Below are 56,609 nucleotides of genomic sequence, written 5' to 3' on the forward strand. Positions count from 1 at the left end.
ACGTGCCCGGCGTCCAGGACGGTCTGCACCCGGCCCACCCACGCCGGCTCGGGCGGCATTCTCTGCCGGGTGGCCTCGTCCACCACGTAGTCGCCCCGCTGGTGGGACAGCGGCACGGCGAAAATGTCGCCCTGGGAGTGGCGGACCGCCGACGAAAGAGCCTGATGCAGATCGACAGGATTCGTTCGCCGCCAGGGGTCTCCCGGCTCCACGAGCCAGTACGGTCCGGGCGGTCCCAGGCGCGCAGCAGGCGGTGTCAGGTACGGGAGCTCGGCCAGGAACTCAACACCCTGAAGTTCCTGGCCAAGCCCCGTGTCGGGCTCGGTGATGAAGTACATGGTGCGGTTCTGCGGGTCGACTATCACCGCGCCTGGGCCGGACGGGAGTACGTCGAGGACTCGGAACCCGAGGAAGCGGGGCACGCGCACAATCCCGCACGTGCGAGCCGCGCCGCTGCTGGTGCCGCTGTCGGTTTCGTGCATAGCCGCATCTCCGTCCCTTCGCCAGGACTGAGACGGTAGGTGCGGTTCAATGCTGCTACCCGCACTCTCAGTTCGGGTTCACTGAGAGAGCGGGTTCTGGCCTAGGCAGTTTCGTTTGGATCAGCGGGCGGACCAGAGGAAGATGCCCGCGATGTGGAGTCCGGCCAGGTAGATGGTGGCGGTCTTTTCGTAGCGTGTGGCGATGCCTCGCCACTGCTTCAGGCGGTTGATGCACCGCTCGACGGTGTTGCGCTGCTTGTAGGTCTCGCGGTTGAAGGCTGGTGGCCTGCCGCCTCGGCTGCCCCGACGGAGCCGGTGGCTGCGTTGGTCTGCGGGGACGGGGATCACGGCCCGGATGCCGCGCTTGCGCAGGTGTTCGCGGATCGCGCGGGAGGAGTACGCCTTGTCGGCCAGGACCAGATCCGGCCTGGTGCGAGGTCGGCCTCGCGGACGGGGAACGCGCAGGCGGGCCATGACTTCGGTGAAGGCAAGTGCATCACCGGCTTGTCCGGCGGTGAGAACGAACGCGAGCGGTCGGCAGCGGGCATCGGCGGCGAAGTGGATCTTTGTGGTCAGTCCGCCGCGGGAGCGGCCGATGGCGTGGTCGCCGGGTTCGCCAGCCGGGGCCCCTTTTTACGGGCCCCGGCCGCGTGCTGATGCGCCCGCACGATCGTGGAGTCCACCGAGACGGCCCAGTTGAGGTCCTCGTCCGCGTCGGCCTGGGCCACCAGAGCGGTGAACACCCGCTCCCAGGTGCCGTCGACGGCCCACGTCCGCAGCCGGTTGTAGACACCTCGCCAGTTGCCGTACTTCTCCGGCAGGTGGACCCCCTGTGTGCCGGTCTGGAACTTGCAGGCAATCGCGTCGATCACCTCACGATGGTCGCGCCAGCGGCCACCGCTTCGGTGTCCGGTCCGGGAGTAACGGCTCGATCCGCGCCCACTGCGCGTCAGTCAACGGCACACCGGGACCAACGACCGACTGATCCGAACGAAACTGCCTAGTCGACGCACATGGCGTAGGCCAGCGCTAGCCCGGATTGCATACCGGCCATCCAGGTGTTCGGGTGGCCCTCATAGGGAGCGTTGACCGTGATCTCGTCCATGTTCTGCCCGACGCCGTTGGTGGCCGGCTGCGACCAATAGCCCCCGCCGATCATCTTCTGGTTGCCTGAGCAGGTCGCGCCGACCACTTTGCCGGGGTCGGACCACTTGGAGGCGACGACGGTGGGCGTCGGGGCGCCGGTGACGCACATGGCGTACGCCTTGGCTTGGCCACGCAGCGACTTGACCGCCCAGGCGTTGGGGTGGGAGACGCTGGGGGCGTTGCCCTGGATGAAGTCAGTGACTTGCCCCATACCGTTTTCGGTGGGGTTGACCGCGTAGCCGCCACCAACCAGCCCCGTGCCGCTCGGACAGGTCACCCGGGCGACTTCTTTCTTCGCGGACCAGTTGCTTGTCACGACGATGGGGGTCTCGGAAGCGGCGGCGGCCGGCGCGGGAACGGCGGCGCAGAGCGCAGCGGTGAGCCCGGCAGCGGACGCGACTGGCAGCAGTCGGCGGAACATGGGCACGGAACCTCCTGGAACGCGGAAACACAGAGCGCTAACCATCCTGTCCGCACGCGATGCCGCAATCGTCCGACACAGCTGCACCCTTCCCCACCGGCGACCCGAAACCACCCTGGCGGGTCACAAGCCGCACCCGGACAGGACGCGGCGGAGCCGCGATCCGGTCTGAAACTTCCAGGCGATCGCATCGATCACCTCACGGTGATCGCGCCACCGCCCGTACCGCCTGGGCGTCCGGTCCGGCGACGACGGCTCGACCCGCGCCCACTGCGCGTCGTTTAACGGCACACCCAGAACCACGATCAGATGATCCGAACGAAATGGCCTAGCTGACGCCCATCCGGTCGGCCAGGCCGACGACCTGCTTTCGGTAGGTCGGACGCACCCGTCGCAGGAGCGTACTGATCAGCTCGCGGGCGTCGCCGCTATGCATCACGTCTTCGGGCGCCAGCTCCTCCAGGTCGAGAAGGTGGACGAGTACCGCGGCGTCCTCGCGCCGCGGCGCGTAGCAGCGGGCGACTTCAAGGCGGAAGGTGAAACGGCGTTCGCGAGAGGGCAGGTGGGCGATGTTGACCTGGTCTGCGAGTCGTAGAGCGTCGCTCGTCTGACCTGCTTCCATCTCGACACTCAGCTGGTGCAGCGCAACGTTGGTGGGCCCGAAGACGGTCCACATCACGTTTCCCTCCCCGACCTGTTGAGCATGCCGGGCCGCACTGCCATCGAGTAGTTCACGCGCCGTCCACCATGCCTTCCGACGGATGGCGCTGGTGGCGGTGACCAGCTCTAGAGCTCCCGTCATAGCCACCGTCTCAGAGGTAGTCGGATGGGTGCTCAGCTGCTCGATCGCTTCCCGGGCAACGGCCTCGGCGCCTTCCGGTTGCCCGTCGCCGAGGAGTACGTGCCCGAGGTTCCATTGGGCCGCGGCGATACGGAGGTGATCCTCCGCATCCTCTGCCGCCCGGCGTGCTCGGTCAGCGACCATCAAAGACAGATCGATGCGGCCGGTTCGTCGGCAGTATGAGCGGACCATGCCGTACAGATCTGCTGCACTCGTCGCGATCTGCCGGCGCTTCTCAGCCTCGGTGCTGCCTCGGTAGAAGCGCAGGGCCTGCTCGACTTCTGCAATGAGGTCTGGCAATAGCTCTGCAGCCTCCGAAAACCGGGTCGGTGAGGTCTGCCAGACGCGCCAGATGTTCTCGACCCGCTCTCGCAGCGCCTGCGGGGAGGGGGACTGATCTCCTGCCGGACAGGAGGGTGCCACGAGCGCTGCGGCTACAGCGGGTGCGGTCTGGGGCGCCGGTGCCTCGACCACGGGGGCGTCGTCCAGCAGCGAGGCGAGCGGCTCATCCACCTCGCGTGCAAGGAGCACCAGCACATCGATGGACGGGAGCTTCAGGCCCCGTTCGATCTGCGACAGGTATGCCTCGGTGATTCCGCACAATCCGGCGACGGCGGCCTGCGTGCGACCACTACGCTTCCGGGCACGCTTGATACGCGATCCGATGGCCAGCTCTCTCGGGCTCATCCCGCTCTCCCCTTCGGGCATCGCACAGCGGCAATACGGTCAGGGTAGAAGCAGCCACCCTCGTCAGGGGCTGGTTGCCCAAGACGAGAGCAAGACGGAGTAGCTCATGGTCACGCTGGTGCTGTGGGACATCGACCACACACTGGTCGACACGCGAGGTGTCGGCCGAGAGTTGTTTGCCGCTGCGTTCCGGCAGGCGACCGGTCGGGAGATGGAGCGGCAAGCCCGGATCGACGGCATGACAGACCCGGTAATCTTCAGCGAGACAGCCGACCTGCATGGGATGGATACGTCTCGCGAGGACTTCGAGCGCTTCGCGGATGCTCTCGGCGACGGACATCTTCGGCACGCGCTGGCGCTCCGGGAACGAGGGCACGCGCTTCCCGGAGCGGCGGCGGCGCTGAGTGCCATCGCCTCCCTGCCTGGCGTGACACAAACCGTGGTCACAGGAAACATTCGCGCGTCAGCCGAGGTCAAGCTGCGCGTGTTCGGGCTCGACGCTTGGATGGACTGGGAAGTCGGCGCATACGGGCAGGACGCCAGCGAGCGAGCGGACCTGGTCCATCTCGCGTTGGCCCGGGTGATGGAGCAGAGGAAGACAGCCGTATCTGGGACTGACGCGGTGTTGCTCGGTGACACACCGGCTGACGTACGCGCGGGGCTCGCCCACGGTGTACAGGTGATCGGGGTAGCTACCGGGCGGAGCGGTCAGGCTGAACTGCGAGAAGCAGGCGCCGGAACGGTGCTGAAGGATCTGACTGATACCGAGCAGTTGCTGGACCGGCTTCGTCTCGTCTGACCAGCAGGGACGCCTCGACGTGCAGCTTTCGCCGTTCCATTGCAGGGTGGATATATGGCTGCACCGGTGGTCGTCCACGGGCCCGACAGCGAGGGCGGCCGCCGAGTGGTCGCCCGCGGGCAGATCCTCGGGATCGCCCACAACGTGATGGATGTCCTGGACCTGCTGGAAGCCGTCGGCTTGGAGCGGGCCGCCGTGCCCCTGGACGATGCGGACCTCATCGAGTGGCGTGACGGCGGTGCCTGGGAGTGGGGGGCGGGCAAGAGCTGACCAAGCGACGTCGCTGCGAACGGGGCGAAACCTTCCTCCCAGAACAGCCAGCTTGCTGGCTTCGGTAGACGGGCCACCCTGCGCATTCACCATCGACGGTCCCGCACATGACGAACACCGTTGGGCAGTGGGTATCTCTACGCGCCATCCGGTGCGCTCAGTGAGCGACAGCGTCGGGAGGGTCGTCTGAGGGGGGTCTGTCTGCCGCACGATCGGGTGACAGGTTGACCTGTCCCCCGAACCTGCATCAGACCCGACCGTCCGTTCGGTGGTCTGCTCGGCTGGCGGAGGCAGCAGCGGTGACGGCCCGGCCGGACGAGCACCTTGCAGGCGCCCGCATGCAGAGGGCGGCAGAGGGCTGGGCAGGGTGGCCTGCAGGACACGCTGCTCGTTGAGGACCTGAAGGACTTTCCCGTCGAGCCGGAGGGTGACCCTCTGTCCGGCGAACGGCCAGCCGATCAGGACCTTGTCACCGCCCAGGCCGACGTAGCCGACCGCGTTCATGGTCCGGTCCATCTCCACCGCCCCCTTCGTGTCCTGCGCTGGTCCGGGATCGTCCGCCCAGGGCCCGGCGGGCCGGGCGCCCCCGCCTGCCAGCAGGGCTTTGAGGTCGCGGCCGGACAGCTTCGAGGGCAGCGTCTTGTGCCGACCGCCGCCGACCAACACGTGCAGCCGGTTCACGTCGATCCGCAAGGTCACCGTGATGCCGGCCAGTGCCGGACCGAACCAGACCTGCTGACCACGCAAGCTCAGGTTCCACGACGCAGGCACCACCCGCTCCAGCTCGATCGCACCGACCTCTCCCTCCGCCATCGGCCAGGCCGCCGCGACCGGCTCGGGTGGAGACACTGGGACATCAGGTTGGGGGACAGGGTCGAGGCGGGCGGGCAGCACCACCGGCAGCGCATCCTGCTCGGACCGCGGCCGGGAAACGAACCGGCTGGCCGGGACGGCCATGTCCAGTCCCTGGTGCGGCCGCATCCGGTTGTAGTCCTCCAGCCAGGCATCCACCGCCGCCTGCGCAGCCGCCAGGTCGGCGAACGGATCACGCCGGTCGAGGAGTTCGCGCCGCAGAGTCTGGTGGAAGCGTTCGATCTTCCCCGTGGTCGTCGGGGACTGCGGCTTCGTCAGCCGGTGAGCGATGCCGTTCTCCCGGCAAATCCGGTCGAACATCGTCTCTCCGGGCTTGCCGGGACTGAAGCGGGCGGTGAACTGCTTGCCGTTGTCCGTCAGCACCTCGCCGGGCACTCCGAACCGCACCAGTGCCTCGCCGAAGGCCAGACACACCGCTCGGGCCGTGGCCCGCTGCACCATTTTCGCGATCACCATGAACCGGGAGTGGTCATCGATCCCGGTGACCGTCTTGCACTCGCTGCCGTCCGCCAGCAGGACGCCGCCGACGATGTCCATCTGCCACAGTTCCATCGACGCCGACCGCTCCCACCTGCGGTAATCCGACCCGGCGACGCTTACGCACCCCAGGCTCAACAAGTCCGTTGCGGACCAGGACTCGATAGACCGTCGCCCGGGACGGCACCGGCGTGATGCCCCTGCGTTCCAGCTCGTGCACCAGCCGACGCGGGCCCCAGCCGCGATGCCGGCGCCGCAGTTCACACACCACCGCCTCCACCTCCGCCGCTATCCGGTGCGGGCACGAGTCCGGCCGGTGCGACCGGTCCGCCAGCCCCGGCAGACCCGACTGCTCGTACTTGCGCACCCACGAGTGCACTGACTGCCTCGACACCCCATACCGGGCGGCGACTTGGGTGACCGGAACCCCCGCGGCGACCTCCATCACCGCGTGATACCGCTGCTCGACCATGCTCAGCTCCACCAGCACGGACCCGGCCCTCCCTGCACGCGGATACGACGTGCACAGCAAAGCCGAGGCAAGCGGTGTCAAGCATCAGGTGAAGCCACAATCAAGCATCAACCGAGACAAGACAAAGGCCACGAACCCGTCGCGCGTAACAACTTTCTCTACGACTTCAAGGCGGCCCGCTCCCGCGGGCCGCGCGCGCTGGCGGCCCGAGGCCGCCGCCCGCTCCTGTCTCCGCCTCGCTCGCGCCGCCCCCGACCCGCTCAGCGCGCAGCTCGGAACAGCCCCCGCCTGCCCTGTCGCAGAAGTCCAGGCTGCTTCGCGCGACGCTCTGTCATCGCCGGACGCCTATCAGCACGAGCGCGAGCACAACCAGGTGCACGAAGCCGCTGAGGCCCGTGCCGCGGCGCCCGGTCTCGCTCCGGTCTATCGCCCGGCCACGCCCCCGCGCCAAGTGGTCGGCTGAGGCTGCGCGGAGGCGACTGCGGGTTAAAGACCAGAAGCGCCAAAGCGTGGTTGATGACGGTGCCAGCTGAGGGGACCACGTGCGGGTGCTTTTGGCATGTGTCCCGGCCTCATGGCTGGCTTTCCCCGCTTGGGGTATCAGCGGCACTGGTCCGGCAGGGCGCCGTCGCGACTCAGAGTGTCTTAGGCAGCCACTCTGGCACAGCTTCGAGAATCACGTCCGCAACGTCGTGCTTCCCCGGGCAGGTCCCCCAACTGCCCATCGCGCCGCGATCTTACGGGGGCGTGATCACTCGCACGTAGCCCAAAGACGCTCCGCCGACCTTCGTACTTCCGACCTCACCGGACGCCCTGTCTCGTATGCTAGCCATGTTGTGCAGCGGGCAAGGGTGGAGGGGCGCAAGTGAAGAGCGAAATTCGTGACAGTGACATCATGGCACTCTTCTCGCGAGTGAATAAGCGGGCATACGATAAATATCTTCGTCGAGTTCGCCTAATTAAGCTACGCGGGTTCGAAAATCGTGAAATCAATTTCGACTTTCCGGTTACAGCTCTTGTCGGTCCTAATGGTTCGGGCAAAACGACAATCTTGGGCGCGGCTGCCTTGATTCATCAGGGCGTTGTTCCACGTCGCTTCTTCGCAAAAAGTGGCACGTATGACGGGAGCATGAAAAACTGGAGAGTTGAATACGAAATCCTCGACAAGCGAGAAATGAGTAGCACAACCATCAATCGAACCGCGAGCTACCTGAGGGCAAAATGGAACCGTGATGCAGTAGAGCGTGACGTATTAATTTTCGGTGTCAGTAGAACCCTTCCTGCTAGCGAGCGGAAAGAGCTTTCCCGATTCATTGGTTCCGGATTTCAGGGATTCTCTGAGGATCAGCTTACAGCGCCGGTAATTCAGGCAGTAGAGGCGATTCTTGGTAAGGACGCGGCTGCATACTTGCGTGTCAGTTCAGGGGAAGGGAATCTGTCAATCTTCGCTTCTCAGGAGACTGAAGAAACTGCGGGATACTCCGAGTTTCATTTTGGCGCAGGCGAGGCCAGCGTAATCAGGATCGTGTCTCAGATTGAAGCAGCGCAAGATAATGCTTTGATCCTCGTAGAGGAGATCGAAAATGGCCTCCATCCTGTAGCTACTCGTCGCCTCGTCGAGTACTTCATCCAGGTAGCCAAGCGGAAATCCAGTCAGGTCATTTTCACAACCCATTCCAACGACGCTTTACTTCCCCTTCCGAATGAAGCCGTGTGGGTTGCATACAAGGGGGAAGTGAAGCAAGGAAAGCTGGATATCGCCTCCCTCAGAGCGCTAACTGGCCAAATCAATGCCCGAGTAGCAGTATTCACCGAGGATCGTTTCGACGAGATCGTCGCTGACATCACTCTGCGTGCCTACTGCCAAAGGCATGGGCTCGACCGGTCTGGGATAGAAATCCATAAGCTCGGTGGTGCCGCGCAGGCAAGGGATCACACACGCTTCCATAATGCTAGCCCGGCACGCAGGTTCTTCGCCGTCGCCCTACTGGATGGGGACAAGCGAGCAGAGGCTGGATTCGAACCCAGCAATGTAACGATCTCGGCATCAGTCGATGAACCTCAGATGTTCTCAGACCTAGTCTTCATTCCTGGAGAAAGTGACCCAGAAGAGCTAATTATTGATCGGGTTTTGGCAGGGTTGAAGGAAATTCCAACCCTTTTGGGTAAACTGACGATCTGGCTGCATTTGGATAGCTTCATGCAGGAACAGGTGCGTCAGTCAATTACACAAAGGTCGTACACTAACGGAGACCGCCACAACATCTTTCGGCAAATTGGCGAGGATCTAGATTTTCTAAGCGAAGATCTAGTTCAGCGGGCCTTCATTACTTCCTGGGCTTATGCATATCCTGACGACGTGGACGAAATATGGGGCCCGATTCATCCTCTCCTGGCACAACGCGTCTGAAGGCCGCCTTCTCAATTTGCCAGTCGGCCGGTTGCTGTACTGCAGTGGAGTACAGCAACCGATACGACTGCGAGCAGTCCAGCCGGGCAGGCCCCCGGGCCCGTAGTTCGCAACGAGAGGCTCGGCCCGCGTGCCATAGGCGTGCCAGAACGGGCGGTCAGCCCCGGTCAACTACGGCGACACGAAAGCCGACCATCATGGCCCGTCGACCTGAAGCATGCAGGCCAGAGGCCTAACTACCCTCGTCCGCCCCGTGATTCCCAAGCTCAGAGCGCGGGTTCGATTCCCGTCGCCCGCTTCACGACGAAGACCCAGGTCAGCGACCTGGGGGTGACTGAGAGCGCATCAAACGGCGTGTTGTGCGGCTGTTTCGCGGTGGCCGTGAGGCTTTTTCAGCCTGCGTCTGAGCTGGTCTGATGGAGGGTGAGGACGGCCTGGACGAGGGCGGTGATGCGGGTGGTGGAGCATCGCAGCTTGCGCATGAGTCGCCAGGTCTTGAGGGTGGCCATGGCCTGTTCGACGAGTGCGCGGATCTTCGCGTGGGACCGGTTCGCAGCTTGCTGGCCTGCGGAGAGCGTCTCCCAGCGCCCCCAGTAGGGCACCCGTATGGTGCCGCCGGCACCCCGGTAGCCCTTATCCGCCCAGCAGTCGATGCCGGTTTGTTCGAGTGCGTCGATGATGCCGTGCTCTCGCGCCGCGCGGACATCGTGGACGGCGCCGGGAAGCGCGGGCGAGGCCCACAGCAGCCGGCCGTGCGGGTCGGCGACGACCTGCACGTTCATGCCGTGCCTCTTGTGCTTCCCGGAGTAGAAGGGCCGGTCGGCGGCGATACGGTCGATCGGCAGCAACGTGCCGTCCAGGAGGACGAACGCCTTGGTCGAGGCGGTCTTCACCGCCTCGGCGAGAGTAGGTGCGAGCGCGGACAGCACGTCGACGGCTTCGCGGATGTAGCGGTAGACGGTACTCGTCCCGATCCGGAAGCCGGCCGCGAGCTGGGCATACGTCGTCCCGTTCCGCAGATGCGCCAGCGCCAGGAGGGCCTGACGACCGGCCGGGAGCCGGCGCCGGCGGCTGCCGATCCGGCGGCGGTGTTCACGCAGGCGAGCAGCGAGGAAACACAGGGACCGGCTGGACACGTCCAGCCCGCACGGGTAGACAAGCACACGAAGCCTCTGGTGGGCGAGGGAATCTTGGTCGTGAACCCGTCTACCAGAGGCTTCACCCACCTGTCAGCCCAACCACCCGGCCCGCTGCGCAAGTTGGCAAACGCTCAGTGTCGCGTTCAGCGTCCAGGGGCTCCGCCGCCGGGAGCTGAGGAAGGCGGCTCGATCAGTGACTGCGTGGTGCAGCAACGGAGTTGATCGTGGGGGCCGCTGAGAGCGCCTCGAACGCGTGTTGTGCGCTTTCTTGGAGGTGGCCGTCGTGGTCTCTCCGCCGAGAGCTCGGTCGCACGTCGAGTGGCACTGCGGACGGCTGCTGATTTCCGTCGGGGAGTCTGTCGGAGAGGATGCCGGCGCTCGTGGCGGGCGGGGACCGCGGGGGTGTGCTCGGGCGTGGGGTCGGTGACGGGGCGCGGACCGCCGCAGGTTCCGGGAGACACGTCTCCGCGGATCCGGGGCGATGGGATGCCGCATTTCGGGTGCGCGGTCAAGCGGTTGGGGCGCCCGGTCGAGCGGTGGGTGCTCGGGCTGGTGGGACCGGGGGTCAGGTGAGGGCGGTGGCCAGCAGGGCGAAGGCGGCGATGATGAGGGCGACGCGGGCGTAGTGCCAGCGCCCCCAGCGGTTCAGCTGCTGCTTCCAGTCGGCGGGCCGGTTCTCGGGGGTCCAGGTCCTGTTCCGGTTGTTGATCGGAACGAGCAGCAGGACCGACATGACCACGCTCAGGGCCAGTAGTCCGCCGGCGGTGACGACGAGGCCGGTGCCGTGGTGGTGCCACCCGGCGGCCGCCCAGACGGCGACGAGGACGAGCGAGCCGATGTACCAGACCGGCATCACGGCGCCGAGCATCCGGCCGCCGTGGGCGTGGCCGAGCTGGCCGCTGTCTCCCGGGAGGGCGTTGAGGATCCGGCTCATGATGAAGGCGACGGAGAACTCCACCCCCACCATCACGCCGACGATCACGGTGGTGACGACCTCAAGTGCGTTGAGCATGGCGAACCTCTCGACATCTAGTGCTGCTAGCTGACGAGTCAACGCTAGACCTCATGCCGCTCGAATGTCTAGCGATGCTAGGGTCGAATCATGTCGGTACAGGAACGCAAGGAACGCGAACGCGCGGAGCGCGAGCGCCTCATCGTGGCGACGGCCCGCGAACTCGCCGAGCAGCAGGGCTGGGAGGCGGTCACCACGCGCCGGCTCGCCGAGCGCATCGAGTACAGCCAGCCTGTCCTCTACAGCCACTTCCGCGGCAAACGGGAGATCATCGGCGCCGTCGCCCTCCAGGGCTCCACCGAGATGGCCGCCGCGGTGCGCGCCGCGACCGCCACCGCGGGCGGCCCGCGCGCCCGGGTCCGCGCCCTCGCCCGCGCCTACCTCGACTTCGCCGAAGGCAACCCGGCGGTCTACGACGCCATCTTCCAGCTCGACGGCGGCCTCGCGTACGCACAGGAGGACACCCCGGAACCCCTCAAGGACGCCTTCGCCGCGCTGCTGGAGTGCCTCGGCGAGGTCGCCGGAGACGGCGTCGCGCCGGGTCTGTTCACCGAGGTCTTCTGGGCGTCCTTGCACGGGGTGGCGACCCTGACGCGGTCCGGACGGCTGCCGCCGGAGGACACCGAGTCGAGGGTGGAGCTGCTGGTGGACCGGCTCCCCGTGGACTGACACGGCAGTCCGGCAGGCACGCAGCCGGAGCCCCGGGCCCGTCGCCGCCTGCCTGCGGTCCTCTCGGCGCAGCCGCGGAGCCGGCCCCCTCGACCCGCACGCCACCCGCCCCGGAAGCCGCGGCGCACACCGATCACGACCCGACAGGTGCCGGTACGTACCGTCCGAGTTGCCGGACGTGGAGCGGAACAGCTCCACGGCGCTGATTCGGTACGGCCGAGGGCTGCGTCTTCGGCTGCGGCCACTCGGCCAACCCACCTCCGGGCGGCGTCCCGTTCCCCGGAGCGGAGTTCCCCGGAGCGGGGGCCGGACCGAGTGGTGTCGCGGCGCAGCGGGCGCGGGTCAGGGAGGAGTGAGGGTGTCGAGTTGGGCGGCGAGGTCGGGGTGGGTGGTGGCCAGGTGGGGGCGGGTGGCGGCCAGCGGGGCGATGAGTTCGGCGGGGTCGTTGTGGGCGAGTGCCGCATGGAGGTCGCCGAGCGGGTGGCGGGCGGCTGCGGGCAGGTCGGTGAGGGCGGAGATCTGGCCGGCGAGGCGGCGCAGGCCGGCTGCGTTGTGGCGGGCCCACGCGGTGGTGGTGCGCTTGGCGGCGCGGGCCTGTCGGGTGGCGGTGATGCGCTGTTCGCCGGTGGCGCCGGCGGGTCCGGGGCGGCCGCGCAGGTAGCGGCGTTCGGCGGCCTGGCGACTGGTGACACCGAGGGGCTGGGCGAGGTCGGCCCAGCTGGCGCCCGCTTCGCGGGCGGTTTCGATCAGGCCGGTCTCCCAGCCGGCGAGCTGTTCGCGCACCTGCCGGAGCAGCAGCAGGGAGGCCAGGGCCTGCTCCGGTTCCGGTCCGTTGCCGGAGCTGTCAGGAGTCTCGTGCCGGGCGGTGTGCAGGGCGTCGTCTATGGCATTGAGGGCCGCGGCGGCGGCGAGGAACGACGCCGGGCTGTGGGCGTCGTTGCTGGTCGCGGGCGGCTGTTCTGCTGTGGTCATGGACACCTCCCTCGAAGGTCATCGTGTCGTTGACATCCTGCTTGTCAACTACTGGATGACATGTTACAACAATGACTGCGAGGCGCATTGGCAGCAACTGCCCGACCCTCTGGAGGTGTTCACGATGTTGATGCGCACTGACCCCTTCCGCGAGCTGGACCGGCTGGCACAGCACCTGGTGGGCCCGGGGACCTGGTCCCGGCCCTCGCCGATGCCGATGGACGCCTACCGCGAGGGCGACGAGTACGTCGTGGCCTTCGACGTCCCCGGTGTCAGCGCGGACGCGATCGACATCGACGTCGAACGCAACATGCTGACCGTCAAGGCCGAGCGCCGGCCCGTGGCGAAGCCCGACGACGTGCAGATGGAACTCGCGGAACGGCCGCTGGGCGTCTTCTCCCGGCAGATCACGCTCGCCGACACCCTCGACACCGAGCGCATCCAGGCGGACTACGACGCGGGCGTGCTCACCCTGCGCATCCCGATCGCCGAGCGTGCCAAGCCCCGCAAGATCTCCGTCGGCGTCGGGACCGGACGCAAGGAGATCTCCGGCTGACACCTGCCGGAGCGGTGCGGAGGACGGGGCGGCCTCCTCCAGCCCCCGTCCTCCGCGCCCGGTGAGCGGACCGGCAAGAAGGGGGAACGGCGGCCGGTGGCGCTTCGGTCGCCGTTCATTCGCCGCTGGGGGAGAACGCGGCGCACCGAGCGTGCGTGGACGACCACATGAGGAGCAGATCCCCCGTCGCACGACCCGGCGGCCGTCGCCCACGAACCCGGTCTCGTAGGCGACGATCACGAGATGGGCGCGGTCTCGGGCACGCAGTTCGGCGCGCAGACGGCCGATGTGGGTCTTCATCGTGGCCAGGCTCAGGTGGAGACGTTCTGCGATCTCTGTGTCGCACAGGCCGCGGGCGCTCAGTCCGAGCACGTCCAACTCGTGGCGGGTGATCCCGTCCAGTGAGTCGCCCGGCGGTCGCGTCGGCTCGGGGCGGCGGGCGAATTCCGCGATCAGGCGGCGGGTCACCGAGGGGGCGAGCAGGCCTCGCCGCGAAGTGGTCCGATGTCCGGGTGAATTCCTGCGCGGCCGATTTCGGCCGGACCGCGGTCAGGAACGGGAGGGGGGTGACGTCTGCCGCTGACCGCCCCGCCGTGCCGCGCCACGACAGGGACCGCCGGGTGAGTCATGTGGTGCTCCTGGCCGTGGCACTGGCCTTCCCCATGCTCAAGGTCGCCTGGACGCTCGGGGGCAGCGGCGCGGCCGACGAGGTCTTCCTGACCATGGGCGTCAAGAGCTGGCCCGACGTCCTGACGGGCATGCTCCTGACAGGTGCACCGCTGGCTTCGGTGGTGGCCGTCGTCGTGTGCCAACTGCTCCCCGCCAGGTCTTCCGACGCCGGCGCTCCGGACCGGGGCGCCACGGGCTGGCTGACGGCTCTCGCGCTGACCGCGCCCCCGGCGTTCGGCGTCCTCGTCGGTGCCGTGCACGGGCCGGCCTGGGGAACCGCCGTGACGCTGACCGCCTACGCCCTCCGCTGGGGAAGAGCCATCGGCCGCGGCGACGGGGCCGCCGGCTGGCGCGGGAAGGCGACCGTCGTCACCGAGGCACTCTCCCTGCTCCTCGCCTCGGCACTGCCCCTCGTCGCCCTGACAGGCTGCTTCGACGGCCACGCCTGGGCCCCGGTCCTCGTGTGCGACATCGACACCGGCGAGGGGAACCGGCGCGGGCGGGTGGTCGAACTGAGCCGGACCGGGCCGGGGGTCGTCGGCTGGGACCTGGCCGGGCGGGAGGCGGTCAACGGCGTCAACTGCGCCGCCTCCGGCAACCAGCAGGTGCGCGCCCCCTGGTGGCGAAGCTGACCCCACCCGGGCGGTCGGCCCGCCGCCGCCCCGGCACGGTCCGGACGGAGCGGACTCGCCGACCGGGCGTCCGAGGCGACACCGGGGCGTACCGGTGAGAGGCGCGCCGGACAGTGTGAATCGGGCGGTGCACTGTTGGATTTTCCTCACAGCGCGACGCCTTCTCGCCCCTCGACGACCGGTGGCGTCGTACCGTCGCCGCATGCCCGCAGACGGACACACAGCACCGCCCTCCCTGCGCCGGCGGCGCAGGGCCGCCGCCACCCAGGAGATCCTGGACGCCGCCGAGTCGCACATCGCGGCGGATGGCCCCGGAGCCCTGTCCCTGCGGGCGGTCGCCCGGAGCCTCGGCATGACCGTGCAGGCGCTCTACCACTACTTCCCGAGCCGGGACGCCCTCGTGACGGCGCTCGTCACCAAGGCCTACGACGACCTTGCCGACGCCGTGCAGGAGGCCGTCGACACCGCGCCGGACGCATCCGAGGTGCCGCGTATGGTCGTGGCGGCGGAGGGGTACCGGCGGTGGGCCATCCAGCACCCCGAGCGCTTCCAGCTCCTCTACGGCACACCGCTGCGCTACTACACGGCGCCCGCCGACGGTCCGACCACCCAGGCGATGCGCAGGATGAGCGACATCTTCCAGCGTGAAATGTTCGACGGGTTCACGACAGCGCAACTGGCGCAGGCCGACACCGCCGTCCCGCCGACGCTCCGGGAGTTCCTGGAGGGTCTGCCGCTCGGCGGTCCTGACCCGCTGCCGCCGGCGGCGGCCGCTCTCCTCTTCAGCGCCTGGGGGCACATGCACGGTCTCGTCGTCCTGGAGGTGTTCGGGCACACCTCCTTCATCGGCGACCACCAGGCCGAGCTCTTCCACATGGCGATGCGGAACCTGCTCGCGGACATCCACCGCCGGCTTCCCGGCGTCGCCGGCTCCTCCTGACCGAAAACCCTCCGGTCGCGGGGGCGGCACGCACCCGCCCCGTTGTCATGCACTGCCGTCATGCACTGCCGTCACTCGTCTCCGGCACACACTTCCGTCACGCACCGAGATCGTCCGCCAACCATCCGGCATCTCGGAACGTGGCGAATAACCGATCGATGTACAGATCGATATACAGATGGTCTCGGTGCGCATCCCCGCGCCGGGGACGCCGGTCTCCCTCTGCGGAGCTCTGCGCCGCACATGAGCACGGAGCCTTGAGCACAGGGAGATGCAAGTGCGAGTCGCTATCCGCCGTACGGTCCTGACCGCTTCCGCGGTCTCCTTCGCGTTTCTGGCCACTGCCTGCGGTGGTGGCGAGAGCAGCGACGAGGACAAGAAGGCGAAGGGCGGGACGGGCGCGGAGAAGCCCGCGGCGAAGGCGCTGTCCGCCGGCGAGCTGGAGAAGCTCGTGGTCACCAAGGACGACCTCAAGGACCACGAGGTCAAGAAGCCGGGCAAGGACGAGGCGTTCGAGCCGGGCTCCGTCTCCGTCGAGAAGGCCGCGTGCAAGCCCGTCGCGCAGGCGCTGTCGGCCCTGCCTGCGGGCGATCCGGCGGCGACCGCGCAGCGGCTCGTCGTCCACAAGACCAAGGCCGCCGAGAAGGGCATGCCCTCGGTGGAGGAACTCGGCGAGATGACGGAGAAGCAGGCCGAGGAAGCGACGCTCGACTCGCTCGACATCACCAAGACGCTGACCTCCCTGTGGTCCTACGACGCCGATGGGGCCGAGCAGGCGCTCGCCACGCTGCGGAAGGCCGGCAAGAAGTGCGCCGGAGGCTTCACGATGACCGCCGACGGAGAGAAGCAGCAGGTCACCAAGGTCACCGAGGAGAAGGTCTCCGCCGGCGAAGACGCCGTCGCCTGGACGATCGGCACCAAGCAGGACGGTTCCGCCGCCGACACCAAGGTCGTCGTCTTCCGGCAGGGCACCACGCTCGCCGGGTTCTCGTCCTTCAACATCGCGTCGGTCACCCGGGGCGAGGACTACAAGCAGCCGACCGCCCTCATCGACGCGCAGGCGGCGAAGCTCGGCTGAACCCGCGGCTGATCCCGTACCCGCGGTGCCGGGCGCCCGCACCGGATGCGGGACGCCTTCTCGCGGAAGTCCGGCGACGCGCCGGCCCGAGGGCCCTGCCGTCCGCACGGGCGGCAGGGTCTTCCGTCGCCGCGGCACGCTTCGGATGCGCGGGCGCGCCCGGGGCGTCCGCCGCCCGGAACGGCCGACCGGGGCGCCGCGGTTCAGCCCCTCTCCTGCGAAGGCGTGGCCTGCTGGGACGGGGTGGGGCGGGGCCGGGGGCCGAGGTTCTGGGTGATGGTGGCGTGCAGGGCGGCGTGCAGGGCGGCGGTCGGCGTCAGGGACCCGGCCGGGGTGCAGGGAACGGCCCAGTGCGGCCCGGGCGGATGCAGGCGGCTGCTGGGCGGCACCGTGACCCAGCTCGCCTCGCCCAGCACCTGCACGGCGGCGAACTCGCAGAAGGTCCACCCCTGCGCGCTCTCCGGCTCGACGAGCCAGTACAGCCTGCTGCCGTAGGGGTCGCGGATGACCGCACCGGAAGCGGAACCGAGCCGGGTCAGCACCCCCTCCCCCAGGTAGGCGGGGACGCGCACCGCGTCCCACCACTCCCCGGCGGGTAACAGCACGGCATCCAGACCCTTCGGCAGTGGCCACCACACGGTCAAGGCTTCTCCTGTGCGTCTTCAGCGGCTTCGGCCTCTTCGGCGCCAGCAAAGCGTGGCGCCCGTCGTCCCCGACGCTGTCGGGCGCGTTCCACGTTCCTCACGCTCTTCGCATCTCTCTACGTGTGGGGACGCGTCTCTATGTGTGGGGACGCGACCCACTTTGCCGACGGCGTCGACCGGAAAGTGTCACCAATGTGTGACACTCCCGTCGCACACCGTGGCCGTGGACGACGTTCGCTGCCCGGTCCGTCACAGGCAGAGCCACGCGGCCATGTTGTCCAGCGAATCGGGTGTACGGCGGCGCTGGGCCACCAGGCCGTTGATGGTCTCGCGTGCTCCGGGGTGGTACCGGGTCTGCTCCGGCGCCAGCTTGCGCGCCGTCACCACGGACTCCAGTGCCGCGTCGCAGTGGCCCGTCTCCATCTCGGCCCGCGCGCGGTCCACGTAGAAGTGCGCCCGCCGGGACATCGGCCAGCCGTTCGGCAGACGGACGTCGCGGGACTTCTCCAGCGCCTTCCCGTAGCGCCGCAACTCGACCTGTGCGGACACCTCGTGCACAGCCACGTTCGCCGGTCCGAAGCTCAGCCAGTGCACCCGTCCGGCCTCTCCGGTGCGTTCGGCGTAGGAGGCCGCCTCGCGCAGATGACTCTCCACCGCGTCACCGTCGTGTGCGCGGGCCGCGATGACGCTCGCGCCCAGGTGCAACTGACCGCGTACGACGAGGGTGTCGCGGGCCTCCGGCGACGCACCGCCCGCGCCGCCGGTTCCGCAGAGGACTCTGTGTCCCGCCTCGATCAGCCGCAGGCCGATGGTGTGCTCCCCCTCGCGGAAGTAGGAGAGTGCGCGCATGTACTGGCGCACTGCGGCCAGCAGGGGGTCCGAGGCGCGTTCGGCGGCCCAGCCCACCCGGTCGAGCGCGATGGTGGCCAGGTCGTAGAAGCCGAGCTTGGTGGCGATGTCGTGCGCCGTGCGGTAGGCGGATCCGAGCGTCTGCCACCGTGCCGTGCCGCGCTCCCGGTGGGCTGCCGCGGTGGCCTCCGCGATGAAGGGCGGCAGGGCGTGCGCCGCCTTGCTCAGCTGTGTGGCGCGCACCATGCGGCACAGGTCGTCGGCGCGGGCGGCGAGTTCGGCCGGCGGCAGGACTCCGGCGCGTTCGCCCTGCCCGCTCGTGCCGCGCAGTTCGTGCGCGTCGGTGAGGTCGTTCACGTCGTGCAGGTCGTAGAGGTCGAGCGCCTCGCGGATCGGACGGATGAGGGCTGCGAGGCGGTCCTGCTGGAGTTCGGTGACGTAGGGCTGGCCCGTCAGCACCGTCACGTCGATGCGCAGCACCCGCGCCACCGCCGACACCAGGTCCGGCGAGGCGTTCTTGCGGCCTTCCTCCACCTGCCGTAACAAGCTGTAGGAGTACGGGAGCCGCGCGGCGAGCCCACGCTGCGTCAGTCCGGCCAGCTTGCGCTGATGGGCGATACGGACGCCCGCGTGGTCTTCGTGTTGCCCGCGCATCCGTGACTCCGTTCCTCGATGGCCCCGGAACCGTACGCACGGTGAGCGGCAGCGGCGGATTTCAGCCGCGAGCACCACTCGATCGGGTGCAGTCGAGTTGCACGAGTGCGCCGCAGTGTGAAAACCGCGCCGGGGTGCACGAGCGGCGGCAGATGCCGTCGGCGTGCGGGCAGTTGCGGACTGCGCGGCCGCACCGGTCGCAGGCATCGTGGTGAAATGCGGCATGGCTTCACGCGTCCTGTATCTGCTCGGCTGCGCGGCGCCACCCGTGCTGCGGATCGCCGACGTCGTCCGCAGTGCCCGACGGGCCGGCTGGGACGTGTGCCTGGGGCTGACCCCTACCGCGGCGCACTGGCTGGCGGAACAGCTCCCGGAGCTGGAGCGGCTGACGGGGCATCCGGTGCGCTCCCGTTACAAGATGCCCGGCGGGCCCGACGTCTGGCCGCCCGCGACGGCCGCCGTGGTGGCACCCGCGACCTTCAACACGGTCAACCAGTGGGCTCTCGGGCTCACGGAGAAGTTCGTCGTCGGGTTCGCCGCCGAGGCGATCGGCAAGGGGGTCCCCCTGGTGACGATGCCGTGCGTGAACGCGGCCTACGCCCGCCACCCGCAGTTCGCGCGCTCCCTCGAGACCCTGAGCCGCGCCGGAGTACGGGTGCTGTACGGAGCGGAGGGCTTCACCCCGAACCCGCCCGGCGAAGGCCGCCCTGACGCGTTCCCCTGGGAGTGCACGCTGACAGCCGCGGCCGAGGCGGTGGCAGCCGCACCCGGCCCCCGCCAGGCGGCCCCGGGGGAGACGGGCGAGGCGCCTCCGGCGGAGAGCGGCGGAGCGGGCGGCCGCTGACGGCACGGAGGTCACCGTACGGAAGCGACCGCGCGGCGAGCGGCGGCTTCGGCGGGTTTCCGGCGTGCCTAGGACGGGCTTCCGGAAATCCCGCCAAGAATCATTCCCGGCTGCGATGAGTTCTGCCGTCGCGCGCCGTCCAACCTGTGTAGCGCCTTCCACCCCGCCGCGGGAGGAGGGACGGACCCGAGGGGCGTCGCCTAGTGACGCCCGAACGCGCGGAGCAGCGCAGAGAAGAGGCACACCATGTCCCGGAAGATCTTCGTCAACCTGCCGGTGAAGGACCTGGACCGCAGCGTCGGGTTCTTCACCGCATGCGGTTTCTCCTTCAACCCGCAGTTCACGGACGAGAACGCCACCTGCATGGTGGTGAGCGACGACATCTTCGTGATGCTGCTGGTGGAGCCGTTCTTCATGTCCTTCTCCCAGCGGGAGATCCCCGACACCGCGCGGACCAGCGAGGTGCTGGTGTGCCTGTCGGCCGACAGCCGCGCGGACGTCGACACGCTGGTGGACTCCGCGCTGGCGGCCGGAGCGGCGGCGCACGGTGACCCGATGGAGCAGGGCCCGATGTACGGGCGCTCCTTCACCGACCCGGACGGCCACATCTGGGAGGTCATGTGGATGGACCCCGCCGCCCTCCAGGGCTGACCGGCGGCCCGCGGCCACCCGTGCGGGCACCTGCACGCACGGGTACGCCTCCAGTTGTCCGCCGCCGCCTCTCCCGCGGGCCGTGCGAGAGGCTGCGGCGCACTTCGGCGGAAGCCCCCGCGGGTCAGCCGTGTGGGCCGTGTCAGCGGAAGTCCGCCACGTGGTCGCGGGCCCACTCCGCGAAGCTGCGTGCGGGGCTCCCGGTGAGCTGCTCGACGCCCGGTGACACCTCCGCGGGGACGCCGACCGAGTGCGCGGCGAGCTGGAGCAGGACATCGGCGAACTCGCCCGGCGTACCGGCGGCGACCATGTCGGCGCGGGCCTCCGCGGGCGGAATCTCCTCGAACCGCAGACTCCGCCCGGTCGCCTCCGCGAGGAGTCGGAGCTGGTCCTCCTGGGTCAGCGACTCGGGACCGGTCAGCACCGGGGTGGGGCCGTCGCCCGCCAACTCCCCGGTGAGCGCGAGGGCGGCGACAGCGGCGATGTCGTCCTCGTGGAGGGGCGCCGCGTGCGCACCGGCGTAGGCGGCGCGCAGTACGCCGTCCCGCCGTAGGGACTCCGCCCACGCGAGGGTGTTGGTGGCGAACATGCCGGGGCGCAGGTGGGTCCATGCCATGCCGGCGGCTGCCGCGGCGTCCTCCACCTCGGCCTCCATCGTGCGGTGGTGCTCGGCGATGGGGTTGTCCAGCTCCAGCGGCATGGCCGAGGGCACGACCGAGGACGAGGACAGGGTCACCACCCGCCGCACTCCGCGTTCGCACGCCAGCCGCAGCAGTTCGCCGGTGCCGCGCCAGAACGCCGCGGGGTTCAGGAAGAGGGCGCTGACACCGTCCAGCGCGGTGCCGAGGTCGTCGGCCGCGACCGGTACGGCGCCGTCGGGCAGCCGGGCGTGGTCCGGGGACCTCGTCAGACCGCGGACCTTGTGTCCTGCGGCGGTGAGGCGCTCGACGAGCGGTCGGCCGACGTTCCCGGTCGCTCCGGTCACCAGAATCATGTTGTTCCCCCTTGCTGCGTGGCTCGTACGGCGCTGCCGACACCTCGGCGGCCGTACGGCGTTGGCTTCCGGCACGGCGCCTGTTCCGGCACCTGCGGCGGCGGGACGCCCCGCCCCGCATCTTTCAACCAAGTGGATGAAGAAGTCAACCGAATAGATGAACCAGCTGGGGCTGCGGCTACGCTGGACCCCGTGAGCGACGAATCCGCACCCCCGCCCGGCCCCCGCCGCCCGCGCCGCGCGCCGCGCGCCGAGGAGCGCAAGCTCGACCCCGAGCGCTCCTGCCGGCGGCTGCTGGACGCGGCGATGGACGAGTTCGCCGCCAAGGGGTACGCCGGCGCCCGGGTCCAGGACATCGCCGACCGGGCGGGACTCAACAAGCAGTTGATCGCCTACCACTTCGGCGGCAAGGAAGGGCTGTGGAACGCCCTGAACCGGCGCTGGGCCCGGCGCGAGGAGACGTTCAACCGGCCGGACGCACCGCTGGACGAGGTGATGGCGCGCTATCTGCACCAGGCCCTCGACGACCCCCGCGGCCCCCGGTTGTCCGCCTGGACGGGGCTGACGGGCGCGGAGCCGGAGGCCGAACGCGAGGACTTGTCGGACATGGAGCGCCGCAAGCAGGCGGGCGAGATCGCGGAGGAGCTCGATCCCGGCGCTGTCCTCCTGCTGCTGATGGGCGCCGTCGCCACCCCCGCGGTGACCCCGCAGACGGTCCGCTCGGTGCTCGGCATGGACCCGGCGTCCTCGGAGTTCCGGGAGTTCTACACCGAACAGCTGCGCCGGATCGTCCGCCGGCTGGCCGAAGGCGGAGCCCGGACGGACACGGAAGCGGGGACGGGAACGGGGACCGGCACCGGCACCGGCACCGGCACCGGCACGGGGACGAGCGCGGGGACGTGAACGGGGGCGCAGCCACGCGGGCGGAGGCTGAGCCTGCGGTCCTACGACCAAGGTCCGGGGCGGACCGCGGCATTCCGGCGGCGGGACCGGAGTTGTACCGGGCAAGGGGCCTGCCGGGCACCGGACACCGGGCCCCGCCAATACCCGATCCAGGAGAGACACGGGATGCCGGTCCAGCTCAACCACACGATCGTGTACGCCAGCGACAAGAAGCGGTCCGCGCAGTTCCTCGCCGGTCTGCTGGGCTTGGAGGTACGGCCCCAGTTCGGTCCGTTCCTGCCGGTGGTCACCGCGAACGACGTGGCGCTCGACTTCGCCGACGCGGGGAAGAACCCGATCACGCCGCAGCACTACGCCTTCCTCGTCTCCGAGGAGGAGTTCGACCTCGTCTTCGGCCGGATCGAGGAGGCCGGACTCACCTACTACGCCGACCCGACGCGCACCCGCCCCGGTGAGATCAACCGCAACGACGGGGGCCGCGGTGTCTACTGGCTCGACCCGGACGGACACGTCCTGGAGATCATCACCCGGCACTACGGCGGCGAATGACGGCCCGGGACGCCACCTGAGCCGACTCCCCCGCACCGATACGCCTCAGTGCGGCTCGGTGCGGCTCGGTGCGGCTCAGTAGGTCTCAGCGCGGTTCAGTCGCCGGAGTCCCCGCCGTCTTCGCTCTCGGGGCACGGTGTACCGCGCGGCAGCTTGTAGGGGGCCGCGATCCGGTAGACCCCCGGGCGCGGCGCGTCCAGCACCGTCCAGGTGTCCAGGACCGGTTTGTCCTGCCCCTCCGGGGGCGGGCCGCCGAACGTGGGCTCGGCCTTGCGCAGGCAGCCGTTGAGGTTCTCGCCGTCGTGGGAGGGCGGCGCCACCCGGTCGCCGTCCGCGTCGACGAGTCCGAGCCACGGCGAGTAGGGCACCCGCACGAGCACGCGTCCGCTCTCTCGCACGCGCACGGTCACGCTCTCCGCGTCGGCGCGCTCCACCGACGCGGAGGCGTCGACCAGCGGCACCGGGTCCTTGACCCGGAAGAGCCGCCAGCTGTCGTCGGACCAGATCTCCTTCAGATACGGCTGGCCCTCCCCCACCAGCTTGGCCTCGGCGACGCCCCCGGCGATGTCGGGCGGGTCGGCGGGGAGGACGACGTAGTGCACGGCCCAGCGGCGCAGCCAGGCGTGGTAGCGCTCGGGGCTGAGGTCCTCCTCGTAGAAGAGCGGGTTGCGCTCCAGGTCGGCCTGCCGGTTCCAGCCGCGGGCCAGGTTGACGTACGGCGCGAGGGCCGACGCCTCCCGATGGCTGTTGACCGGCACGACCTCGACCCGGGCCCGGTCCGCGTCCGCCTTCCTGAGCTGGGTGAGCAGCGGTTTCAGCTCGCGGGACCAGTCGGTGTCGGGCGTGGTGTGCAGTACGTCCCAGGTGGGCTTGCCGATCTGCCAGCCGAACGTCACCAGCAGCGCCAGCGCCATGGCCAGCCCGCGGCGGGACTTCCACGGCTGCCATCCGTGCCCCACCACGATCGGCACGGCCGCCAGCAGTGCCACGCCGCCGAACAGCAGTCCCAGCCGTTCCACGTTGGAGCCGACCTGCGAGGGGATCGCCCAGGTCAGCACGATGCCCAGGGTGTAGATGGCGCCCCCGACCCGCACCGCCGTCCAGCTCCTGGGGACCAGCAGGACGACGGCGACGGCACCCAGGACGGGGAAGATCAGCGACACGAACGGCATCGGCTGCACCCCGGTGAACGGGAAGAGCAGCGCCGAGCAGGCCACGACCGCCGGGGGCGGGAGGGCGACCGCGAACATCGCGGCGGGCCGGCGGGCCAGCAGCAGCGAGGCCGCCACCACTTCCAGGAACAGCCCGGCGACCGGGCTGGCCGCCGTCGCCAGCGCGGCCAGCAGCACCGCGAGCGCCGCCCGCGTGTACCGCGCGGGCCGGCTCGCCCGCCCGCCGCGCCAGCGGGCCGGCCAGGTCCACACGACCGCCACGGCCCCGAGCCCGAACAGCACACCGAGCGCGAAGGTGACCCGCCCGGAGGCGGCGTTGCACGCGAACGCGAAGGCGCCCCACAGCGAGGGCACCAGCGGCCGGGGCACCGTACGGGCGAGCAGCAGCGACAGCAGGCCCGCCGACAGCACTCCGGAGACCATCAGCGTGGTGCGGACCCCGATGACGGCCATCAGATAGGGCGAGATGACGCTGTAGGAGAAGGGGTGCAGCCCGCCGTACCAGGCGAGGTTGTAGGCGGAGCCCGGGTGCTCGCCCGCGAACTCGGCCCAGGCGTCCTGCGCGGCCAGGTCGCCGCCGCCGCTGGCGAGGAACCACAGCCAGAGCAGATGGAGGAGCACCGCGACGGCCAGCGTGATGCCGACGACGGGGAGCGGCCGGGTGACCGCTTGGCGGCGACGCTGCCGGCCACCGCTCGGCGCCGCGGTGTCCGTGCCGTTCCCGGGAGCCCCCGCGCCGGTGCGCGTCTCCGGGGCGGTGCCGGACATCCCGCCGGTCCCCTTCCCCGAACCGGCTCCGGACTCCTCGCCGCCGCTCCCGGTTCCGGATCCCTTGCGGCCGGCCGCGGCCCCGGAGGTCTCGTCCGTCCCGTCGCCGGAGGTCTCCGGGGCGGTTGCGGACCGGTCCGCGTCCGCCGCGCTCTGGGCCGCTTCGCCTTCCGGCACCGGCTGCTTCCGCTCCGGGCGCTGCCCGGGAACGGGTGTGCGAACGGTGCCCGTGGCGTCGTCCACGCCCGGACTCCCGGCTATCTCACCGGCGCCGGGGTCAGGCTCCGACTCCGGCGTCCGCGATGGGTGCACAGTGGCCACTGCGCTCTCTCCCAGTCCTCCCCGTACGGATGTGCGGCTCAGATCCGCACGACGTTACCGGACGACACCCCCGCGCTCGCCCCTGCCCCACGCGCTGCGGCGCATACGCCGCGGGTCGCGCGAGGCTCGGGCGAGCCGTGAGCCGGACATGCCGACCGGAACGGGGGACGCAGTGCGGCACGGAATGGTTCAGCCGACGCGGGCCAGCTTGTCCCCGAACCCGGGCTCCGTCAGGTCGTCCTGCAGCGCGACGGGCACCTTGACCTGGCCCGGACCGTCACCCGCGGTCAGGCTGCCGACCTTGGTGCCCGGACCGGCCTCGTGCGGGATCGTCTTCCCGCTGTCGGTCAGTGCGAGCTTCACCTTGAGGCCGGGCCAGCCCACGGCGGTCACGTCCTTGGTGGCCACCACGGGGGTCCGATTGCCCAACTGGTCATCCACATAGCCGACGACCTGGCCCTTCTCGACCACCTTCCGCGCGGTGAGCGCGTCCTGGCCGGCATCGATCAGCTTCTTGCTGGCGGCGAGCACGGTGTCCAGGATCGAGGGCTGATACTGGCCCAGCACCGCGCCGATGATCAACTGCTTGGTGCCTCCGATCTCCTTCTCCGCCGCGAACAGCAGATTGCCGCCCGCCTTCGTCGTCGTGCCCGTCTTGATGCCCACGACACCGTCCATCGGAACCAGTCTGTTCCAGTTGGACTGGTTCTTGCCGTTGGCGTCCTGGTAGGAGGGCTGCCGCACCACCTCTCGGAACAGCGGGCTCTCCATCACCTTCTTGCCCAGCTTGACCTGGTCGGCGGCGGTGCTCACCGTCGAGGCGGTCAGTCCGCTGGGGTCGGTGTAGTGCGAGTTGGCCATGCCCAGGTCCTCGGCGGCGGCGTTCATCTTCTTCACGAACGCCTTCTCCGACCCGGCGTCCCAACGCGCCAGCAACCGTGCCACATTGTTCGCGGAGGCGATCATGATGGCGTCGAGCGCCTCACGCTGCGTGATCTTGTCACCGGCCTTGACCTTGACAGTCGACTCGTTCTGCGCGCTCAGCCCCGCCTCGTCCTCGGCCTTCTGGTCGACAGGGATCATCTCGCCCTTCGACCCCTTCTTGACCGGGTGGTCGCGCAGTATGACGTAGGCGGTCATCACCTTCGCGACGCTCGCGATCGGCACCGGCTTCTGCTTGCCATGGCTGCCGAACGAACCGAGACCGTCCACGTCGATCACCGCCTGCCCCTCGGAGGGCCAGGGCATGGCAGGCTCGGAACCCTTGAACGTGTACGTGCCGGAAGCCGTCATCGACAGCTCCGGATCCGGCAGCGGGCGCACCGCCTGCACGACCACGAAGATCACTACGAGGAGCAGCACCAGCGGCGTCCAGATCTTCACCCGGCGGGTGAAGGTGCGCATCGGCGTCTCGGGCGGCGGCGGGCTGTTGGTGAGCTGCGCCAGCAGGTCCAGCGGCTGCTGCTGACCACCGCCGCTCCCCGCCGCCTCCGGGCTGCCCGGCATCGGCTGCTGCCGGGTGCGCTCCGGCTCGCTCTCCGCGGGGCTCGAGGCCGGTGCCTGCGTGCCGGACGCGCCCGCGGTGGGCGGCGCGGCCGAGGCAGTCGCCCACGGGTTCGCCGTGGTCGAGGCGGGGGGCGCCGGAGGCGACGCCGGTCTGCCGGGAGCCGCCGCGGCGGCTCCCGCCTCCGGCGGGGCCGGCTGAGCGGCGGTCCGGGGCTCGTCCGTGGACCGGAGCGGGACGAACTGGCTGGTCCGCTCGGCGTCCGACTCCGAGGCGCCGGTCCGGCCCGCGGCGGATCCGTCCCGCCGGGCCTCCCCGCCGTCCTTCGCGTCCTTGCCTTCCTGGCCTTCCTTGCCGTTGCCGGCCTTTCCGTCACCGGCCTTGCCGGTCTTGCCGGCTTCGTCGGCCGTGTCGCTCTCGCCGCCCCGTGCGCGGGGGTCGGGGGCGCTCGCGGGGGCAGCCGAACCCTTTCCTCCGGGCTGCTCGGGCCGGTCCGTCCTCTTGCCGCCGTCGGCACCGGCGGACCCCTGGCCCGGCTTCGTGTCCGGCGCGCGGAAGACAGCGGTCGGCTGGTCGACGGCCTTCGCGTGGCCGCCGTTCTGGGTGGTCCCGTCGGCCTTGCCGGTCCCGTCGCCGTCCTCGCCGTCCGCGGCATCTCCGGCGCCCTTGGAGGCCCCGAAGAACGCCGAGGTCAACCGCTCGGCACGGTCGGCGGCCGCGGCATCCTCGCTCTTGTCCGGGGTGTCGCCCCCGCGCCGGACGACGCCGAACATGGCGGTCGGCGCGTCGCCCTGCGCGGCCGGTGCGGCCGCGCCGCCCTGGTCCGCGTCAGCTGCGGAGGCGTCCGCAGGCGTCTCGCCCTCCGGCTTCGGCCGGTAGGGCAGATCGGTGACAGGAGCGCCGTCGGCAGCCTTCCCGGCGGCGTCGCGGTCCCCGCCGTCCGAGGCGCCGTCCGGGGCATCGCCTGCTCCGTCCGAGGCGCCGTCCGGCCGCTCCGGAGCGCTGTCGCCAGACACCCAGGCGGCCACGGCGGACTTCAGCCGCTCGTCCTTGGCATCGCCCTGCGCCGCGGCCCCGTCCGAGTCAGCGGTCTCGTCCGAGTCCGCAGTCTCGTCCGCAGGCCCGGACGCCCCGCTCGGCTCGTCCGCTCCTGTCGTGCTGTCCGACTCCCCGGCGGGGGGCGCTGGGGAGGGAATCACCGAGGGTGCGGCGTCCTGGGTCGTCGTCCCCGCGCCGTTCTGCCCCGCGGAGCCCGGCGACGGCTTCTTTTCAGCCGTCTCGTCGGGTCGCGCAACCGACCCGCCGCTCCCCGTCGTCTCCCCCGACGACCTCTCCCGCTCCGACCTGTCGGGGGATTCGCCCGCCACCGATGCCTCCTGATGCTGCTGCTCGCCGCTCGCCATACCAGTTAACAGTGTCCTATGCACCGAGGGCGCCACCGGCGTGGCGGCACTCCCCCGGAGGGCGGCCTCCCGGGCCTCCCCTTGCAGCAGACGAGAACGACATACCTACTGGTTCCCTCCCATAAGGTCCGCGCACTCTCGACAGACCATTGTGAGAGGGGTCACCCTGTCATTCATCCACGCGGGGAGGCATGGATGGGCAGGAGCCGCAGAACAATTCCCGAGGAGTTGCTGCTGCTCGCCCTGGACCCGGCCACGGGTACCACGGCGCAGCCGCAGTCGCTCGACCTCGGCCTGGCCGGAGCGCAGCTAGTGGAGCTGGCTCTGGCCGGACGGATAGCCCCTGATGGGGATCGTATCGCCGTGGTGCTGCCACGGCCGACCGGAGATCCGACGCTGGACTCGGCGCTGGAACTGCTGCGCAGGCGCGGCAGCCCGGTGCGCGCGGTCCACTGGATCGGCGGGCCCCGGTTGGGGCTGCGCCAAACCTATCTCACACATCTGGAACGGTGTGGCATGGTGCACGCCGTTTCCGGCCAGATGTGCGGAGTGCTGCCGACGACGCGCTACCAGGCGACGGAGACAGCCATCAGCCGGGAGATCAGGGCCCGGCTCGACACCGCGATCCGCACCGGCGTCCCACCGGACCCGCGGACAGCGGCGCTCGCCGCGCTGGCCCACGCGGTCGGACTCGGCAAGCACCTCTACCCCGGCAACGAGGGACGGTCCTGCCGATCCCGGCTGCGGGACCTGATCAGGCACGACCCGATGGGCGGCCTCGTCGCGCACGCGGTGATGGACGTCCAGAACGGTGTCGGGGCGCAGCCGCGGCGAGCCCAGGCGAGCGCGGCGAGCGGACCCTCGCCGGGGCGCCCGGCCGCGCGCGCGACGGCGTCCGCTGCGGGTCCGGCCCGGCATCTGCCGGAGCAGTCCCGGCACATGGCGGGCGGCATGGTCCGAGCGGGAGCACGCTGACCGTCGCCACCGTCCGGACCGTTCCGTACGGGCCGGAGGCACGGCACCAGCCGGAGGCAGGGCATCCTCCGGAGCACGCACGGCACCACGAGCACGGCACAGCACCACGAGCACGCACAGCACCCGAGCACGTACGGCACCGCACGGGAGCGGCGGGCGCCGCGCGCCTGCGGGGCGCATCCGACGCCCGCGGCAGGCCGCGGACCGCCGCGCCGGCCGTCGGTCGGTGCGCCCTCGGAGTGGTGCGGGCACCAGGACGCCTGCGCGGGCTCGCGGTCCGGCCGTCCCACGGCGACGACCGGATCCGCGTCCCCGGGCATGCGTTTTCGTCCCCGCACGCGGCCGCTGCTGTACTCGAATCCGCACTCTCTGTTGTCATTTTCCAGCGCGGGCGCACATGTTGGTGGCAGTCTGCTGGAGTAGTCGTACTTACACGGAGGTGCGGTCCCGTGGCGTCGAACGTCAACCCCACAGTCCGGCGTCGCCGACTCGGCCAGGAACTGCGCCGTCTGCGCGAGCAGCGGGGCATGACGGCGGAGGAGGTCGCGGACCGGCTGCTGGTCTCCCAGTCGAAGATCAGCAGGCTGGAGAACGGCCGCCGCAGCATCAGCCAGCGGGACGTGCGCGATCTGTGCGGCGTCTACGAGGTCGAGGACCGGCGGATAGTCGACTCGCTGATGCAGATGGCGAAGGAGTCGCGCCAGCAGGGCTGGTGGCACGCGTTCGGGGACATCCCCTACAGCGTCTACATCGGCCTGGAGACGGACGCCGCCTCGCTGCGCGTCTACGAGCCCCAGGTCGTGCCGGGTCTGCTGCAGACGCGGCCGTACGCGGAAGCGGTGGTCGCCGGCGCCCTGCCGGAGGCCGGTGCGGCGGACATCGAGCGCCGGGTGCAGGTCCGGATGCGCCGCCAGGAGCGCATCCGGGAGGACCGCACCCCGCTGCGGCTGTGGGCGGTGCTGGACGAGTCGGTGCTGCGCCGCGAGGTGGGCGGCAGGCACACGATGGCCGAGCAGCTCGAGTACCTCAACGAGATGTCGCAGCAGCCCCATGTGACGCTCCAGGTCATGCCGTTCTCGATGGGCGCGCATCCGGGGGTGAACGGGCAGTACGCGATTCTGGAGTTCCCGGAGGCGACGGACTCGACCGTGATCTATCTCGAGGGCGTCACCAGTGACCTGTACCTGGAGAAGGCGAACGACGTGCAGAACTACAGCGTCATGTACGAGCATCTGCGGGCGCAGGCGCTGAACCCGGACCAGACGCGCGAGTTCATCGAGGACGTGGCCAAGGAGTACGCGCGGGGCTGAGCGCCAAGCGCGAGCCCCGCGCACGGGGAGGACCGGGAAACACGGTTTCGCGGAGTGGACGGCCCGGCGGCTGGAGCTGCCGGGCCGTCCGGCATGTGCCGGGAGGAAGTGCAGGAAAAAGCGGGGAGGCTACACCGCAGCGCACCGCGATGTGAAGAGCTGCTTGGAATATGCCATCCGGTTGAGTGAACGACAACGCCGCGCGCCCGAATCGCCGCGTAATGTCGTTCGCACGTCAGGAACAACCCGGAAGAACCGGAGCAGACATGCCGATTCAGCAAGGAACCACCCATGCCTGGACCAAGTCCAGCTACTCCACGGGCAACGGGGCCTGCGTGGAGGTGAAGTCGCCGTCGGTGCGCACGGTGGCGGTACGGGATTCCAAGGAGCCGCAGGGACCCGCGCTCAGCTTCCTGCCGGAGGCGTGGGACACGTTCGTGGCCCGAGTGAGCTCCGGGGGCTCCGCGACCGGCCGGGCCTGAGGCCGGCAGCAGCAGTCCGGACAGCGCCGGCGGCAGGACCGCCCCGTGCTGGACCGTGCCCGCATCCGTGCACCGGAGCCCTCTCGACTGGCCCGCCGTCCCGGCCGAGGGGGCTCGGCACCGCCGGAGAAGCCGGCGCGGGATCAGCCGGGTGACTCAGGGCCGGCGGCCGGGTCCGTTCCCTCGCCCTGGAAGTGCCGGACGATCTGGGCCGCTACGGCGTGCGCCGCGCGGGAGGGCCGACGACGCCGGGGGCGGGCGAGATGGACGGAGATGTGCGGGAGGGACGGGCCGGGCACCTCGGCGAGGCGGCCGTCGCGCAGCGCAGCGGCGACATTGGCGCGTGGCAGGACGGTGAGTCCGAGCCCGGCCGCCACGCAGGAGCGTGCGGCTTCGATGCTGCCGAACCGGGTCAGCCGCGGCGGGGTACCGGCGACCGCCTGGAGGCGCGCGGCCAGTTGGTCGCTGTAGGAGCAGCCCTGCTCGTGGAGGAAGAAGCTCTCCCGTGCCAGCTCCTGCCAGGTCGCCGTCCGTTCGCGGCCGGCCAGCGGATGGTCGGGGGCGCAGAGCAGGACCAGGGGCTGTTCGGCGACGCGTTCGGCCGTGACGCCGGGCTGGTCGACCACGTCCTCCAGCAGCAGGGCGCAGTCCAGTCTGCCCGCGCGCAGCGCCGCCACGGCGTCCGCGGTCCCGTGCGGCTCCAGGTGCACCTCCACCCGCGGGTGGCAGCGGCGCAGCGCGACGATCACCGCGGGCAGATGGGCCGAGCACAGCGTCTCGCCGGCGCCGACCACCACGGTGCCGCTGACCGGGCCGTCCTCGGTGGCGGCCGCCAGCAGGCGTGACTCGGCCTCCAGGACCTCCTCGGCGTGGGCGAGCAGCCGCCGCCCCGCGTCGGTGAGCAGCGCTCCCCGTGCGAGCCGGTCGAAGAGCCGGGTGCCCAGCGTCTTCTCCAGGGATCTGATCTGCACCGTGACCGTTGACTGGGCGAGCCGCAGTTCGGCGGCGGCACCGGTGAAGCTCTCGGTTCTGGCGAGCGCGGCGAAGGTTTCCAGCAGCCGGGTGTCCATCCCCGGGACCCTAGCAATGCCATCGCAATACGCGATCGCGCGCATGCGTAACTATCGTTGGCATTAATGACACGCGAGTGCAAAAGTTCAGGCATGACTTCCTCAGCGGGCTCCGCGCCCTTCGCAGCCTCAGCGCCCTCCTCGCCCTCCGCAGCCACCGCCGGTGCGGACGTTCTCCGCTACTCCGCGTTCACCTCCGACCCCGACGGCGGGAACCCGGCCGGGGTCGTCCTCGACGCCGCGCACCTCGACGCGCGGCAGATGCTGGCGATCGCCGCCGAGGTCGGGTACTCCGAGACAGCGTTCGTCACCGCCCGCGACGACGAGCGGCGCCGCTTCACGCTCCGCTACTTCAGCCCGCTCGCCGAGGTCGCGTTCTGCGGGCACGCCACCGTTGCCGTCTCGGTGGCCCTCGCCGGGCTGCTCGGCCCCGGCGAACTGGTCTTCGAGACACCCGCGGGCGAGATCCGGGTGGCGACCGCGGCCGACGACGGCGGTGCCGTGCGGGCGGCGCTCACCAGCGTCCCCACCAGGTCGCGTCCCGCACGGGACGCCGAGGTGGACGCCACGCTCGCGGCGCTGGGCTGGGACCGCGCCGACCTGGACCCGGCGCTGCCCCCGCACGTGGCCTTCGGCGGCAACGAACATCTCGTGCTCGCCGCCGCCTCCCGGGCCCGGCTGGCCGACCTGGACTACGACTTCGACGCGCTCACCGGCATCATGCGGCAGCACGGCTGGACGACGGTGCACCTGGTCTGGCGGGAGAGCGACGAGCTCTTCCACGCCCGGGACCCGTTCCCCGTCGGTGGGGTCGTCGAGGACCCGGCCACCGGCGCCGCGGCTGCCGCCTTCGGCGGCTATCTGCGCACCCTCGGCCTGCTGCCCGCCTCGGGTGAGGTCGCCGTGCGGCAGGGCGAGGACATGGGGCGGCCGAGCGATCTGACCGTCCGCACCGCGCCGGACGACGCGCGGGTGCGGGTCAGCGGCCACGCCGTGCCGATCGACGGGTGACTCCGGCCGGACCGCGCGCGCCGACGGCGGTGCACCGGGAACGGCAGCGACCGGCCGTCCGCGGGGGGCGGCCGGAACCGCTCGCGGGGAGCCCCGCCGGATCGCGGGCACGTCCGGCGGACTCCGGTGATATCCGGCCGGCAGCCTCCGGCGGGCTCCGGCCGGAGGGCTAAGCGCGCGGGTGCGGGTAGCGGGCCAGCCACCCCGGGGACGCGGTGCCGGGCTCGTGCAGCGCGGGGCCCTGGGTCATCTCCATGGCGAAGTCGTCGGCCAGCTCCAGGATCGTCGCGCGGCCCTCGACCTCGGCCACCCAGCCCGGCGGAAGTGACGTTTCCCCATGCATGGCGCCCAGCAGGTTCCCGCAGACGGAACCGGTGGAGTCGCTGTCCCCGCCGTGGTTGACGGCCAGCAGCAGACCGTGCCGGACATCCTCGGCGACCAACGCGCAGTAGACCCCGATGGACAGCGCCTCCTCGGCCGTCCAGCCCTCCCCCAGCGCCGCAACCCGCTCCGGCGAGGGCATGCCCTGGCGGACGGCGCCCAGTGCGCGCTTGAGCGCGTCGGTCGTCTCCTGGTGCCCCGGCCGGGCCGCCAGCTGCACCAGAGCGCGCTGGACGGCGGTGTCCAGGTCCTCGCCCCGGGCGAGGGTGTGGACGATCGCGGCGAAGGCCCCGGCGGCCAGGCAGCCGGTGGGGTGCCCGTGCGTCTGGGCGGCGCACTCCACCGCGAGTTGGAAGACCAGCCCCGGCTCCCAGCCGACCAGCAGCCCGAACGGCGCCGAGCGCATGACCGTGCCGCAGCCCTTGGACTCCGGGTTCTTGGGCTGCTCCAGGGTGCCCATGCGGGCGTCCGCCAGCCCGCTGAGGCAGGCGTTGCCCGGTGCCCGGCGGGCGTAGAGCCACTCCTGGCGGGCGAGCCAGCCGTCGTCCGCGCGGCGTTCGTCCGGGCCCCAGTCGCGCTGGGTGGCGGCCCAGCGGCGGTAGGCGGCGTGCACGTCGGTCGGCGGATGCCACGCTCCGGTGTCCCGGCGCACATGGGCGCGGATGAGACCGTCGACGGTGAACAGCGTCATCTGGGTGTCGTCGGTGACCGCTCCTCTGCGCCCGTAGGCGGGCACATAGTCGGTGACGCCCTCCTGGCCGCACTTCTGGCGGATGGCGGCCAGTGAGTCGAACTCGACCCCGGCGCCGAGCGCGTCGCCCAGCGCCCCGCCCAGTAGGCAGCCGCGCACCCGGCTGCGGAAGTCCTGCTGTTCGGACCGGCCCCATATGGCCGTCACGCCACCGTCCCCGCCGCCCGCGCCTGTCACGATCCGCTGCCCCTCCTCCGTTCGTGGCCCCGCACTCTAGTCAAGGATCCGGCCGGACGGAGGAGGGCCGTGGGAGCCGTCCGGTCCGCTCCCGGATTTCCGGGACCGGGACCGCCGGCGCGGCGTCACACCAGCGGCAGCAGCTCCGGCAGCCGGCCGTCCGAGGCGTGTGCGGTCGCGACGCGTTCGGCCGGGACCTCGCCGTAGCCGGTGGTGCGCGGACGCGCCGGGCGGCCCGCGGCGTCCGCGATGGCGACCAGGTCCTTGATGGACCTGTAGGAGCCGTAGGAGGAGCCCGCCATCCGGGAGATGGTCTCCTCCATGAGGGTGCCGCCCAGGTCGTTGGCGCCGGAGCGGAGCATCTCGGCGGCGCCCTCGGTGCCGAGCTTGACCCAGCTCGTCTGGATGTTGGGGATCCACGGGTGCAGCAGCAGCCGGGCCATGGCGGTGACGGCGCGGTTCTCCCGGGCCGTGGGCCCGGGGCGGGCGATACCGGCGAGGTAGACGGGCGCGTTGGTGTGGATGAAGGGCAGCGTCACGAACTCGCTGAAGCCGGCCAGCCCCTTCTCCCGCGCGGACTGCTGGGTGCGGGCCAGCAGCCGCAGATGCCCAAGCCAGTGCCGGGGCTGGTCCACGTGCCCGTACATCATCGTGGACGTCGAGCCCAGGCCCACCTCGTGCGCCGTGGTGACGACATCGAGCCAGGTCGCCGTCGGCAGCTTGCCCTTGGTGAGGATCCAGCGGACCTCGTCGTCCAGGATCTCCGCGGCCGTGCCCGGGATGGAGTCCAGCCCGGCCTCCTTGGCGGCCGTCAGCCAGTCGCGGACGGACATGCCGGTGCGGGAGGCGCCGTTGACCACCTCCATCGGGGAGAAGGCGTGCACATGGATGCCCGGGACGCGCTCCTTGACCGCGCGGACGATGTCGAAGTAGGCGGTGCCCGGCAGGTCCGGGTGGATGCCGCCCTGCATGCACACCTCGACCGCGCCCACGTCCCACGCCTGCTGGGCGCGGTCGGCGACCTGCTCCAGCGACAGGGTGAAGGCGTCGGCGTCGGTGCGGCGCTGCGCGAACGCGCAGAAGCGGCAGCCCGTGTAGCAGACGTTGGTGAAGTTGATGTTGCGGGTGACCACGTACGTCACGTCGTCACCGACGGCGTCGCGGCGCACGTCGTCCGCCGTGCGGCAGAGCGCGTCCAGCGCCGGTCCGTCGGCGTGCAGCAGGGCGAGGGCCTGCTCGTCGGTGAGCCGCGTGGGGTCCTCGGCGGCCTGGCCGAGCGCCTCGCGTACGTCCGCGTCGACCCGCTCGGGCACCATCCCGGGAGCTGCGCGCTCGCGCAGCTCCTCCCAGTCGCCGTACACCTCGTCGAAGTCGTCCCGGCGGTCGCCGGTGCGGCCCTCGGTGTCGATGCTGCGGTGCAGATCGGTACGGCCCATCGGGGTGAAGCCCTCGTCCGGCTCCTGCCAGGGCAGCCCCTCGGGACGTACCCCGGCACGTGCCAGCCCGGTCTCCGGGTCGGCCAGCGCCTGTACGTGCGGCAGCACCCGCGGGTCCAGCCAGGGCTCGCCGCGCCGGACGAACTCGGGGTAGACGGCCAGCCGCTCGCGCAGCTCGAATCCGGCCGTACGGCTGTGCTCCGCCAGCTCGTCGATGTGCGGCCAGGGGCGCTCGGGGTTGACGTGGTCGGGGGTGAGCGGGGAGACGCCGCCCCAGTCGTCGATGCCCGCGTCGATCAGCCGCGCGTACTCGGCGTCCACCAGGTTGGGCGGGGCCTGGAGGCAGCCGGAGGGGCCCAGCAGCAGCCGTGCCACGGCGACGGTGGCGACCAGGTCGTCCAGTTCCGCGTCCGGCATGCCGCGCATCGCGGTGTCCGGCTTGGCACGGAAGTTCTGGATGATCAGCTCCTGGACACCGTGGTAGGCCCGCTGCACCCGGCGCAGCGCGAACAGCGAATCGGCACGCTCCTCGTACGTCTCGCCGATGCCGATCAGCACTCCGCTGGTGAACGGGACGTTGGAGCGGCCGGCGTCCTCCAGCACCCGCAGCCGCACCGCCGGCTCCTTGTCGGGCGAGCCGTGGTGCGGGCCGCCCGGCTCGCTCCACAGCCGTTCGGCGGTGGTCTCCAGCATCATCCCCATGGAGGGCGCCACCGGCTTGAGCCGCTGGAAGTCCGTCCAGGACAGCACCCCGGGGTTGAGGTGCGGCAGCAGGCCGGTCTCCTCCAGGATGCGGATGGCGACCGCACGGACGTAGGCGAGCGTGTCGTCGTACCCCTCGGCCTCCAGCCAGGCGCGTGCCTCGGGCCAGCGGTCCTCGGGCTTGTCCCCGAGGGTGATCAGCGCTTCCTTGCAGCCCAGTTCGGCGCCGCGGCGCGCGATGTCGAGGACCTCGTCCATCGACATGTACATCCCGTGCCCCTCGCGGCGCAGCTTGCCGGGCACGGTGACGAAGGTGCAGTAGTGACACTTGTCGCGGCACAGCCTGGTGAGGGGCAGGAAGACGCTCTTGGAGTATGTGATGACACCGGGCCGGCCGGCCGCCGCCAGGCCCGCGTCCCGCACGCGGGCCGCCGACGCGGTGAGGTCCGCGAGGTCGTCGCCCCGCGCCTGGAGGAGCACCGCGGCTTCCGTCCCGTCGAGCGCGACCCCGTCCCGCGCCCGCTTCAGGGCCCGCCGCATCGCGTTGGCCGTCGGCGTCTGTCCGTGTGAGGTCATCCTCCGAGCGTAGCCCGCGGCGCGGACGGCCGGGAGCGGGGTGACCTGCGGACTCCGGCGGTGCTCGTGGCGCCGGGAGCGGCCGGGTGGCACGCCCCGGCGCTCCGGGCCCCGGCCGGCCCGGAGCGCCGGATCACAGGCAGGGCGCGCACGCTGGGGGCGCCGGCGGACGCGGCGCTGTGGCGAGCTGAAGGCCGCCTGCCGACTCGTCGGATTCCGCCATCTGGTGCCGACGGCCTCCGGGTCGCGGCGCCAGAGCCCGGGGGGACCGGACCTCGCGGTGGGGCGGGTGGGAAGGCGCCGCACTCGTGAAGGAAGAGTGAAGAACGGATCACCGACACCGGGAGGACTTGCGAAGTCTTCCTGGCGGAATCCGGCACACTGCCGCATTCACCGGCACTGACGTTCCACGCGCGAAGGAGCAAATAGTGGCGTCCTGAGTGCCGGGCACCCCGCCGCCGGAGCTCCCGCTCACGAGCCCGCCCGCCGGGCACACCGTCCCCGCGCGCGCATGTGCCGGGCACGGACGGACAGCCGGGCACACAGGCGAACAAGTATCCGAGTACACCGGAGCACCGGGCACCCGGGGCTGCGGGGACGCACCCGGCGATCGGCCGGTGCGGTGCGAAGCCCCTGCTCCTGGCGCCCAGTTGGCCGGGCGCCTCCTCCGCGTGCCGACCGCCGGCGGTGAAGGCGAAGCCGGAGCCGGGTGAAGCCCGTGCCGACCGATCCCGGGCGGCGGCCCCTGGCGCGCCGCGAAGTCCACGCGGAACGTCCCGGACTCCTCGCGGCCCTGCCCGGCGCGCGTACTCTGCCCACGAGCCACCCGGCGGAGGGGCGGTCGGGCGCGGAGCACCGCCCTCGCCGCGTCGGGTGACCGGTCCGCCGGCGGCGGCACGGCCGAGCAGGGCGCCGCGCCCACCGGCGGCCGGAGAGGCGAGGGCGGCAGCGGAGCCGGCACAGCGCACTCCGCGGCGAGATCGGGCCCGGGAGCCGGATGCCGCGGGCCGTGCGGCGGGAGGAGGACCCGGTACCGCATGCTCCACATTGTATGACGTGACGTCAGACCTGGTGCCGCGCAGCGGTGTCCGGGCTCCGCACGATCGGCCAAGTGCCGGACAATCGCTCAGGGGTGCTAGCCTCAGCGCCGCGTGGCGCGTTTGCGCTCGGTAATCAGGAGTACTGATTCCGCATCTGGCTGCGCGCGCTGCGCCACTGAGGGAACATGGCACGACTGCTGTTCACTGATCAGTTCGCGAGCAGTCCGCGGACTGGCCGGCCCGCACGACAATCCAATCGCTCAAGGACGCCGATGACCGAGATACCGGTGGCGCTGACCGTCATCCTGTCCGTGGGGACGGCGGCGGCCGTGGCACTCGCCCTCCTGCTGGCGCGTTCGGCGCGGGAGGCGAAGCGGCTGCGGCAGCGCTCCGCCACCGCCGAGAAGGATCTGCAGGAGGCGCTGCGCCAGCAGGCGGCCTTCGCCGGACGGGCGCAGGCGACCGAGGCGGAGGTCCGGCACCTCGCGGCCGCCCGCGTCCCGGACCTGACCGCCGCGCTCGCCCACCCCAACGTCCCCGTACGGGGCCTGCTCGACCCGGGCATCCAGGGCACCGAGCTGGACCGTGCGCTGACCGCGGTACTGGAACAGGTCAGCAACGCGGTCACCAAGGAGCGGCTGCGCGTGGACGGCGCGGCCCAGGCCTCCATGCGGGGCGCGACGACGACCATCCAGGCGCTGCTCTACCAGCTCCAGACACGGCTGCAGACGATGCAGGAGCGCTACGACGACCCGTTCGTGGCCGAGGACCTGCTGGCCGCCGACTTCCTCAACGAACAGGCGCTGCGCCGCATCCAGTCCACCGCGATCGTCTGCGGGGCCTGGCCCGGTCTGACCCGGCAGAACTCGCACCTGGGCGACATCGTCGTCGGCGCGATGTCCCGGCTCAGCGGCTACGAGCGCGTCCAGGTGACCAACCAGCTGCGGGACCCGGTGGGCGTGGTGGCGCGGGCCGTGGAGCCCGGCGCCGTGGTCCTCACCGAGCTGCTCGCCAACGCGCTGCACTACTCGCACCCCGAGCTCCCCGTGGCAGTGACGATCCAGCAGGGCAACCGCGGGGCCTCGGTGATCATCGATGATGCCGGTGTCGGCATGCACACCGAGGAGTTGGAACGTGCCCAGCGCATGATGTCCGGCCAGGAGAACACGCTCCTGACCGAGCTGGGCGACCCGCCCAAGACCGGTTTCGCCGCGGTGGGGCAGCTCGCCCGGCAGTACGGCTTCACGGCGTCCGTGGAGCCGTCCCCGTACGGCGGTGTACGCGCCATCGTCCACATCCCCGGCGACCCGCTGCTGACGCTGCTCGACGAGGAGGAGCAGCCGATGTCCCCCATGGCCCCGGTGCCGCGCAGCAATGCGAGCGCCGCCCCGCCGGTCCCCTCCGCGCTGCCCGGGCACGCCGTGCCGCAGCGCCCGCCCCAGGCCGAACCCGCGGCGGGCACCACCGCCTCGGCGTACGCGCAGCCCGGGCCGGACGCCGCCCAGCAGGCCGCGCCCGCCGACGAGGACCTGCCGCGCCGCAGGCGCCGCAGGCCGGTGCCCGACGTCACCCTGGGGGCCCCGTCGGACGCCTCGGGCCAGGCGCCGGCCGGCGAAGCACCGCAGTCGACCGGGCGGCACGCGCAGCCGCCGCAGGCCCCGCAGCAGCCGCAGGCGTCGCCGGAGCAGAGTGCGGAGCGCTGGGCGGCCTTCCAGCGCGGCACCAACTCGGGACGCGCGGCGGTCGACGAGGGCGCCGAGGCGGATGGCGTGAGCCCGGCGTCCGCAGCACCGTCCCCCCGACACGGCTCCGCGGTCGCCGACGACCACTACGCCGGTCCCCGTTCCGCTGAAGGGAATCCGCAGGAATGACAATCCCCGCACGCAGGGCACTCCGGGACGACACCTCATGGGTGCTGGGCCCGTTGCTGGAGCTGCCGCACGTCGTCCACGCGGCCGTCATCTCCGGCGACGGCCTCATCGAGGGACGCTCGCCGCACCTGGAGCGGGACGCCGCGGAGGGTGTGGCCGCGATGCTCTCCGCACTCCAGGGCGCGGCCCGGACGACGACGGCGGCGTTCGCCGGGTCGTTCGAGGCACGGCTGCGCCAGACCGTGGTGGAGTCCGACCACGGCTGGGTCTTCGCCATCCCCGCGGGTGAGAACACCACGCTGGCCGTCTTCGCCGGCCCCGACGTGAACATGGGCGTGGTCACTCACCAGATGCAGGTACAGGTCGCGTCGCTGGGTGCGAAGACCATGAGCAGCCCGGCGAGGAACGACACGACCACATGACTCCGCCGCCCCGTGACGGCAGGCGCCTGGTGCCTGCGTATCTGGCGACGACCGGACGAGCCCGGCCCAGCCGCAACACCCTCGACCGCCTCACCGTGCTGCACGGCGCGGCGGATCCCGCGACGGTCTCCGGGCTCCGCCCGGAGGAGATCCGGCTGCTGGAGTTGCTGCGCGGCGGTGCGCTGTCGCTCGCCGAGGCCGCCGCGCATCTGCGGCTTCCGGTCAGTGTGGTCAAGGTCCTGGTGGCCGACCTGGTGGACGCGGGCCGGCTGATGGCCCGCGCCCCGATTCCCGACGCCGAACTGCCGGAGCGGCAGATTCTGGAGAAAGTTCTCAATGGACTCCGCACTCTCAAGTCCTCCTAGTCCGGAGACCCCGTCGGGCTCCGCGGCGCCGGCAGGCTCCATATACCTGGACGACAAGCCGCAGACGCTGGTGAAGCTGCTGGTCGCGGGGCCGTTCGGGGTGGGCAAGACCACCTTCATCCGCTCGCTGTCGGAGACGCAGCCGCTGCACACCGAGGAGGTGATGACCCGCACCGGCGCGCTGGTCGACGACCTGGCCGGGGTGCGGGACAAGACCACCACCACGGTCGCCATCGACTTCGGGCGGCTGACCCTGCCCGGGGATCTGGTGCTGTACATGTTCGGCACTCCGGGGCAGCGCCGGTTCCGCCCGCTGTGGCAGGACATCGCCCGGGGCGCACTGGGCGCCCTGGTGCTCGCGGACACCCGTCGCCTCGCCGACTCCTTCGAGGTGATGGACATGATCGAGGAGGCGGGGCTGCGGTACGCGGTGGCCGTCAACTCCTTCCCCGACTCCCCGCAGCACCAGGCCGAGACCCTGCGCGACCACCTCGACCTGCACCCGGACACCCCGCTGGTGGTGTGCGACGCGCGCGACCGGAGCCAGTCGGCGGACGCGCTGATCGCGCTCGTCAGCCACGTCCTGGAAGCCCTCGACCAGCAACAGCAGAGCCAGCCGCAGCCCTCCCAGGAGCCCTCTTGAGCACCGTCCCAGCGCCGGGGCACCCGCACTCCGGCCAGATGCCGCCGCCGCTCTCCCGGCCCAACCACGAGGTCACCCCGCTGTACGGGGAGGAGTTCGCGGCGGACCCGTACGCCGTCTACGACCGGCTGCGCAAGTACGGCGCCCTCGCCCCCGTGGAGATCGCCCCCGGAGTGGGCGCCATGCTGGTGATCGACTACCGGGCCGCGCTCGACCTGCTGCACGACTCCGCCACCTGGTCGAAGGACTCCAGCATCTGGCTGGACAGCGTGCCGGAGGACTCGGCCGTGATGCCGATGCTGCGCGGCAGGCCCAACGCGCTGTTCACCGACGGCGAGACGCACGCCCGCTACCGGAAGGTGATCTCCGACAGCTTCGGCCGGCAGGAGCCGCACGAGATGCGGCGGGACGTCCAGGAGGTCGCCGACACCCTGATCGCGAACTTCGCGCGGGACGGCCAGGCGGACCTGATCGGGCAGTTCGCCCGCCTGCTGCCGCTGCTCTACTTCAACCGGGCGTTCGGCATGCCCGACGAGGAGAGCGAGCTGCTGATCCAGGGCATCATGGGCATGTTCGACAGCAAGACCCCCGAGGAGGCGGCAGCCGCCGACGCCGCCTACACCCGCTACGTCACCGAGCTGACCCAGCTCAAGCAGCGGCAGCCCGGGCAGGACCTGACGTCCTGGTTCATGCAGCACCCGGCCGGGCTGAGCGCCGAGGAGGTCGTCCAGCAGATCGTGCTGACGCTGGCCGCCAGCTACGAGCCGCTGTCCAACCTGATCGGCAACTCGCTCAGCCGGATGCTGGTCGACGACCGCTACTACGGCAACCTCTCCGGCGGTGCGCTCACGGCCCGCGACGCGCTGCACGACGTGCTGCGCAACGAGCCGCCGATGGCCAACTACTCGGCCCACTACCCCCGCCGCGACGTGTACTTCCACGGGGTGTGGCTGCGTGCGGGCCAGCTCGTGCTGGTCTCCTACGCGGCGGCGTCCACGCAGAGCGGGCGGTCCGCGCCGGGCGAGAGCACGGGCGCCGCCGGCTCCGGGGGCGGCGCGCATCTGGCCTGGGCCGCGGGCCCGCACGCCTGCCCCGCGCAGCAGCCCGCGCTGCTGATCGCGACGACCGCGATCGAGCGGCTCACCGCCTGGCTGTCGGACATCGAGCTGACCGTGCGCTACGACGAGCTGAGCTGGCGTCCGGGCCCCTTCCAGCGCGGGCTGGTCTCGTTGCCGGCGCGGTTCAGTCCCGTCAGCCCGGACCAGGCGGGCGTCCCCCGGTAGCGGGGCGGGCGGCACGTTCCGCACACACCGGCCCGGGCCCGTTCAGGGTCCGGGCCGCCGTGTTTCGGCCCGCAGGACGAGCGGATCGACGGCGCGGCCGCGGACGAGGCGCCCCACACGTTCCGCAGGCAGGGCTGCCGTCGAAGGGACGGGCGTGCGGGGGGAGTTCGCGCCGCCGTGGCGATGTCGGACCGACCTTCCACGCGCCCTGCGCCCGACACCTTCCGCGACCGTCCGTTGCCCCTCCGAATTCGAAGGGTTCGTAGAGAGGCCGCTACTCGGCTGACGGAATTGCCGAGAACAAGGCAGACTGACCCGTGCGGGGAACGGAGGAGTGCGGATTCGCAGGGGGCACACCAATGGGCGCCGGGGACCAGGATCAGGTCGGAACGGAGCGTCAGGGGAACCAGCTTCACTTCACTGTGCTCGGTCCAGTCCGCGCCTGGCGCGGGGACCAGCAGCTGACCATGGGCTCGCCCCAGCAGAAGGCGCTGCTGGCGGCGCTGCTGCTGCCCGGCGGCCGCACCTGCACCGCCGAGGAGCTCATCGACGCCATCTGGGGCGAGGACCCGCCCGAGCGGGCCAAGGCCGCGCTGCGCACCTACGCCTCGCGCATCCGCAAGGCCCTCGGCTCCGCCGCCGGGATCCTGGTCAGCGAATCCGGCGGTTACGCCGTCCGCACCGGCCCCGAGGCCACACTGGACGCGGAGCAGGCGCACGAACTCGCCGTACGCGCCGAGAAAGCGGCCTCGGCGGGCGACCGCGAAGCGGCCCGCGAGCTGTATCACTCCGCGCTCGCCCAGTGGGCCGGTGAACCGCTCGCCCACGTCCCGGGCCCCTACGCCGAACACCAGCGCGTCCGGCTCGGCGAGTGGCGGCTCGGCCTGCTGGAGCTGCGACTCGACCTCGACCTCCAGGTCGGCGGCCACGCCGACGCCGTCAGCGAACTGACCGCGCTCACCGCCGCGCACCCGCTCCGGGAGCGGCTGCGGGAGCTGCTGATGCTCGCCCTGTACCGCAGCGGACGGCAGGCCGAGGCACTGGCCGTCTACGCCGACACCCGCAAACTGCTCGCCGACGAACTCGGCGTCGACCCGCGCCCCGAGCTGTCCGAACTCCAGCAGCGCATCCTGGAGGCCGACGACGAGCTGGCCTACCAGTCGGCCGAGGACCCGTCCGCACCCGGCGCCGAGGCCACCCGGCCGGCCCAGCTCCCGGCGACCGTGGCCGACTTCACCGGGCGGGCCTCCTTCGTGGCCGAACTCGGCGACGAACTGGCGCAGACCGACGGGACGGTGATGGCGGTCTCCGCCGTCGCGGGCATCGGCGGTGTCGGCAAGACGACCCTCGCCATCCATGTGGCGCACGCCGCCGCCGACCGGTTCCCCGACGGCCAGCTCTACGTCGACCTCCAGGGCGCCGGGGCCGCCCCGGTCGACCCCGAGACCGTGCTCGGCTCGTTCCTGCGCGCGCTCGGCGTCGCCGACTCGGCCATCCCCAGCGGCACCGAGGAGCGCTCCGCGCTGTTCCGCTCGCTGCTGGCCGGGCGCCGGGTGCTGACCCTGCTCGACAACGCCCGGGACGCCGCCCAGGTGCGGCCCCTGCTGCCCGGCACCTCCGGGTGCGCGGCCCTGGTGACCAGCCGGGCGCGGATGGTCGACCTGGCCGGCGCCCACCTGGTGGACCTGGATGTGATGAACCCCGAGGAGGCCCTCGCGCTCTTCACCCGGATCGTCGGCGCGGAGCGGGTGCTCCCCGAACGCGAGGCCGCCATGGACGTGGTGGCGGCCTGCGGGTTCCTGCCGCTGGCCATCCGGATCGCCGCGGCCCGGTTGTCGGCCCGCCGCACCTGGACCGTCTCCGCGCTCGCCGCCAAGCTCGGCGACGAGCGCCGCCGGCTGGACGAGCTCCAGGTCGGCGACCAGGCCGTGAAGGCCACCTTCGAACTCGGCTACGGCCAGCTCGACAGCGAACAGGCCCGCGCCTTCCGGCTGCTGGGTCTCGCCGAGGGGCCGGACATCTCCCTGGACGCCGCGGCGGCCCTCCTGGACCGCGCTCCGGAGGAGAGCGAGGACCTGCTGGAGTCGCTGGTGGACACCTCCCTGCTGGAGTCCGCAGCGCCCGGCCGCTACCGCTTCCACGACCTGGTGCGCCTCTTCGCCCGCGCGTGCGCGGAGCGGGACGAGCAGCCCGGCGGCGAGTGCGCGGCGGCACGGTCCAGGCTGTTGGACTTCTACCTGGCCACGGCGCGACACGTGTTCGCCTGGGACCATCCCCGCGACCGGACCGTCGACCATCTCGGCCCGCCGGTGGGCGAGGGGCTGGCGTTCCCCGGCCAGGAGAGCGCCCTGGAGTGGCTCTTCACCGAAGGCGAGTGCCTGATGGCGGCGATCGGGCAGGCGGCCTCCCTCGGGGCCCTGCGTCCGGCCGCCGATCTGCTGGTGGCCACCAAGGACCTCGCGGACTCCGGCGTCCACTCGCTCCGATACGAGCGGGCGGCGGCAGCGGTGCGGGAGGCCGCGGAGCAGGCGCACGAGGCCCTCCCGGGAGCGCGCGCGGGCATCATGCTGACCCATGCCCACGCGCTCGGCGGGCGGTTCCCGCAGGCCGAGGCGGAGGCGGTGCGCGCCCTGGAACTGGGCCGCTCCGCCGGCGACCCGCTCTCCTGCTCCTACGCGCCGAACGACCTCGGCATCCTGGCCACCTACCTCGGCCGGCACGAGGAGGCGGAGAGCCATCTGGAGGCGGCCATCCTGGCCTTCCGTACCGACGAGAACCGGCCCTCGGAGGCGAGCGCGCTGTGCAACCTCTCGCGGGTCCACACCGCGCTGGGGCGGCACGACAGCGCGGTCGAGCTGGCCATGCAGGGCGTGGCCGTCTACGAGGAGATGGGCAGCACGCTGCGGATGGCCAACGCGCTCTACACGCTGGGCTCCGCGCTGTCGGCCGCCGGGCGGAGCGAGGAGGGACTGCGGCATCTCACGGAGGCGCGCGAGATCTTCCACGTCAGCCGGCAGTCCCGCTGGGAGGGCGTCACCCACTTCCGGATCGCCGAGGCGCACCTGCTGTCCGGGGACGCGGCCCGCGCCGCCGAACACGCCGAGCAGGCCATCGCCTTGCGCGTCATCGGCGGCGAGTGGCGGAAGGCGACGGTCCTCGTGGTCCTGGGCAAGGCGCTGGCCCGGCTGGGTCAGTACCGGCGCGCACGGGCCTGCCTGGAGGAGGCGCTGGCCATCTTCGAGCCGCTCGGTTCGCCGGAAAGCGCCGAGGTCAGAGAGCTGCTGACGCAGGTGGCCGAGCACTGAGAGGCGCCTCGCGGCCTCGCTTATCAGGCGTTCATCAATCGTTTATCGCTCTCGGCGATGCTCTTACTCAACGATCCGCCGCGTCGGGGGGCAGGCGGGTCAGGGGGGAAGCCGCTGGCCCCGGTACGGTGAGCGGCCGCAACAGACCCGTCCGGCGGTCCTCGGGGGAGCTGCCGGGCGGGTTTCCACCAGGGATTCAACGCCCTAGATCGAGGAGCTAGCCACCATGGCCACTCACGAGCAGACCGTGGACGAGCAGGAAGAGTCCACAACGGGGACCGAGAGCAACCACGACACCAGCACGTCCGGCACGGAGAACAACCACGGCACCAGCACGCCGATGGTCGCCCAGAACAACCACGGCACCATCCTTCCTGAGGCGTCGCAGCAGCCCGGGACGTCCGAGGACCCCTGGATATCCGCGGAGTCCGGGGAGCCGGAGCAGGCCCAAGTCGGCGCCCGGTAACGAGACCATCACCGCAGGGGGAGGAAGCGCGGGTCGCCATCGACGGCGTGGAGGGGGAGTCGTCGATGGCAACCCGCGCCTTCACCGCCAGGGTGCGGGCCCGGGCCCGCACCCGGCGGCCACGCCCACCGGCGGTCGGCCCGCACGGGACCGGTGCGGACCGGTCGCCGGTTGTCCGGGCAGAACGCCCGGAGTTGGGTACTGAACAGTCAAGGCACAAGCATTCGATCCCGAACCGACCTGGAGTCACCGTGAGTCGTGTAAGAAGCATTCTTGCCGCAACGGCACTCGCCTTCGGCCTCGTCGGCCTGCTGGCGGGGCCCTCCCTCGCCGCCACCGCCGATCAGCCGTCCGTGGGGCACCACCTGACCGCCGGTGCCGCCCACACGGAGAACAACCACTCCACCTGATCGCCGGTGCCGCTCACGCGGCAGAACGACCACCGCACCTGAGCCGGGTGAGTACCCGGTCCGGGTCCGCGCCGGGGCCACACCGTCCGCCCCGGCGCGGATCCGTCTCCAGGCCGGGCGCAGCGCTGCGGGATGGTCGACCACCGGGCCGGGGGCCCTCTGCGCGGCCCGGCCCGGACGGCGGCGCAGCAGCTCGGGGAGCACGCGGACCTGTGTCCACAGGATGTGGACGTCGCGCCGGCCTACGACACTTCCATCGAGGGCAGCGCCCCGGAGATCGGCGGCAGGCTGCGCATCGGCTCACCGTACGCACTGCTTTCCGGGAACCGGGCGACGGAGACCGGCGGATGACCTTGCTGAGCGAGGTGGCCGCCGTCCACGGGTGCCGCCCGGCCTGCCCGCGGCGCAGCCCGGCAGGCTGCGGGCGGCCGAGACTGCCGGGCGCAGCCCCCGACACGGCGGCCCGCGCCTTCTACGGTTCCGGTATGCACAAGCGCGATCACGAGCCCGTCTTCATCCGCAGCCGCTGGGGGACCAACCGGTACGTGTACAACCCGAGAAACCCGGTCGGTCTCGCCCTGATCGTCATCACGGTCTTCCTCGTCCTGGGCGGCCTGTTCCTGTTGGGGCACTCCACACCCTGAACGGCGTCACCCCGGGACCGGGCGCCCCGGAGGCCCGGCCCCCTGAGGCGGTCGCCCTCGCGGGCCCGCTCGGCTCAGGGGGCCGGTCGGCTCAGGAGACCGAGGTGACCTCGCACTCGCGGACTTTGCGCAGCTGGTCGGGGTGGTCCATCGGCACCTGGACCGTCTTGCTGCGGCCGGGGCGCACCACGGCGAAGGCCGAACCCGTGTCGACGATCTCGCTGTTGCCGTCGCGGAAGGCCACCTCGACGTCGAAGGTGCCGTTGCTGCCGCCGGAGTTGCGGACCCGCACGGTGGCACCGGGCTCGTCCCGGTTCTTCAGGTTCTTCCCCTTGGCCGCGGCGCACTCGGTGACGGTGCCCGAGCCCCTGGCCCGGTCCCGGCGGGAGCTGCTGGAGCCGCCGGAGGTGGTGGTGCCGTAACTGTCGTCGCTGTCGTAGTCGTTGTCGTAGTGCCGGCTGGAGCTGTGGCTGCTGGACTTCTTGCTGCTGCAACCGCCGCCGCCGTGCCCGCTGCGGCTCTTGCTGTGACTCTTGCTGCCGCCGCGGCCGCCCGAGGAACGGGCCGGGCTGAAGCCGCTCAACGCCACCAGCACGAGCGTGACGGCGGCGATCAGCTTGAGATGACGCATCCGCTTCATATGGGACTCCCCCGAGACGTCGTTCCGCGACGGTCGGTGCGCGCCGCGCGCACACGGCACCCGGGGCGCCAGGCACCTGTCCGGGCAGTTGTCGCGTGCAGTACAACTCCTATCATCGGCTCAGGACGCGCGCGGTGGCGAGGGGGTTCCCGGCGGCGTAGCGTCGAATGCGGATCACGCACCCGTGCGGCGCCGGGAGCGGCGCCGGAAAGCGAGGCGAGACCATGATCCGGAACCTGCTCGGGTCCCTGCTCGCCCTCATCGGAGCGGCGGCCGCCGTATACAGCCCCTTCCGACCGTGGTACGACGGCCGCCTCGGGCGTGATTTCCGCATCGACGACCTCTTCACGGGGACCGGCGTCACCACCGCCGGTGCGGCCCTGTTCACCGGGCTGTTCGTGCTGATGCTGGCCGTGGCGGTGGTGGCCGTGCTCGGCGTGCTGCTGCGCTCGCGGCTGACCGTGGCGCTGGCGGGCGTACTGGGCCTGGGCGTCACCGTCCTGTGGATGGTGCGGCAGGGGCAGGCCGCCGGCAGCCTCTCCGCCGGCAACACCGGCGGGCTCGCCTCCGGGGCCTGGCTGGCCCTGGGCGGCGGATTCCTGCTGCTGCTCGCGGGGGCCCTGATGTCGGGCCGCCGCGCCGCGGCCCGACGGCGGCACGCGGCCGAACCCGCGGCCGCTGCACCGCCCTTCCACGGAGCGCCGGACCGCACCGAGGACACCCTGGAGCAGCCGTTCGTGGGACCCCCGCCGCCGGAACGGCCGCAGGCCGATCCCCGGTGGCAGCAGCCCCCGCCGGGACCGGGCGCGGGCGGAGCCCCTCCGCCGCCACAGGGGTACCCGGGGCCGCAGCCACCCGAGCCGGGGGCGCCTCCGCCGCAGCAACCGTACGGCGGGCCCCGGGAGATGCGCACGGAGCCGCCCCTGCCCGAGGGCCCGGAACCGTACGAGCCGCAGCCCGGCACCCAGGGGGCCCCGCTGGACGAACCGTACGAGCGGCGGCCCGGGGACGCCTGGCCGCCCTCCGGGAGCCGGCGGCCCGGCAGCCCCGGCGACCCCGGCGACCCCGGTGACGAGGACACCTGGCCGCACCGCGGACGGGACGCGGCCTGAGCGACCGCCCGCTCCCGGCCCCCACCCGGCTGTGCCCCGGTGGGCGCCCGGGACGCGGACGGGACGCGGACGGAGGGGGCGGGCTCAGGCGGAGTGGCGGGCCTGGCCGGTGCCCTTCGTGGCGTCCAGCGCGTAGACGCAGCGGTCCTTGCTGCACGCGTACACCACCCCGCCGACGGCCACCGGCGAACCGGTGATCTCGCCGCCGGTCGCCAGCTTCCAGCGGAGCTGCCCGCCCACCGCGTCGACCGTGTAGAGGCAGTGGTCAGCGGACCCGAAGTGCACCCGCCCGTCGGCGACGACGGGCGCGCCCACCACGTCGGCGCCGGTCGCGAAGCGCCAGCGGGGCGTGCCGCTCACCGCGTCCAGCGTGTACAGGGCGCTGCCGCTGCCGAGGTGCACCAGCCCGTCCGCGGTGACGACCGGCTCGGTCGAGTGCCGGGGCTCGGTGGCGATCCGCCAGCGGTCGTGGCCCGTACCGGAGTCCAGCGCGTAGACGGTGCCGAGATAGTCGGCGAGGTAGATGCCCCCGCCGGTCACCCCGGGGCCCGGTACGAACGCGGGCGGGCAGAGGAAGGCGGCCGGGGCGTCGAACCGCCACCGCTCGCGCCCGGTCGCGGCGTCCAGCGCGAACACCCGGGAGCCCGCACACACGTACAGGGTTCCGTCCGGCGCCGACGTCACCCGCACGGGAACCCCGCCGGTGGCGGAGGCGTCGCCCACCGGGTAGGTCCAGCGCTCCGCTCCGGTGCGCGCCTCCAGCACGTACAGCCGCCCGTCGGCCCAGGTGCAGACGGCGCCGTCGGCGATGACCGGGCCCGCCTCCGGGGTCTCGAAGTCGGCCTGCGCACCCGTCAGCTCCCACAGCTTCTCGCCGCTGGCCGCCTCCCACGCCTGGACCCCGCCGCCGCGGGTACCGGTGACCACGGTGCCGCGGTCGACCTGGAGCGAGTAGACCCAGCCGTCGGTGGCCAGCCGCCACCGCTCCGAACCGTCGGTGGCGTCCAGCGCGTACAGGCTGGGCCCGTCCGAGGCGTGCACCCGGCCCCCGGAGACCGCCATCGACCAGGCGACCTCCCGGGTCTTGAACTGCCTGCGCCCGCTCGCCACGTCCAGCGCGTGCACCTCGAAGGAGGTCACGTACACCAGCTCGTCGGCGACCACGGGCGAGCCCCACACGTCGTTCGACATCCGGAACCGCCACGGACGCCAGCGCTGCGGACCGTCGGACAGCGGGCCGCCGCCGGCCTGCCCCGGCCCCGCGGACGGCGCCGACTGCGGCACCCCGGAGTGCTGCTGGAGCGGCGGTCCGGCGGGCGGGGGCACGGTCGAGGGCTGCCCCGGACCATGGTCGGAGTTCCCCGCGTGCCGCGGACCGGGAGCCCCGTAGGGGCGGGCCAGCGGGTGCGGCGCGGGCGGCGCCGGCGCTGCCGGTTCGGCCGACGACAGCGACGGCACCGCCGCCGAGGCGGGCCTGGGAGGCTGCTGCGCATACGGCTGGGCGGCGGCCTGCGGGGCACCGTCCTGGCCGGCGGGCGGACGCACCCAGCCGGAGGTGGCGGCCGCCTCGGCGTCCCGGCCGGTCTCGTCGGGGCGCCGAGGCCCCGGTCCGATCGGCACCTGCGCGCCGGGCAACTGCACGGACCCGGCGCCGGGGGTTCCGGGCTGGGCGGCCGGGCGCGAGACGACCGGCCCCGCGTCCGCGCCCGGGCCCTGGGCCGAGCCGGCGTCCGGGCCGCCCGGCACCCCGTCGGACGCGGACCCGAGGGCGGCGCCGGACGGCCCGGTCCAGCCGACGGCCCGCGGCCCCGGCGGAATGCCCTGATCCCACTCCGCGACGGCGGCGCCGGGTCCCCCCGGTCCGGAGGCCGCCGGGTCCTGTCCGCCGGCCGCGCGTCCGGCGGCCGGTGGCCCGCCGGGTCCCACGGACCCGAGGGCCGAGCCTCCGCCACCGTCCGCGGCCGCGCCGGGCCCGGACCCGGCGGCTGCTCCGTCGACCGCGGCCGCGCTCTGCCGCCGCATCGTGCGGCCCCCTCTGCGGCGCTCGATCAGCGAGACAGCCGTGGACGGCAGCCAGGCCGACACCGTGCCGCTGTCGTCGCTCCCGGCGCCGAAGAGGTGCGGGGCGAGTTGCGCCTGCAGATCGGCGGGCGTGGGCCGCTCCTCGGCGGCCATCCGCATACAGGAGTCGATCAGCGGCCGCAGCGCCTCCGGCAGCCCCTCCAGGTCGGGCCCCTCGCGCAGCAGCATGAAGACCGTCTCCACCGGGTTGGCCCCGTGGAAGGGCGCGTGGCCGGTGGCGGCGAAGACGAGGGTGGAGGCGAGCGAGAAGATGTCGCTGGCCCCGGTGACGCTGCGGGAGTCCCGCGCCTGCTCGGGGGACATGTATGCGGGGGTGCCCACGGCAACGTTCGTCATGGTCAGCCGGGTGTTGGAGACGCCCGAGGCGATGCCGAAGTCGATGACGCGGGGGCCGTCCTCCAGCACGAGCACGTTGGACGGCTTGAGGTCGCGGTGCACCAGGCCCGCGCCGTGGATGGACTGGAGCGCCTCGGCGACCCCCGCCGCCAGCCAGCGCACGGCCTGTACGGGCACCGGTCCGCACTCGGTGACTATTTCCTCCAGGGAGGGCGCGGGCACATAGGCGGTGGCCAGCCACGGCACGGCGGCGCGCGGGTCGGCGTCCACGACGGCGGCGGTGTAGAAGCCGCTCACCGCCCGGGCCGCCTCGACCTCGCGGGTGAAGCGCACCCGGAAGAGCTGGTCCTCGGCCAGTTCGGTGCGCACCGTCTTGATCGCGACCCGGCGGCCGGACGCCGAGCGCGCGAGGTAGACCAGCCCCATACCGCCGGAACCGAGACGGCCCAGCACCTCGAACGGGCCGATCCGCCGCGGATCGTGCTGTGTGAGCTGCTCCACCACTTGTCCTGCCACCTCCCCGTAGGGGCCGTAAAATCTGCCCGTTCCCACCCCGTGCAGCCTCTCACTGCCGTGCCGGACCTGGCGGTCCGGACGCTGATTCTTCCTGGCGAACGCGCCGGTTGCGAACCCGGGGGCGGCACGTACGTGTCGCCGCGGGCGGACAAAGGCCCGGATGGGCCGGAGAATCCGGCTTGCCCCCTCGCACGAGTATCACCCCGATTGCCCCCACCCCCGCCGGAGAAGTGGGCGCACCCCGTTTGCCCGCTGACGAATCGCGGGCCGATCACCCCTCGGTAAGCTGACGGCATGACAGGACAAGTGCGAACCGTCGACGGTCGGGTGGCCGGACGCCGCGGTCAGGCGACACGGCAGAAGCTGCTCGACTGCCTCAGCGAGATGCTCAGCTCCTCGCCCTACCGCGACGTCAAGGTCATCGACGTGGCGCGGAGAGCGGGCACCTCTCCGGCGACCTTCTACCAGTACTTCCCCGATGTCGAGGGCGCCGTCCTGGAGATCGCGGAAGCCATGGCCAAGGAGGGTACGGCCCTCACCGACCTGGTGGCCGGGCGCTCCTGGACCGGCAAGGCGGGCCGGCAGACGGCCGAGGACCTGGTCGAGGGCTTCCTGGGGTTCTGGCGCAAGAACGACGCGATCCTGCGGGTGGTCGACCTGGGCGCCGCCGAGGGCGACAAGCGGTTCTACAAGATCCGCATGAAGGTCCTCAACTCGGTGAACAGCTCCCTCACCGACGCGATCAAGGACCTCCAGTCGCGGGGCAGGGTCGACAAGGAGGTCAACGCCGCCGCGGTGGCGGGCTCCCTGGTCGCCATGCTGGCCTCGGTCGCCGGGCACCAGAAGGGCTTCCAGAGCTGGGGCGTCAAGCAGGCGGAGCTGAAGCCGAGCCTGGCGCTGCTGGTCCACCTCGGGGTGACGGGGAAGAAGCCCGCCAAGTAGCCCCTGCCGCTTGCGTTCCTCCCCCTCCGACTGCCGCGCCCGTACCGCGAGGTCCGGCCCCGGTAGCTGGAACACCCCTCCGGGTTCCCTGCGCGGATTGCCGGTCCAGGCAGGATGACCCGGCCTGCCGAAGTTGCTGCCCGCCGGCAGCCACGGCTCCCTCTGCCCTCCCCGAGCGGACACGCAGTCCCGTGTGCTGCGGTCGCCGGCTCCTGGCGCCCGTCGATGTCAGTACGACACCGGGCAGCGGCTCCACCGTCTCCCCGCCGTCTCCGGATCCGCACCGGACCCGGGCCGGAACTGTCGGTACCGGCTAGAACCGCTGGTACATGATGTGCAGACCCACATACCCGTGCCGGGGGTGCAGGAACCCCTCCTCCAGAGTGGCGACGACCTCGAAACCGAGCGACTTCCACAGCGCCACGGCGGCGGTGTTGGTCTCCACCACGGCGTTGAACTGCATCGCCCGGTAGCCCTCCCGCCTGGCCCACTCCAGGGCGTGCTCCCCCAGCGCCCGGCCGACGCCCTTCCGCGCGTGGTCCGGGTCGACCATGAAGCTCGCGCTGGCGATGTGCGCGGCACCGCCCATGTGGTTGGGGTTCATCTTGGCCGAGCCGAGCACCGTTCCGGCGTCGTCCACGGCCACGACGGTGCGGCTGGGCGGCGGGAGCATCCAGGTACCGCGGGCCGCGTCCTCGTCCATGTCGCGGGGATAGGTGTAGGTCTCCCCCGCGGCGACGATACGCAGGAGGAAAGGACTGATGGCCGGCCAGTCGGCCTCGGTGGCGGTTCGGATCTGCACCCGGCCAGCATGCAGCAGGTGTCCCCCTTCGCACCAGCGATTACTCTCCGAAGCGCCTGCTCCGAGGCGGGCCGAAGGGCCGTCACGCGCACGGCCGGGCGGTTTCGTCCCGCCGGCCTCCGCAATCCGGCGTCGTCGCGCATGGAGCGCGCCGACGCCGGTGCCGCCACGCGCTCGATGCGCTGCCGAGAGGGCCGGGGTGAACTCGTGGGGGAGCGACGGTCCGGGACCGGGCGCCCCCGCAACCGACGCCACCTGATCCCACGGCTTGCGGGCACTCGCCCGCAAGAGCCGACAGGACCGCCCTAGGATTGTGGGCATGCCCATGTCCGAAAGCGGCACACCCGTCCACATTCTCGGGGCCGGCCCCGGGGGCCTGGCCACCGCCGCGGCCCTGCGGGAGCGCGGCATCAGCTCCGTCGTACTGGAGCGGAGCGACGCCGTCGGCTCCTCCTGGCGCGGCCACTACGACCGGCTGCGCCTGCACACCACCCGGGCCCGGTCCGCGCTCCCCGGACTGCCCCTGCCCCGCGCGTACGGGCGCTGGGTCACCCGCGACGACGTGGTGCGCTACCTGGAGAAGTACGCGGCGCACCACCGGATCGAACTGGCCACCGGCGTCGAGGTGCACAGGCTGGAGCGGACCGACGCCCCGGAGGGCGCACCGGCTCCCGCGGGCGGCGCACGGTGGATCCTGCACGCCAACGGCGGACGGCGGCTGACCGCACCCGCCGTCGTCGTCGCGACCGGCTACAACCACACCCCCCACCTACCCCCCTGGCCCGGTCGCGACGACTTCACCGGGGAACTGCTGCACGCCTCCCGCTACCGCTCCCCCGCGCCCTACGCCGGTCGCGACGTACTGGTGGTGGGCGCGGGGAACACCGGCGCCGAGATAGCCGCCGACCTGGCCGAGGGCGGCGCCGGACGCGTCCGGCTGGCCGTGCGCACCCCTCCGCACATCCTTCGCCGCTCCACCCTGGGCTGGCCCTCGCAACTCAGTGCGATCCTGGGCCGCAGGCTGCCGGTGCGGCTCGGCGACGGGCTGGCCGCGCAGGTCGTCAGGGCGTCCGGTCCGGACCTGACCCGGCACGGGCTGCCCCGCCCGGAGACGGGCCTCTACACCCGGGCCCGCCAGGGTGCCACCCCGGTACTGGACGTGGGGATCGTGGCCGCGGTGCGGCGCGGCAAGGTCGAGCCGGTGGCCGCCGTCGAGTCGTTCGACGGCGGCAAGGTGACACTCGCGGACGGCGAGACGGTCTCCCCGGAGGTGGTCGTCGCCGCCACCGGATACCGGCGCGGCCTGGAGGACCTGGTCGGCCATCTGGGAATCCTCGACTCCCGCGGGCTGCCCCGCGCACACGGTCGCCGCACCCACGCGGCCGCCCCGGCCCTCTATTTCACGGGCTTCTCGAACCCGCTCAGCGGCACCCTGCGCGAACTCTCGCTGGACGCACGCCGGATCGCCAGGGCCGTGGCGCGCGCCGCGCGCTGAGCGGAGCGCCGCAAGCGGCGGAGCGGGCGTTGCCGGGAGTAAGCCCGGGCCCTCGCCGGCCGCCCCGCGCTTCCCCGGTGCCGTGGACCCGGCTTCGAGGCGGGGTGGAGCACCGTGGTTACTCTGGAGTTGCCGTGCGCGTCAGCACGACAGCGGGGAAACGGCCGCAACTTCCGATCTGACGAAGCATCAGGTGCGATGAATCCATGAGGGGACACGCTCGAATGGCAGCCACCGCGGCGCGCTATCTGCGCGCCGCGGGCGCACCGGCCAGCCGCGGCACCCGCGGTGCGCGCAACACCCGGCCCGGCAGCGGACGGTCCGGCGCGGACCGACCGGGCGCCGAGCGGCAGAGCACGCAGCGGCCGGGCACCGGACCGGACGCGGAATCCGGCACGCTCCCCGCGGCCGGCCCGCGCGCCGTGCGCGAGGACGAGCGCGCCCCCGTCGATCCGGCCCACTTCCGGCGCGTGCTCGGCGGCTTCGCCTCGGGTGTCACCGTGGTGACCGCACCCGCCGCGGAGGACCCCGCGGAGCGCAACCCGGCACGTGGCTCCGCCGCGGCGGTGTCCGGCGGGGCGCCGGGGCCGGCCGGGTTCGCCTGCCAGTCCTTCGCCTCCCTGTCGCTGGAACCGCCCCTGGTGTCGTTCATGGTGGGCCGCGCCTCCACCAGTTGGCCCCGCATCGCACGGACCGGCGTCTTCTGCGTCAACGTGCTGGCCGCCGATCAGGGCGAGCTGTGCCGTGCCTTCGCGGTGAGCGGCGCCGACAAGTTCGCCGGGGTCTCGCACCGTCCCGCGCCCGTCACGGGGTCGCCGCTGCTGGCGGGCGTGGCGGCGTGGATCGACTGCGAGATCCACGCCGTGCACACCGGCGGCGACCACCTCATCGTGGTGGGCCGGGTGCGCGCGCTGGACGCGGCCGAGGACGCCGGGGACCCGCTGGTCTTCCACCGCGGCCGCCTCGGCACGTTCGCGCCGGTCGACGGCCGGGACTGAGCACGGCGGCCGCGGTGGCCCGGATCCGTCGCCGGCGGCCCGTCCCCACTGCCGGCTCCCGCGGTCACCTGGAGTGCACCTCCAGCCCGGTCCGGCCGGGGGCGAGTGCCGGTCGCAGCACCAGATCGGCGTCGTAGTCGCCGCCCGCCTCGTACCGGAAGGGCAACGGGGCGAGCGTGTGCAGGGTGCGCAGCCGCTCGCGCAGCTCCTCCTGGCGCTCCTCGACGTCCGCCGCGCTCGCCCGGTCGGCCCCGTAGACCACGAACGGCGGGAGCGCCGCCATGCCCGTGTACCAGAACGTGCCGTGGTGCAGCGGGAAGAGCACATCGTTGACATACCCGTGGACGCCGCGCGGCCCGAAACCGGAGGCACGCGCCCCGACCGACGTGACGACCATGGCGCGCTTGCCCGCCAGCCCCCCGTCCCCGTACCGGCGGACGGCGCCCCGCGCGTCCCGTACACCGAACGCGAAGCCCTGCACCAGCACCCGGTCGAACCAGCCCTTGAGGATGGCGGGCGGGCCGAACCACCACAGCGGGAAGTGGAAGACCACGGTGTCGGCCCA

At 71.9% G+C, this 56,609-nt stretch carries 47 protein-coding genes and 4 pseudogenes (1 of these 51 running past the window's edge); 29 read left to right on the forward strand and 22 right to left on the reverse strand.

Annotated features, from left to right (window positions below; all coding sequences use genetic code 11):
* From ACFYMO_RS29465 to ACFYMO_RS29485, 5 genes and pseudogenes are all read right to left on the reverse strand, one after another.
* Positions 1-482 (reverse strand): annotated as a pseudogene (locus tag ACFYMO_RS29465) (hypothetical protein); the annotation flags it as partial.
* A 120-nt stretch (positions 483-602) separates the two neighbouring features.
* Positions 603-1,445 (reverse strand): annotated as a pseudogene (locus ACFYMO_RS29470) (IS5 family transposase).
* A 37-nt stretch (positions 1,446-1,482) separates the two neighbouring features.
* Positions 1,483-1,839, reverse strand: a complete 357-nt coding sequence (locus ACFYMO_RS29475; RefSeq protein WP_366771087.1) for a hypothetical protein — start codon at positions 1,837-1,839, stop codon at positions 1,483-1,485.
* Between the two features lie 333 nt (positions 1,840-2,172).
* A complete protein-coding gene (locus tag ACFYMO_RS29480; RefSeq protein ID WP_388550230.1) occupies positions 2,173-2,352 on the reverse strand; it encodes a transposase in 180 nt (59 codons plus the stop codon).
* A gap of 25 nt (positions 2,353-2,377) precedes the next feature.
* Positions 2,378-3,577: a helix-turn-helix domain-containing protein gene (locus ACFYMO_RS29485; protein ID WP_388550233.1), complete on the reverse strand. Its 1,200-nt coding sequence runs from the start codon at positions 3,575-3,577 to the stop codon at positions 2,378-2,380.
* 106 nt (positions 3,578-3,683) lie between these two features.
* Here ACFYMO_RS29485 and ACFYMO_RS29490 point away from each other — a divergent pair, with 106 nt between their 5' ends.
* Complete coding sequence (locus tag ACFYMO_RS29490; RefSeq protein WP_366771089.1) at positions 3,684-4,376, forward strand: HAD family hydrolase; 693 nt, start codon at positions 3,684-3,686, stop codon at positions 4,374-4,376.
* A 510-nt stretch (positions 4,377-4,886) separates the two neighbouring features.
* Here the strand turns inward: ACFYMO_RS29490 and ACFYMO_RS29495 are convergent.
* A pseudogene (locus tag ACFYMO_RS29495) lies at positions 4,887-6,474 on the reverse strand (IS481 family transposase); the annotation flags it as partial.
* A gap of 859 nt (positions 6,475-7,333) precedes the next feature.
* On the opposite strand from ACFYMO_RS29495, the gene ACFYMO_RS29500 reads away from it, so the two are divergent.
* Complete coding sequence (locus ACFYMO_RS29500) at positions 7,334-8,878, forward strand: AAA family ATPase (RefSeq protein WP_366771091.1); 1,545 nt, start codon at positions 7,334-7,336, stop codon at positions 8,876-8,878.
* 392 nt (positions 8,879-9,270) lie between these two features.
* On the opposite strand, the gene ACFYMO_RS29505 is transcribed toward ACFYMO_RS29500, so the two are convergent.
* Complete coding sequence (locus tag ACFYMO_RS29505; RefSeq protein ID WP_366771092.1) at positions 9,271-10,041, reverse strand: IS5 family transposase; 771 nt, start codon at positions 10,039-10,041, stop codon at positions 9,271-9,273.
* A 541-nt stretch (positions 10,042-10,582) separates the two neighbouring features.
* Positions 10,583-11,029, reverse strand: a complete 447-nt coding sequence (locus ACFYMO_RS29510; protein ID WP_366771093.1) for a DUF1772 domain-containing protein — start codon at positions 11,027-11,029, stop codon at positions 10,583-10,585.
* Between the two features lie 90 nt (positions 11,030-11,119).
* Here ACFYMO_RS29510 and ACFYMO_RS29515 point away from each other — a divergent pair, with 90 nt between their 5' ends.
* The gene (locus tag ACFYMO_RS29515) at positions 11,120-11,698 is read left to right on the forward strand and encodes a TetR/AcrR family transcriptional regulator (RefSeq protein ID WP_366771094.1); all 579 of its coding nucleotides are present in this window, start codon (positions 11,120-11,122) and stop codon (positions 11,696-11,698) included.
* 342 nt (positions 11,699-12,040) lie between these two features.
* On the opposite strand, the gene ACFYMO_RS29520 is transcribed toward ACFYMO_RS29515, so the two are convergent.
* The gene (locus ACFYMO_RS29520) at positions 12,041-12,670 is read right to left on the reverse strand and encodes a type III effector protein (protein WP_366771095.1); all 630 of its coding nucleotides are present in this window, start codon (positions 12,668-12,670) and stop codon (positions 12,041-12,043) included.
* 124 nt (positions 12,671-12,794) lie between these two features.
* On the opposite strand from ACFYMO_RS29520, the gene ACFYMO_RS29525 reads away from it, so the two are divergent.
* On the forward strand, positions 12,795-13,226 hold the full coding sequence (locus tag ACFYMO_RS29525) for an Hsp20/alpha crystallin family protein (RefSeq protein ID WP_019359549.1): 432 nt from the start codon (positions 12,795-12,797) through the stop codon (positions 13,224-13,226).
* Between the two features lie 240 nt (positions 13,227-13,466).
* Here the strand turns inward: ACFYMO_RS29525 and ACFYMO_RS29530 are convergent.
* A pseudogene (locus tag ACFYMO_RS29530) lies at positions 13,467-13,694 on the reverse strand (response regulator transcription factor); the annotation flags it as partial.
* 152 nt (positions 13,695-13,846) lie between these two features.
* On the opposite strand from ACFYMO_RS29530, the gene ACFYMO_RS29535 reads away from it, so the two are divergent.
* From ACFYMO_RS29535 to ACFYMO_RS29545, 3 genes are all read left to right on the forward strand, one after another.
* Positions 13,847-14,527: a hypothetical protein gene (locus tag ACFYMO_RS29535; protein ID WP_366771096.1), complete on the forward strand. Its 681-nt coding sequence runs from the start codon at positions 13,847-13,849 to the stop codon at positions 14,525-14,527.
* A 202-nt stretch (positions 14,528-14,729) separates the two neighbouring features.
* Positions 14,730-15,467, forward strand: a complete 738-nt coding sequence (locus ACFYMO_RS29540; protein ID WP_366771097.1) for a TetR/AcrR family transcriptional regulator — start codon at positions 14,730-14,732, stop codon at positions 15,465-15,467.
* 271 nt (positions 15,468-15,738) lie between these two features.
* Complete coding sequence (locus tag ACFYMO_RS29545; RefSeq protein WP_366771098.1) at positions 15,739-16,545, forward strand: hypothetical protein; 807 nt, start codon at positions 15,739-15,741, stop codon at positions 16,543-16,545.
* A gap of 203 nt (positions 16,546-16,748) precedes the next feature.
* Here ACFYMO_RS29545 and ACFYMO_RS29550 read toward each other — a convergent pair whose 3' ends face one another.
* Positions 16,749-17,183 (reverse strand): hypothetical protein, encoded by a 435-nt coding sequence (locus ACFYMO_RS29550; RefSeq protein ID WP_366771222.1) that lies wholly within the window; start codon positions 17,181-17,183, stop codon positions 16,749-16,751.
* A 255-nt stretch (positions 17,184-17,438) separates the two neighbouring features.
* A complete protein-coding gene (locus tag ACFYMO_RS29555) occupies positions 17,439-18,692 on the reverse strand; it encodes a helix-turn-helix domain-containing protein (RefSeq protein WP_388550241.1) in 1,254 nt (417 codons plus the stop codon).
* A 223-nt stretch (positions 18,693-18,915) separates the two neighbouring features.
* Between ACFYMO_RS29555 and ACFYMO_RS29560 the strand changes: the two genes are divergently transcribed.
* Both ACFYMO_RS29560 and ACFYMO_RS29565 read left to right on the forward strand, forming a co-directional pair.
* Positions 18,916-19,536 (forward strand): flavoprotein, encoded by a 621-nt coding sequence (locus ACFYMO_RS29560; protein ID WP_366771100.1) that lies wholly within the window; start codon positions 18,916-18,918, stop codon positions 19,534-19,536.
* A 246-nt stretch (positions 19,537-19,782) separates the two neighbouring features.
* Positions 19,783-20,187 (forward strand): VOC family protein, encoded by a 405-nt coding sequence (locus ACFYMO_RS29565; protein WP_360294475.1) that lies wholly within the window; start codon positions 19,783-19,785, stop codon positions 20,185-20,187.
* A gap of 142 nt (positions 20,188-20,329) precedes the next feature.
* Here ACFYMO_RS29565 and ACFYMO_RS29570 read toward each other — a convergent pair whose 3' ends face one another.
* The gene (locus ACFYMO_RS29570) at positions 20,330-21,181 is read right to left on the reverse strand and encodes an NAD(P)H-binding protein (protein WP_366771101.1); all 852 of its coding nucleotides are present in this window, start codon (positions 21,179-21,181) and stop codon (positions 20,330-20,332) included.
* A 192-nt stretch (positions 21,182-21,373) separates the two neighbouring features.
* Between ACFYMO_RS29570 and ACFYMO_RS29575 the strand changes: the two genes are divergently transcribed.
* On the forward strand, positions 21,374-22,084 hold the full coding sequence (locus tag ACFYMO_RS29575; RefSeq protein ID WP_388550245.1) for a TetR/AcrR family transcriptional regulator: 711 nt from the start codon (positions 21,374-21,376) through the stop codon (positions 22,082-22,084).
* Positions 22,085-22,249: 165 nt separating this feature from the next.
* Positions 22,250-22,633, forward strand: a complete 384-nt coding sequence (locus tag ACFYMO_RS29580; RefSeq protein WP_366771103.1) for a VOC family protein — start codon at positions 22,250-22,252, stop codon at positions 22,631-22,633.
* 95 nt (positions 22,634-22,728) lie between these two features.
* Here ACFYMO_RS29580 and ACFYMO_RS29585 read toward each other — a convergent pair whose 3' ends face one another.
* The gene (locus ACFYMO_RS29585; RefSeq protein ID WP_366771104.1) at positions 22,729-24,816 is read right to left on the reverse strand and encodes an MFS transporter; all 2,088 of its coding nucleotides are present in this window, start codon (positions 24,814-24,816) and stop codon (positions 22,729-22,731) included.
* Positions 24,817-25,083: 267 nt separating this feature from the next.
* Positions 25,084-27,801, reverse strand: a complete 2,718-nt coding sequence (locus ACFYMO_RS29590) for a serine hydrolase (protein WP_388550249.1) — start codon at positions 27,799-27,801, stop codon at positions 25,084-25,086.
* Positions 27,802-27,996: 195 nt separating this feature from the next.
* Here ACFYMO_RS29590 and ACFYMO_RS29595 point away from each other — a divergent pair, with 195 nt between their 5' ends.
* The 3 genes from ACFYMO_RS29595 to ACFYMO_RS29605 all read left to right on the forward strand — a co-directional run bounded on the left by ACFYMO_RS29595 (position 27,997) and on the right by ACFYMO_RS29605 (position 30,568).
* Positions 27,997-28,776, forward strand: a complete 780-nt coding sequence (locus ACFYMO_RS29595; RefSeq protein ID WP_366771106.1) for a GPP34 family phosphoprotein — start codon at positions 27,997-27,999, stop codon at positions 28,774-28,776.
* A gap of 449 nt (positions 28,777-29,225) precedes the next feature.
* Positions 29,226-30,086 carry a helix-turn-helix transcriptional regulator gene (locus ACFYMO_RS29600; RefSeq protein ID WP_026005133.1) on the forward strand — a complete coding sequence of 287 codons (861 nt, stop codon included), beginning with the start codon at positions 29,226-29,228 and terminating at the stop codon, positions 30,084-30,086.
* A 266-nt stretch (positions 30,087-30,352) separates the two neighbouring features.
* Complete coding sequence (locus tag ACFYMO_RS29605) at positions 30,353-30,568, forward strand: DUF397 domain-containing protein (RefSeq protein ID WP_366771107.1); 216 nt, start codon at positions 30,353-30,355, stop codon at positions 30,566-30,568.
* Positions 30,569-30,711: 143 nt separating this feature from the next.
* Here the strand turns inward: ACFYMO_RS29605 and ACFYMO_RS29610 are convergent, their stop codons facing one another.
* Positions 30,712-31,638 carry a LysR family transcriptional regulator gene (locus tag ACFYMO_RS29610; protein WP_366771108.1) on the reverse strand — a complete coding sequence of 309 codons (927 nt, stop codon included), beginning with the start codon at positions 31,636-31,638 and terminating at the stop codon, positions 30,712-30,714.
* A gap of 93 nt (positions 31,639-31,731) precedes the next feature.
* Between ACFYMO_RS29610 and ACFYMO_RS29615 the strand changes: the two genes are divergently transcribed.
* Complete coding sequence (locus ACFYMO_RS29615; protein WP_366771109.1) at positions 31,732-32,649, forward strand: PhzF family phenazine biosynthesis isomerase; 918 nt, start codon at positions 31,732-31,734, stop codon at positions 32,647-32,649.
* 169 nt (positions 32,650-32,818) lie between these two features.
* On the opposite strand, the gene ACFYMO_RS29620 is transcribed toward ACFYMO_RS29615, so the two are convergent.
* Together ACFYMO_RS29620 and ACFYMO_RS29625 are read right to left on the reverse strand one after the other, a co-directional pair.
* Positions 32,819-33,958, reverse strand: a complete 1,140-nt coding sequence (locus ACFYMO_RS29620) for an ADP-ribosylglycohydrolase family protein (RefSeq protein WP_366771110.1) — start codon at positions 33,956-33,958, stop codon at positions 32,819-32,821.
* A gap of 125 nt (positions 33,959-34,083) precedes the next feature.
* On the reverse strand, positions 34,084-36,672 hold the full coding sequence (locus ACFYMO_RS29625) for a bifunctional FO biosynthesis protein CofGH (protein WP_388550255.1): 2,589 nt from the start codon (positions 36,670-36,672) through the stop codon (positions 34,084-34,086).
* Between the two features lie 1,312 nt (positions 36,673-37,984).
* Here ACFYMO_RS29625 and ACFYMO_RS29630 point away from each other — a divergent pair.
* The 10 genes from ACFYMO_RS29630 to ACFYMO_RS29675 all read left to right on the forward strand — a co-directional run bounded on the left by ACFYMO_RS29630 (position 37,985) and on the right by ACFYMO_RS29675 (position 47,121).
* A complete protein-coding gene (locus tag ACFYMO_RS29630) occupies positions 37,985-39,583 on the forward strand; it encodes an ATP-binding protein (protein ID WP_366771112.1) in 1,599 nt (532 codons plus the stop codon).
* Positions 39,580-40,005, forward strand: a complete 426-nt coding sequence (locus ACFYMO_RS29635; RefSeq protein ID WP_019359528.1) for a roadblock/LC7 domain-containing protein — start codon at positions 39,580-39,582, stop codon at positions 40,003-40,005. The genes ACFYMO_RS29630 and ACFYMO_RS29635 overlap by 4 nt, the downstream gene beginning before the upstream one ends.
* The gene (locus tag ACFYMO_RS29640) at positions 40,002-40,370 is read left to right on the forward strand and encodes a DUF742 domain-containing protein (RefSeq protein WP_019359527.1); all 369 of its coding nucleotides are present in this window, start codon (positions 40,002-40,004) and stop codon (positions 40,368-40,370) included. The genes ACFYMO_RS29635 and ACFYMO_RS29640 overlap by 4 nt, the downstream gene beginning before the upstream one ends.
* Positions 40,342-41,013, forward strand: a complete 672-nt coding sequence (locus tag ACFYMO_RS29645; RefSeq protein ID WP_388550259.1) for an ATP/GTP-binding protein — start codon at positions 40,342-40,344, stop codon at positions 41,011-41,013. Before ACFYMO_RS29640 ends, ACFYMO_RS29645 begins: the two co-directional genes overlap by 29 nt.
* On the forward strand, positions 41,010-42,296 hold the full coding sequence (locus ACFYMO_RS29650) for a cytochrome P450 (RefSeq protein ID WP_366771113.1): 1,287 nt from the start codon (positions 41,010-41,012) through the stop codon (positions 42,294-42,296). The genes ACFYMO_RS29645 and ACFYMO_RS29650 overlap by 4 nt, the downstream gene beginning before the upstream one ends.
* Positions 42,297-42,655: 359 nt before the next feature.
* Complete coding sequence (locus tag ACFYMO_RS29655; RefSeq protein ID WP_366771114.1) at positions 42,656-45,601, forward strand: BTAD domain-containing putative transcriptional regulator; 2,946 nt, start codon at positions 42,656-42,658, stop codon at positions 45,599-45,601.
* Between the two features lie 226 nt (positions 45,602-45,827).
* A complete protein-coding gene (locus tag ACFYMO_RS29660) occupies positions 45,828-46,067 on the forward strand; it encodes a hypothetical protein (RefSeq protein WP_366771115.1) in 240 nt (79 codons plus the stop codon).
* Positions 46,068-46,318: 251 nt separating this feature from the next.
* Positions 46,319-46,477, forward strand: coding sequence for a hypothetical protein (locus tag ACFYMO_RS29665; RefSeq protein WP_158687652.1), 159 nt, complete (start codon positions 46,319-46,321; stop codon positions 46,475-46,477).
* A gap of 132 nt (positions 46,478-46,609) precedes the next feature.
* Positions 46,610-46,828, forward strand: coding sequence for a hypothetical protein (locus ACFYMO_RS29670; RefSeq protein WP_366771116.1), 219 nt, complete (start codon positions 46,610-46,612; stop codon positions 46,826-46,828).
* A 134-nt stretch (positions 46,829-46,962) separates the two neighbouring features.
* A complete protein-coding gene (locus ACFYMO_RS29675; protein ID WP_366771117.1) occupies positions 46,963-47,121 on the forward strand; it encodes a hypothetical protein in 159 nt (52 codons plus the stop codon).
* Positions 47,122-47,212: 91 nt separating this feature from the next.
* On the opposite strand, the gene ACFYMO_RS29680 is transcribed toward ACFYMO_RS29675, so the two are convergent.
* Entirely contained in the window at positions 47,213-47,761 is a 549-nt protein-coding gene (locus ACFYMO_RS29680; RefSeq protein ID WP_366771118.1) for a hypothetical protein, read from the reverse strand.
* 224 nt (positions 47,762-47,985) lie between these two features.
* Between ACFYMO_RS29680 and ACFYMO_RS29685 the strand changes: the two genes are divergently transcribed.
* Positions 47,986-48,873, forward strand: a complete 888-nt coding sequence (locus ACFYMO_RS29685; protein WP_366771119.1) for a hypothetical protein — start codon at positions 47,986-47,988, stop codon at positions 48,871-48,873.
* 84 nt (positions 48,874-48,957) lie between these two features.
* Here ACFYMO_RS29685 and ACFYMO_RS29690 read toward each other — a convergent pair whose 3' ends face one another.
* Complete coding sequence (locus ACFYMO_RS29690) at positions 48,958-51,795, reverse strand: PQQ-binding-like beta-propeller repeat protein (protein ID WP_388550370.1); 2,838 nt, start codon at positions 51,793-51,795, stop codon at positions 48,958-48,960.
* Positions 51,796-52,101: 306 nt separating this feature from the next.
* Between ACFYMO_RS29690 and ACFYMO_RS29695 the strand changes: the two genes are divergently transcribed.
* On the forward strand, positions 52,102-52,749 hold the full coding sequence (locus ACFYMO_RS29695; protein WP_366771121.1) for a TetR family transcriptional regulator: 648 nt from the start codon (positions 52,102-52,104) through the stop codon (positions 52,747-52,749).
* A gap of 313 nt (positions 52,750-53,062) precedes the next feature.
* Here ACFYMO_RS29695 and ACFYMO_RS29700 read toward each other — a convergent pair whose 3' ends face one another.
* Positions 53,063-53,551, reverse strand: coding sequence for a GNAT family N-acetyltransferase (locus tag ACFYMO_RS29700; protein ID WP_366771122.1), 489 nt, complete (start codon positions 53,549-53,551; stop codon positions 53,063-53,065).
* 325 nt (positions 53,552-53,876) lie between these two features.
* Between ACFYMO_RS29700 and ACFYMO_RS29705 the strand changes: the two genes are divergently transcribed.
* On the forward strand, positions 53,877-55,046 hold the full coding sequence (locus ACFYMO_RS29705; protein WP_366771223.1) for an NAD(P)/FAD-dependent oxidoreductase: 1,170 nt from the start codon (positions 53,877-53,879) through the stop codon (positions 55,044-55,046).
* 224 nt (positions 55,047-55,270) lie between these two features.
* Positions 55,271-56,044 (forward strand): flavin reductase family protein, encoded by a 774-nt coding sequence (locus tag ACFYMO_RS29710; protein WP_366771123.1) that lies wholly within the window; start codon positions 55,271-55,273, stop codon positions 56,042-56,044.
* Positions 56,045-56,108: 64 nt separating this feature from the next.
* Here the strand turns inward: ACFYMO_RS29710 and ACFYMO_RS29715 are convergent, their stop codons facing one another.
* Positions 56,109-56,609 carry the 3' portion of an NAD(P)H-dependent oxidoreductase gene (locus ACFYMO_RS29715; RefSeq protein ID WP_366771224.1) on the reverse strand. It continues 270 nt past the right edge of the window, so the window shows 501 of its 771 coding nt (coding positions 271-771); its start codon lies off the right edge, out of view — the gene reads right to left on this strand; its stop codon occupies positions 56,109-56,111.

Source organism: Streptomyces sp. NPDC007025 (assembly GCF_042869455.1).
GTDB lineage: Bacteria > Actinomycetota > Actinomycetes > Streptomycetales > Streptomycetaceae > Streptomyces.

Bases quoted from the DNA above. Each gene is read 5' to 3' on its own strand.
- ACFYMO_RS29525 (WP_019359549.1), top strand. From the start codon at position 12,795: ATGTTGATGCGCACTGACCCCTTCCGCGAGCTGGACCGGCTGGCACAG.
- ACFYMO_RS29570 (WP_366771101.1), bottom strand. From the start codon at position 21,181: ATGATTCTGGTGACCGGAGCGACCGGGAACGTCGGCCGACCGCTCGTC.
- ACFYMO_RS29705 (WP_366771223.1), top strand. From the start codon at position 53,877: ATGTCCGAAAGCGGCACACCCGTCCACATTCTCGGGGCCGGCCCCGGG.
- ACFYMO_RS29605 (WP_366771107.1), top strand. From the start codon at position 30,353: ATGCCGATTCAGCAAGGAACCACCCATGCCTGGACCAAGTCCAGCTAC.
- ACFYMO_RS29625 (WP_388550255.1), bottom strand. From the start codon at position 36,672: ATGACCTCACACGGACAGACGCCGACGGCCAACGCGATGCGGCGGGCC.
- ACFYMO_RS29515 (WP_366771094.1), top strand. From the start codon at position 11,120: ATGTCGGTACAGGAACGCAAGGAACGCGAACGCGCGGAGCGCGAGCGC.
- ACFYMO_RS29670 (WP_366771116.1), top strand. From the start codon at position 46,610: ATGGTCGACCACCGGGCCGGGGGCCCTCTGCGCGGCCCGGCCCGGACG.
- ACFYMO_RS29540 (WP_366771097.1), top strand. From the start codon at position 14,730: ATGCCCGCAGACGGACACACAGCACCGCCCTCCCTGCGCCGGCGGCGC.
- ACFYMO_RS29660 (WP_366771115.1), top strand. From the start codon at position 45,828: ATGGCCACTCACGAGCAGACCGTGGACGAGCAGGAAGAGTCCACAACG.
- ACFYMO_RS29685 (WP_366771119.1), top strand. From the start codon at position 47,986: ATGATCCGGAACCTGCTCGGGTCCCTGCTCGCCCTCATCGGAGCGGCG.
- ACFYMO_RS29510 (WP_366771093.1), bottom strand. From the start codon at position 11,029: ATGCTCAACGCACTTGAGGTCGTCACCACCGTGATCGTCGGCGTGATG.
- ACFYMO_RS29615 (WP_366771109.1), top strand. From the start codon at position 31,732: ATGACTTCCTCAGCGGGCTCCGCGCCCTTCGCAGCCTCAGCGCCCTCC.
- ACFYMO_RS29565 (WP_360294475.1), top strand. From the start codon at position 19,783: ATGTCCCGGAAGATCTTCGTCAACCTGCCGGTGAAGGACCTGGACCGC.
- ACFYMO_RS29490 (WP_366771089.1), top strand. From the start codon at position 3,684: ATGGTCACGCTGGTGCTGTGGGACATCGACCACACACTGGTCGACACG.
- ACFYMO_RS29595 (WP_366771106.1), top strand. From the start codon at position 27,997: ATGGGCAGGAGCCGCAGAACAATTCCCGAGGAGTTGCTGCTGCTCGCC.
- ACFYMO_RS29640 (WP_019359527.1), top strand. From the start codon at position 40,002: ATGACTCCGCCGCCCCGTGACGGCAGGCGCCTGGTGCCTGCGTATCTG.
- ACFYMO_RS29675 (WP_366771117.1), top strand. From the start codon at position 46,963: ATGCACAAGCGCGATCACGAGCCCGTCTTCATCCGCAGCCGCTGGGGG.
- ACFYMO_RS29580 (WP_366771103.1), top strand. From the start codon at position 22,250: ATGCCGGTCCAGCTCAACCACACGATCGTGTACGCCAGCGACAAGAAG.
- ACFYMO_RS29545 (WP_366771098.1), top strand. From the start codon at position 15,739: ATGCAAGTGCGAGTCGCTATCCGCCGTACGGTCCTGACCGCTTCCGCG.
- ACFYMO_RS29680 (WP_366771118.1), bottom strand. From the start codon at position 47,761: ATGAAGCGGATGCGTCATCTCAAGCTGATCGCCGCCGTCACGCTCGTG.
- ACFYMO_RS29695 (WP_366771121.1), top strand. From the start codon at position 52,102: ATGACAGGACAAGTGCGAACCGTCGACGGTCGGGTGGCCGGACGCCGC.
- ACFYMO_RS29630 (WP_366771112.1), top strand. From the start codon at position 37,985: ATGACCGAGATACCGGTGGCGCTGACCGTCATCCTGTCCGTGGGGACG.
- ACFYMO_RS29645 (WP_388550259.1), top strand. From the start codon at position 40,342: ATGGACTCCGCACTCTCAAGTCCTCCTAGTCCGGAGACCCCGTCGGGC.
- ACFYMO_RS29610 (WP_366771108.1), bottom strand. From the start codon at position 31,638: ATGGACACCCGGCTGCTGGAAACCTTCGCCGCGCTCGCCAGAACCGAG.
- ACFYMO_RS29590 (WP_388550249.1), bottom strand. From the start codon at position 27,801: ATGGCGAGCGGCGAGCAGCAGCATCAGGAGGCATCGGTGGCGGGCGAA.
- ACFYMO_RS29655 (WP_366771114.1), top strand. From the start codon at position 42,656: ATGGGCGCCGGGGACCAGGATCAGGTCGGAACGGAGCGTCAGGGGAAC.
- ACFYMO_RS29520 (WP_366771095.1), bottom strand. From the start codon at position 12,670: ATGACCACAGCAGAACAGCCGCCCGCGACCAGCAACGACGCCCACAGC.
- ACFYMO_RS29485 (WP_388550233.1), bottom strand. From the start codon at position 3,577: ATGAGCCCGAGAGAGCTGGCCATCGGATCGCGTATCAAGCGTGCCCGG.
- ACFYMO_RS29475 (WP_366771087.1), bottom strand. From the start codon at position 1,839: ATGGGGCAAGTCACTGACTTCATCCAGGGCAACGCCCCCAGCGTCTCC.
- ACFYMO_RS29635 (WP_019359528.1), top strand. From the start codon at position 39,580: ATGACAATCCCCGCACGCAGGGCACTCCGGGACGACACCTCATGGGTG.
- ACFYMO_RS29555 (WP_388550241.1), bottom strand. From the start codon at position 18,692: ATGCGCGGGCAACACGAAGACCACGCGGGCGTCCGTATCGCCCATCAG.
- ACFYMO_RS29560 (WP_366771100.1), top strand. From the start codon at position 18,916: ATGGCTTCACGCGTCCTGTATCTGCTCGGCTGCGCGGCGCCACCCGTG.
- ACFYMO_RS29710 (WP_366771123.1), top strand. From the start codon at position 55,271: ATGGCAGCCACCGCGGCGCGCTATCTGCGCGCCGCGGGCGCACCGGCC.